This is a genomic window from Stenotrophomonas sp. MYb238, from assembly GCF_009496535.1.
GTDB lineage: Bacteria > Pseudomonadota > Gammaproteobacteria > Xanthomonadales > Xanthomonadaceae > Stenotrophomonas.
The window spans coordinates 115344-173014 of sequence record NZ_WIDL01000006.1 but is presented as its reverse complement, the minus strand read 5'-3'; the positions used below and the strand labels follow the sequence as shown (position 1 = coordinate 173014).

The following is a 57671-nucleotide window of genomic DNA, read 5'->3' as shown; positions in this document are numbered from 1 at the left end:
CGGCCATCGCGCCGGCCAGCATGCCCATCACCTTGTCGGCGATGTCGTCCTGCACGAACAGCACGCGCGCGGCCGAGCAGCGCTGGCCGGCGGAGGTGAAGGCCGAACCGATCGCGTCCTTGACCAGCTGCTCCGGCAGTGCCGAGGAGTCGGCGATGAACGCATTCTGGCCGCCGGTCTCGGCGATCAGCACGCCGATGGCGGCATCGCGCGCGGCCATCGCGCGGTTGATGGCGCGCGCCGTCTCGGTGGAGCCGGTGAAGGCCACGCCGGCCACGCGCGGGTCGGCGGTGAGCGCGGCGCCGACGGTGGCACCGTCGCCCGGCAGGAACTGCAGCACGCCTTCCGGCACGCCGGCGTCGAGCAGCAGCTTCACCGCGTGGTAGCCGACCAGGTTGGTCTGCTCGGCCGGCTTGGCGATGACGCTGTTGCCCGCGGCCAGCGCGGCGCTGACCTGGCCCAGGAAGATCGCCAGCGGGAAGTTCCACGGGCTGATGCAGACGAATACGCCGCGGCCATGCAACTGCAGTTCGTTGCTTTCGCCGGTCGGGCTGGGCAGCTTCTCGGCGGTGCCGAACTGCTCGCGCGCCTGCTTGGCGTAGTAGCGCAGGAAGTCCACGGCCTCGCGCACTTCGGCGACGCTGTCGGGCAGGCTCTTGCCGGCTTCCTTCACGCACAGCGCCATGAACTCGGCGATGCGCGCTTCCAGCTGGTCGGCGGCATGTTCGAGGATGGCGGCGCGGCTGGCGGCCGGGGTGCGGTTCCAGGCCGGCTGCGCGGCCACGGCATTGGCCAGCGCCTTCTGCACGGTGGCACTGTCGGCGGCCTGCCAGTGGCCGACCACCTCGCGGCTGTCGGCCGGGTTGGCCACCGGCAGCGAGGCGCCGGTGCCGGTCGCGCCCGGCACCAGCGGGGCGGCCTGCCACGGCTTGATGGCGGCGTTGAGCTGCTCGGCGAGGGCACGCAGGTCGTTGTCGTTGGCGAGGTTGATGCCCATGGAGTTGTTCCTGTCGTGGTTCTGGCTGCGCAGCAGGTCGACCGGCAGCGGGATCTTGGGATGCGGGATGGAGGCGAACGATGACACCGCTTCCACCGGGTCGCGGATCAGGTCGTCGATGGACACGTCCTCGTCGGTGATGCGGTTGACGAAGCTGGAGTTGGCGCCGTTCTCGAGCAGGCGGCGCACCAGGTAGGGCAGCAGGTCCTCGTGCGAGCCGACCGGCGCGTAGACGCGGCAGGGCACGTCGAGACGGTCGGCCGGGATCACTTCGGCGTACAGGTCATCGCCCATGCCGTGCAGCTTCTGGTGCTCGTAGGTGCGGCCCTGCGCGATCTGCTTCACCGCGGCGATGGTGGCCGCGTTGTGGGTGGCGAACATCGGGTACAGCACGTCGCCGTGGCCGAACAGGCGCCTGGCGCAGGCCAGGTACGACACGTCGGTGTTCTGCTTGCGGGTGAACACCGGGTAGCCGGGCAGGCCGTCGATCTGCGCGCGCTTGATCTCCGCGTCCCAGTAGGCGCCCTTGACCAGGCGCACCTGCAAACGATGGCCGATGCGCCGTGCGAGGTCGGCGAGGTAGTCGATGGTGTAGGGCGTGCGCTTCTGGTACGCCTGCACCACGATGCCGAAGCCCTCCCAGCCTTTCAGCGAGGGATCGCTGACCACGCGCTCGATGATGTCCAGCGACAGTTCCAGGCGGTCGGCTTCCTCGGCATCCACCGTGCAGCCGATGCCATAGGATTTGGCCAGCTGCGCCAGCTCCAGCACGCCGGGCACGAGGTCGGCCAGCACGCGCTCGCGCTTGGCGTGCTCGTAGCGCGGATACAGCGCCGAGAGCTTGATCGAGATGCCGTGCGATTTCGTCACGTCGCCATCGGCCCTGCCGCCGCGGGCGAGGTTGTCCTTGCCGATGGCGTGGATCGCGCGCTTGTAGTCTTCCAGGTAGCGGCGCGCGTCCTTCATCGTCAGCGCGCCCTCGCCGAGCATGTCGAACGAATAGCGGTAGCTGCCGTTGTCGCCCTTGTGCGAGCGCGCCAGCGCCTCGTCGATGGTGCGGCCCATGACGAACTGGTGGCCCATGATCTTCATCGCCTGGCGCACGGCCAGGCGGATCACCGGCTCGCCGACGCGCCCGATCAGGCGCTTGAACGCGCCATGCACGTCGCGCTTGGTGTCGTCGGCCAGGTCGACCAGGTGGCCGGTCAGCATCAGGCCCCAGGTCGAGGCGTTGACCAGCACCGAGTCGGACTGGCCCATGTGCCGCTTCCAGTCGGCCTCGCCGAGCTTGTCGCGGATCAGCTTGTCGGCCGTCTCTTGGTCGGGGATGCGCAGTAGCGCCTCGGCCACGCACATCAGCAGGACGCCTTCCTCGCTGCCCAGGTCGTACTGGCGCATGAAGGCCTCGATCGCGCCCTGGTCCTTGGCGCGGGCGCGCACCCGGCGCACCAGGTCGGCGGCGGTGGCCTGGACCTGGGCCTGTTCGGCGGCCGGCAGGCGGGCCTGTTCCAGCAGCTCGCGCACGTGGCTGGCCTCGTCCTTCAGCCAGGCATCGGTGATGGCCTGGCGCAGCGCGGGCGGTGCCGGCGGCAGTTCGGGCGTGAGCAGCGGCCGGGCCGCGGCGGGATGGGTGGACGGTGTTGCATTCATGGGCACGACCACATCGGGACACGTTGGGATTCGGCCATTTTAATCCTTGGCGCCGGATTTCCCAGCCCTCCAGGCAGCCTCCGGGACAGGGTGCAACCATTGGTACACGGGCGATCCGGAGAAAATCAGCAAGCCTCGGAAGTTTGTGCTGAATCCGGCAAATTATCCGCCGATGTCGATTTGGTCGAGCGCAGGTCCAGTGTGCGGTGCAGCAATCACGACATTGATGAATGAGAGCTTGCCGGGGTGATTGGGCGGGGCTACCATCGAAGCCGTTTTCCGCGGTACGGACGCGGTTGCGACATGATCGAGATGCTTCGGCTGGTTTCCGACGGCTCACGTGCGCAGCTGGTGCTGCACCCACCACGGGCGCTCAGCGCCCGGCAGTTCGTCCTGTTGTTCGTTGCGTTGGCAGGGTTGATGGTGTTCTCGGCGGGCCTGGGCTGGCTGTCTGGAAACGTTTTCGCCCCCGTCTTCGCGGTATTGCATTGCTTCCTGGTGGGAGCGGCCCTGCGCGCGTCATGGCGCGGCGGCGAACGCCGGGAAGAGATCCGGGTTGGACCGGACTGCGTGGAGGTGATCCCCGCGGCCGGGTGTCCGCCGGTCTTCCGCGCCCATCCTTACTGGGTGCGCGTGGTGGCCGAGGAAGAACGGGTCGTGCTGGTCTCCAGCGGGAAGCGGGTCGAAGTGGGGAGTCTCCTCGCGCCCGCCGAACGCAGGGAACTGGCGGCGACGCTGGAAGGCTTGCTCGCGGCCAACGACGGCCGCAACCGATGACGTCAAGGGTCTAGGCAATGAAGCAAAGCAACAAGTGGGGAATGTGGTGCAGGAACGGCCTCGGGCTGGCGGCGATGGCGCTGGCGGCACCGATGGCATGGGCGCAGGCGGGTGATCCGCAGCGCTGGCAGCTGAACATGGGCAAGGGCGTCACCCATACCGCGCGCATGGCGTGGGACGCGCACATGGTGGCGCTGGTGGTGTGCACGGTCATCGGCGTGCTGGTGTTCGGCGCGATGGCCTACGCCATCTTCAAGTTCCGCAAGTCCAAGGGCGCGGTGGCGGCGCAGTTCTCGCACAACACCAAGGCCGAGATCATCTGGACCGTCATCCCGATCATCATCCTGGTGGTGATGGCGTGGCCGGCCACGGCCAAGCTGATCGCCATGTACGACACCCGCGATTCCGAGATGACGGTGAAGATCACCGGCTATCAGTGGATGTGGAAGTACGAGTACCTGGGCGAGAACGTGGCGTTCACCAGCCGCCTGGACCGCAAGTCCGACCAGGTGCGGCAGAGCGGCGCGGTGCCGACCATGGCCTCCGACCCGCATTACCTGCTCGACGTGGACAACCCGCTGGTGCTGCCGGTCGATACCAAGGTGCGCTTCGTCATCACCTCCGACGACGTGGTCCACGCCTGGTGGGTGCCGGCGCTGGGCTGGAAGCAGGACGCGGTGCCGGGCTTCATCAACGAGCGCTGGACCAACATCGAGCAGGAAGGCGTGTACCGCGGACAGTGCGCCGAACTGTGCGGCAAGGACCACGGCTTCATGCCGATCGTGGTCAAGGCCGTGTCCAAGGAAGAATTCAAGACGTGGCTGGCCTCGCGCAAGCCCGCGGCCGAACCCGCGCCTGCCGCCGAGCCCGCCATCGACGCCCCGCAGCCGGAGGCCGCGCCCGCCGCGGAACCGGCGCCCGCGGCGGCCGGCGCCTGATACCGCTGCGCGCCGGCCCGCGCCGGCGCGACGCCTGGAAACTGGATAACGAGGTATAGCTGCAATGGCGAACTCCGCAGTGGGCCACTCCGACCATCACGGCCACCAGCAAGGCTTCTTCGAGCGTTGGTTCTTCTCCACCAACCACAAGGACATCGGGACGCTGTACCTGCTCTTCAGCTTCCTGATGTTCATCATCGGCGCCTTCATGTCGGTGCTGATCCGCTGGGAGCTGATGGAGCCCGGGCTTCAGCACATGAAGCCGGAATTCTTCAACCAGATGACCACCGTGCATGCGCTGGTGATGATCTTCGGCGGCGTGATGCCGGCCTTCGTCGGCCTGGCTAACTGGATGATCCCGCTGCAGATCGGCGCGCCGGACATGGCGCTGCCGCGCATGAACAACTGGTCGTTCTGGCTGCTGCCGGTGGCCTTCACCCTGCTGCTGCTGACCCTGTTCCTGCCCGGCGGCGCGCCCGCCGGCGGCTGGACCATGTACCCGCCGCTGTCGCTGCAGGGCGGCTACAACGTCGCCTTCAGCGTGTTCGCCATCCACGTGGCCGGCATCAGCTCGATCATGGGCGCGATCAACATCATCGCCACCGTGCTCAACATGCGCGCGCCGGGCATCGACCTGCTGAAGATGCCGATCTTCTGCTGGACCTGGCTGATCACCGCCTTCCTGCTGATCGCGGTGATGCCGGTGCTGGCCGGCGCGGTGACCATGCTGCTGACCGACAAGTTCTTCGGCACCAGCTTCTTCAACGCCGCCGGCGGCGGCGACCCGGTGATGTACCAGCACATCTTCTGGTTCTTCGGGCATCCGGAGGTCTACATCATGATCCTGCCGGCGTTCGGCGTGATCAGCGAGATCATCCCCACCTTCAGCCGCAAGCCGCTGTTCGGCTACCAGGCGATGGTCTACGCCACCGCGGCCATCGCGTTCCTGTCGTTCATCGTGTGGGCGCACCACATGTTCACGGTGGGCATGCCGCTGGGCGGCGAGATCTACTTCATGTTCGCCACCATGCTGATCTCGATCCCGACCGGCGTGAAGGTGTTCAACTGGGTCAGCACGATGTGGAAGGGCGCACTGACCTTCGAGACCCCGATGCTGTTCTCGATCGCCTTCGTGGTGCTGTTCAGCATCGGCGGCTTCTCCGGCCTGATGCTGGCCATCGTGCCGGCCGACTTTCAGTACCACGACACCTACTTCGTGGTCGCGCACTTCCACTACGTGCTGGTCACCGGCGCGGTGCTGGCGCTGATCGCCGCGGTCTACTACTGGTGGCCGAAGTGGACCGGCCGCATGTACAACGAGTTCTGGGGCAAGGTGCATTTCTGGTGGACGATGGTGTTCGTCAACCTGCTGTTCTTCCCGCAGCACTTCCTCGGCCTGGCCGGCATGCCGCGCCGCATCCCCGACTACAACCCGGTGTTCGCCGACTGGAACCTGGTCAGCTCGATCGGCGCGTTCGGCATGTTCGTCACCCCGTTCCTGATGGCCGGCATCCTGCTGTCGTCGCTGCGCAGCGGCAAGCGCGCCGAAGCGCGTGCGTGGGAAAGCGCCAAGGGCCTGGAGTGGACCGTGCCGTCGCCGGCACCGGCGCATACCTTCACCGTGCCGCCGGTGATCCAGCCGGGCGACCTGGCCCATGACGACGTCACCCACTGAGGCGCACGTCGATGAGCCGTCCCGACTGGCAACCCGATGAACTGGCCCTGCGCCGCCGCCGCTCGCGGCGCACGGCGCTGGTGGTGGGCGTGATCGCAGTGGCGATCTACGCCGGCTTCATCCTGTCCGGGGTGCTGGCGCATTGACCACGCCCGCGCCCCGGCCCGAACGCAATGCCGGCATCGTCCGGCTGCTCGGCGTGGCGCTGGGCGTGTTCGTGCTGACCTTCTCGCTGGTGCCGCTGTACCGCATCGCCTGCGAGAAGGTGTTCGGCGTACGTCTTGAGCGCGGCGCCAGCCAGGCGGCCGCCACCGGGGCGGCGAACGACAGGCGCGTGGTGCGGGTCGAGTTCGACGGCGGCGTCAATTCCAAGCTGCCGTGGGCCTTCCATCCGGAAAAGCTGACGATGGACGTGGTGCCGGGCGAGTTGAACGAAGCGCTGTACTTCGCCCGCAACGACAGCGAGCACGCGCTGGTCGGCAGCGCGGTGCCGTCGGTGGCGCCGGCGCGCGCCTCCGGCTATTTCAACAAGACCGAGTGTTTCTGCTTCACCGCGCAGACCCTGCAGGCCGGGGAGCAGCGCGAGATGCCGGTGCGTTTCATCGTCGATCCGGACCTGCCCGCAGACGTCCGTACGATCACCCTGTCCTATACCTTCTACAAGAACGACGCGCTGACGGCGCAGCTGGCACCGGCCTCGGCCGGCGGCTCGTCGCACGCGGCCCCCTGACCACGGATCCGGAAGCAAGCCATGGCCCACAACACGCCTGATGCCAACGTCTACTTCGTGCCGAGCCAGAGTCGCTGGCCCTTCGTCGGCTCGATCTCCATGCTGGTGCTGATGGTCGGAGTGGCCAGCTGGCTCAACGACGCCAGCTGGGGCCGCTGGACCTTCTTCATCGGCCTGGCGATGCTGGTGTTCACCCTGTTCCTGTGGTTCGGCGACGTGATCCGCGAGTCGGTCGGCGGCAACTACAACCGCCAGGTCGATGGCTCGTTCCGCATGGGCATGGTCTGGTTCATCTTCTCGGAAGTGATGTTCTTCGGCGCCTTCTTCGGCGCGCTGTTCTACACCCGCGTCTACGGCCTGGCCTGGCTGGGTGGCGAAGGCCACGGGGTGGCGACCAACGAGATCCTGTGGGACGGCTATTCGGCCGCATGGCCGACCAACGGCCCGGGCGGCATCGGCGGCATGTTCCAGACCATCCCGGCATGGGGCCTGCCGCTGGTCAATACGCTGATCCTGCTGACCTCCGGCGCGACCCTGACCATCGCCCACCACGCGCTCAAGGCCGGCAACCGCAGGCAGCTGCTGATCTGGCTGGGCGCCACGGTACTGCTGGGCTGCGTGTTCCTGTTCTTCCAGGCCGAGGAATACATGCACGCCTATGGCGAGCTCAACCTCACCCTGGGTTCGGGCATCTACGGTTCCACCTTCTTCATGCTCACCGGCTTCCACGGCGCGCACGTGCTGCTGGGCACGATCATGCTGATCGTGATGTGGCTGCGTTCGGCCAAGGGCCACTTCACCCGCGACAACCACTTCGGCTTCGAGGCCGCGGCGTGGTACTGGCATTTCGTCGACGTGGTGTGGCTGATGCTGTTCCTGTTCGTCTACGTGCTGTAAGCGACGGGAAAGACGCAGGGAGCGGAGCATCGGGATCGCATCCCGGTACCCCGCTCCCTCATTGTTTCGCGGACACCTGCCGGACCTTCAGCCGCCTACGCCGTGCGGCTTGATCCAGCCGCTGTAGATGCCCAGGACGACCAGCAGGATCAGCACCACCGACAGCACGATGCGCCGGGTCAGCGCATTGACCGTGCGCTTGGTCTGGCCACGATCGATCATCAGGTAGTACAGCCCGGCGCCAAGATTCCAGACGATGACGATCAGGAACGCGATCACCAGCAGTGTCTTCAACGAATCATTCATGCACGGCTCGAGGAGTGGGAAGGCGGTGCTATCTGACCTGCTCGCGGCGCAGTTGTCATGACGCGACAGCACACGGGTCTGTTCGGCTGGCTGCTGGCGCTGGTGGTCGCCGCCGCGTTCAGCGCGCTGGGCGTCTGGCAATTGCAGCGCATGCACGAGAAGCAGGCGCTGCTGGCGCAGGTGCCGCCGGACCGCAGCGAGGCGATGGCCCTGGCGCAGGCGCTGCGCGTGCCGGAAACGCTGCACTGGGTGCATGACCGGCTGGAGTTCATTTCCGCCACGGTGCTGCTGGACAACCAGCTGCGCGACGGCCGCGCCGGCGTGAAGGTGTACCAGGCCGCGCGCGCGGACGGTGGCGCGGTGCTGGTCGATCTGGGCTGGCTGCCGTTGCCGGCCGATCGCCGGCTGCCGCGCATCGCGCCGCTGCAGGGCCGCATCGAGGTGCAGGGACTGTGGGCGCCGCCGCCGTCGTCCGGCCTTGCGCTGGGGTCGGCGCTGGTGGAGACACCGCAGCCGCAGGTGTGGCTGGCCACGCGCCTGGACTTCCCCGCCATCGCCGCACGCCTCGGGCTTCCGGCCAACGCGCTGGCAGGGCACGTGCTGCGGCTGGATCCGGCCTCGCCGCTGGGCTACACCCGCGACCTGGACCTGCTGCCCAATACGCTGCCGCCCTCGCGCCATCTCGGCTATGCGGTGCAATGGTTCGCCATGGCGCTGGCGGTACTGGCGATCGCCGCCGTACTGCACTGGCGCCGCCGCCGCGGGCGCTGAACGCAAAGCCATGGGAAAATGCCGTACATGAATGCCCTGACTCCGGAACAACTCGTCATCCGCAAGCGCGGCCGCCGCGTGCTGCTGCTCATCTTCGCGATGTTCTTCGGGTCGATGGCGCTGGCCGGCATCCTGCGCTTTTCCGGCTGGATGCCGCAGGTGAACCGCAACCACGGCCAGCTGTTCGAGCCGCCGGTGGACCTGCGCCAGGAACGCCTGCACCTGGCCAACGGCAGCGCCTACGCGTGGAATCCGGGCGCCCGCCACTGGCGCATCGTGCTGGCGCCGCCGGCCGCCTGCGCGCCGGCCTGCGTCACTTTGTCGCAGCAGCTGGACACGGTGTGGCAGCTGTTCGGCCATAACGCGGATAATGTCGAGATACTGTGGCTGGGCACGCCGCCGGAACAGGTGGCGGCCTCGCCGGCGCTGAAGGTGCTGCAGCCCTCGCCGGCGGTCCGCGCGAAGCTGCCGGGGGTGGACGACCCTTCCGGCATCCCGGTGTACGTGATCGATCCCAACGGCTTCGTGGTACTGCGCTATGCGCCCGGCTTCGACCCGGGCGGCCTGCGCACCGACCTTTCCAGGCTGTTGAAACTGAAGTGAGTTCCATCCGATGAATGCCCCCGCGCGCCCGGCGCTGCACCGCAATTTCCACCGCCTGGCGTGGTTCGCGCTGATCATGACCGCGAGCACGATCATGTTCGGCTCGTTCGTGCGGCTGTCCGATGCCGGGCTGAGCTGTCCCGACTGGCCGACCTGCTACGGCCGCGTCACCTGGCCGCAGACGCAGGTGGAAGCCGCGCAGCACGTGGCCAGCGAGATCCGCCCGCTGGAAAGCCACAAGGCCTGGCGCGAGCAGGTGCACCGCTTCCTGGCCGGCCTGCTGGGCGTGGAGATCCTGACCCTGGCGCTGCTGGCCGCGCGCCGCCGCAGGTGGGGCGTGGCGCAGGTGGTCACCGCCTCGGTACTGGTGGCGCTGGCCATTCCCCTGTACATGCGCGGCGAACACGTCGCCTCCAGCGTGCTGGCCATCGGCGGCGAGGCGATCCTGCTGCTGGCCGCGCTGCGCTGGTCCAACATCGACCTGTCGCGCGCGGCGGTGCTGACCCTGGCGGTGGTGATCTTCCAGGCACTGCTGGGCATGTGGACGGTGACCTGGCTGCTCAAGCCCATCGTGGTGATGGGCCACCTGCTCGGCGGCATGCTGATGTTCGGCCTGCTGGTGTGGATGGCGTGGAAGGCCACGCACCTGCCGATCACCCTGGCGCAGGCGCCGCGCCTGCGCTGGTGGCTGCGCGCCGGGCTGGCACTGCTGGTGCTGCAGATCGCGCTGGGCGGCTGGGTCAGCGCCAACTACGCCGCGTTGGCCTGCGGCGGCGGCAGCGCCTCGCTGGACAACTTCCCGCGCTGCGTCAGCCAGTGGTGGCCGCCGCAGAACTATGCCGAGGGCTTCACCCTGTGGCGCGGCATCGGCGTGGACTACGAAGGCGGCGTGCTCGACGGCGCCTCGCGCATCGCCATCCAGATGGCACACCGGATGATGGCCGTGGTCGTGGCGCTGTACCTGCTGGTGCTGTCGGCGCGCCTGTTCCGGCTGCCGGGCATGCGCGGCTGGGCCAGCGCGCTGGGCCTGCTGGTGCTGCTGCAGGCCACCCTGGGCGTGCTCAACGTCAAGCTCGCGCTGCCGCTGGCGGTGGCGGTGATGCACAACGGCGGCGCCGTGCTGCTGCTGTTCGTGCTGGTCTCGCTGCTGGCGCGGCTGCGTGCCCCGGAGTGAGCCGATGAGTACGACGTTGCGCGATTACTGGGACCTGACCAAGCCCAAGGTGGTGGCCCTGATCGTGTTCACCGCGCTGGTGGGCATGTTCCTGGCGATTCCCGGCTGGCCGACTGCCGCGCAGGCGACGACCGGCGCGCTGGGTTTCATCGGCATCTGGTTGGCGGCGGCGGCGGCGGCGGCGATCAACCAGCTGCTGGACGCGCGCATCGACGCCAACATGGCGCGCACCTCGTGGCGCCCGCTGGTGGTCGGCAAGGTGTCCTCGCGCCAGGTGCTGGTATTCGCCGCCGCGCTCGCCGCGCTGTCGATGACCATCCTGGTGCTGTGGGTGAACGTGATCACCGCGGTGCTGACCTTCGCCTCGCTGATCGGCTACGCGGTGGTCTATACCGTGTACCTCAAGCACGCGACCTCGCAGAACATCGTCATCGGCGGCCTGGCCGGCGCCACGCCGCCGCTGCTGGGCTGGGCCGCGATCACCGGCATGCAGGGCGCGTCGGACTGGGCCTATGCCTCGCTGCTGGTGCTGATCATCTTCGTATGGACGCCGCCGCACTTCTGGGCGCTGGCGATCTTCCGCCGCGCCGACTATGCCAAGGCCGCGGTTCCGATGCTGCCGGTCACCCACGGCGTGCCGCATACGCGCCGGCAGATCCTGTTCTATTCGGTGGTGCTGGTGGTGGTGACGCTGCTGCCGGTGGCGCTGGGCATGAGCGGCGTGTTCTACCTCGGTGGCGCCACCGTGCTGAACCTGGTGTTCCTGTGGTACGCGTGGAAGATGCAGGACCCGCCGGACGAGATGTTCAACATGCGGATGTTCGGCTACTCGGTGGTCTACCTGATGGCGCTGTTCGCCTTCCTGCTGGTGGACCACTGGCTGCTGCCCTGGCTTTGAGGGCGGGCCTGCGCCCCAGGTGCGGGGCTCGTCCCGCACCAAGCCTCACCGGGAACGCCTGCGGCCCGTAGGAGCGCACCTTGGTGCGCGAAGGCTTTCCCGGCCAGGCCACATCGCGCACCAAGGTGCGCTCCTACCGCTTTGCCGTCCGCGCATAACGCTGCGCCACCACCGCGCAGACGATCAGCTGGATCTGGTGGTAGATCATGATCGGCAGCACGATCGCGCCGAGGCTGCCGCCGGCGAACAGCACCTTGGCGATCGGCACGCCGGTGGCCAGGCTCTTCTTCGAGCCGCAGAACACGATGGGGATCTCGTCCTCGCGGCTGAAGCCCAGGCGCCGCGCCAGCCAGGTGATGCCGGGCATGGCGATGGCCAGCAGCACCACGGCCACCAGCGCGGCGGCCAGCAGCGAGCCGACCGGCGTCTTGCGCCACAGGCCTTCGACCACCGATTCGCCGAACGCGCCGTAGACCACCAGCAGTACCGTGCCCTGGTCGGTATAGCGCAACAGCGCGCGCTGCCGTTCCACCCAGCGCGCGATCCACGGCCGCAGCAGGTGGCCGGCGACGAAGGGCACCAGCAGCTGCAGCATGATCGCGCCGACCGCGTGCAGCGGATCGGCCATGCCGCCCTGGCTGCCGGCCAGCAGGCCCATCAGCAGCGGGGTCAGGAACACGCCGAGCATGCTCGACAGCGCGGCCGCGCACACCGCCGCGGGAATGTTGCCGCCGGCCATCGAGGTGAAGGCGATGGACGACTGCACCGTGGACGGCAGCGCGCACAGGAACAGCACGCCGATGTAGAGATCGGGCGTGAGCGCCCAGCCGGCGAGCGGCTTCAACGCCAGGCCCAGCAGCGGGAACAGCACGAAGGTGCAGGCCAGGATGGCCAGGTGCAGGCGCCAGTGCAGCAGGCCGGCGACGATGGATTCGCGCGGCAGGCGCGCGCCGTGCAGGAAGAACAGCGCGGCGATGGCCAGGTCGGTGAAGCGGTCCAGGCCGCGCGCGGCGCCGCCGGTCATCGGCAGCACGGTGGCCAGGGCCACGGTGGCGAGCAGGGCGAGGGTGAAGTTGTCCGGTCGCAGGCGCGACCACCAGCGGGTCATCGGCGGGGGTGTCCTTGTGGCGGGAGGCAGCGTCAGGGCCTGGAGGGAGTTTCCAGCGCCGCGCGCACGGCCGGCTCCAGCGAAGTCAGGCCGGCGTCGTGGCCGAACTGCAGGGCGGCGTCGGGGGATGCGCCGCGCACGCGCGCCTGCGCCAGCGCCAGCAGCGCGCCGGCGCGGTTGCCCGAGGCGCAGTGCAGCAGCGTGGTGCCGCTGTCCTGCCTGAGCAGGCGGTCGAGCGTGCGCGCGTTGGCCTCGCTGATGCCGGTGGCGCCATCGATCGGCAGGCGCACGTAGCGCAGGCCCAGTTGCTCGGCCGCGGCGGCCTCGTCGTAGCCGCGGTCTTCCTGCGGCATGCGCAGGTCGATCACGGTGGTGACGCCGGCCTGCGCGGCATCGCGCAGCTGCTGCGCGCTGGGCTGGCCGCCGGTGAACAGGCGCTCGCCCGGTTGGCGAAGTTCGGCGCTGAAAGCGGTATTGGCGGCCAGGGCCAACAGCAGGGCAAGGGGATGGCTGAGCTTCATGGGCTTCTCCAGTGGAAATCGCGCGCGGGCGGTGCCGGTCGAGCGGGTTGCATGTATTACGGAACCAGCCCGGCCTCGCGCATGACGCGTTGTTCGTCGTCATGCGAAATCCAGAAAGCAGCTTTCGGCCCGCTGCCCGGATCATGCAGGAAGTAGGTGATGAAAAACCTGAAATCGAGCGGATGGCCGGGTTGCTTCTCGAACGTCATCTGCCAGTGCACCTTGGCCATCGTGTAGTGCCCGTCGAGTGGCGTGGCCGCCACGTGCAGGATCCTGGCGCGCTTGAAGCCGATCTGCTGGAAGAATGCCTTGCGACGGATGAAGGCGTCCCGCAGCGTCTGGTCGTTGCGGCCGCATGAGACGCCGCCCGGGTCGCCGGCCATGAACTCGGCGGTATAGAGCGAAGCCATCAACTCCGGATCGAAGGAGTTGGCGCCTTCCTCGTAACGGGCGAAGAAGTCATCGATCCTGGTCACTGCAACCTCCCGATCCTGCATCAGCGCATGGTCGCGCGCGTCTTGAGCAGTTCGCGTAGCTCGTATTTGTCGGTCTCGTCCAGGCCCTGCTGGCGCTGCTTGGCCTGCAGTTCGTCCAGGCGCTGCTGCAGCAGCTGCTTCTCCAGCTGCACGACGGCGTCGTGCAGCTCCTGGGCCCAGCTGGCCTCGTCGCCGGGCAGGGCGACGGCCGCCAGGCGATGCAGCGCGGCCTGTTCCTCGCGGCCGTCGAAGTGCTCCAGCAGCGCGCCGGTACTGATGTCCGGGCGCTGCTGCACCAGTTCCAGCAGCTCCAGCAGCAGCTCGATGCCGGGTAGGCGCAGGCCGGCGACGGCGTGGTGGCCTTCCAGGCTCAGCGCCAGCGAAGGCTGCTGCAGCAGGATGGCGATGGCCGCGCGCACCAGGCTGCGCTTCTGCACCGGTGCGACCGGCGCGCGGCGCGCGGGCGCGGCGGCCTGCGTGTTGCCGCCGGGCGCGCGGCCCACGCCGGTCAGGCGCTGCAGTTCCTGTTTCATCAGGTCGCCGAAGGCGCCATCGGGGATCTGCGCCAGCATCGGTTTGGCGCGTTCGGCCAGGCGCGCCTTGCCGTCGAGCGTGCCCAGGTTGATCTCGCGGGTGAGCTCGTCGAAGAAGAACTGCGACAGCGGCGTGGCCTGCTTTAGGCGCGTATCGAAGGCCTCGGCGCCTTCCTTGCGCACGATGGTGTCCGGGTCCTCGCCGTCGGGCAGGAACAGGAAGAAGGCCTGGCGCCCATCCTTCATGCGCGGCAGCACCGATTCCAGCGCGCGCCAGCCGGCCTTGCGTCCGGCGTTGTCGCCGTCGAAGCAGAAATACACGTCCGGCGCGTTGCGGAACAGCAGCTCGGCGTGGTCGGGCGTGGTCGCCGTGCCCAGCGTCGCCACCGCCTGGGTGACGCCGAACTGGAACAGGCTGACCACGTCCATGTAGCCCTCGACCACGACCAGCCGCTCGATCTTCTGGTTGGCCTGGCGCACCTGCCACAGGCCGTACAGTTCGCGGCCCTTGTGGAACAGCGCGGTCTCGGGGGAGTTGAGGTACTTGGGGCCGTCGTCCTTCTGCATGACCCGGCCGCCAAAGGCGATGACGCGGCCGCGGCGATCGAAGATCGGGAACATCACCCGGTCGCGGAACTTGTCGTAGACGTGGCCGCGGTCGTTCTTGGAGAACAGGCCGACGCGCTCGAGCAGTTTCATGCGCCGCTCGTCCTTGCCCAGCGCGTCCTTCAGCGCGCTGTAGCCATCCGGCGCGTAGCCGATGGAGAAACGCGCGCGGGTGTCGGCATCGACGCCGCGACCATCGAGATAGGCCAGCGCTTTGTCGCTGCCTTCCAGCTGCTTCTGGAAGAAGCGGGTGGCGGCGTCGAGCGCGGAGTACTGGTCGCGGCTGTCGTCCTGCTGCTGCGGGCTGCGCGGGTTGGTCTCGCGCGGCACCTCCATGCCGGCGCGCTTGGCCAGTTCCTCCACCGCGTCGAGGAACTCGAGGCGGTCGTAGTTCATCAGGAAACTGATCGCCGTGCCGTGCGCGCCGCAGCCGAAGCAGTGGTAGAACTGCTTGGTCGGCGAGACGGTGAACGAAGCCGAACGCTCGTCGTGGAACGGGCAGCGCGCCGCGTATTCCTTGCCCTGACGCTTGAGCGGCACGCGCGAGCCGACCACTTCGACGATGTCGGAGCGGGCGAGCAGGTCGTCGATGAACGCGTCGGGGATTCGGGCCATGCGGGAAAATGGAGCACCGCCGGCAGCGGTACATGGCGAAGGTGTGCGGCAAGTGTACTAGAGGCTCGGCACCGGAACCGAGGGCGCGGTTCCCGCGGGCGTCGTCAGGCGATTTCTGGCGCCCGCGGCGGATGCGCGCGCTCGTCGATGACCGCGGTGACCAGGGCGCCGGCAAAGAACACCACGCTGGCGTAGTAGACCCAGACCAGCATGATCACCAGCGTGCCCATCGAGCCGTAGGCGCTGCCGGGCGCGGCGTTGGCGATGTACAGGCCGATGCCGTAGCGGCCCAGGGTGAACAGCACCGCGGTGATGGCGCCGCCGCCGAAAGCCTGGGGCCAGGCGACCGGGCGGTCGGGCAGGTAGTGGTAGAGGAAGGCGAAGCCCAGCGCGTAGAGCACCAGCGTGGACACGTAGCCCACCGCCGGCAGCAGCGAGGGCAGGTGCGCGAACACTACCTGCAGGGCGGTGGTGGCGACCATCGACACGATCAGCAGGAAGCCCAGCGCCAGCACCACGCCGGCGGAGAAGATGCGCTTCTTCAGCCAGCCGAGCACGCCGTCGAAACGCTGCAGGTCGGCGCGGAAGATCCGGTTCAGCGCGCCCTGCAGCTGGGCGAACACCACGGTGGCGCCGACGAACAGCAGCAACAGGCTCCAGACGCCGGCCAGCGAGCCCAGGTCGGGCCGTGCGCTGGCGTTGGCGATCACCGTGTCGGCGACTTCCGCCACGCTGCTGCCGGCCAGGTCGCCGATCTGGCCGACCAGCGCCTGCTGCGCGGGTGGGTACAGCGAGGCGGTCAGCCACAGCAGCAGCACCAGCAGCGGTGCCAGCGAGAGCAGGGTGTAGAACGCCAGCGAGGCCGCCTGGGTCATCACGTCCGCTTCGGTGAAGCGGCGGACCAGGGCGGCCGGCAGGCTCTGCTGCAACCGCTCGAGGCGGTGTTTCATTTCCGGTGACAGGGGCGCCATGGCGTGCAGGATCGCACGCCGTCCGGAAGAAGGCCGTGATGGACGCGCCGCTGCCGGCTCGCGATGGCGACCGGCAGCAGCGGTGGCGGACTCAGCCGGCCAGGGCCTGCTTGACCAGCTTCGACACCAGGCCCATATCCGCCTGGCCGGCCAGCAGCGGCTTGAGCACGCCCATCAGCTTGCCCATGTCGGCCGCGCCGCTGGCGCCGGTCTGGGCGATGGCGGTGTTGATCGCGGCCAGGATCTCGGCCTCGCCCATCTTGGCCGGCAGGTAGCGCTCGATCACCACGATCTCCTCGCGCTCGATCCTGGCCAGGTCCTCGCGGTTGGCCGCCTCGTACTGGCTCACCGAGTCCTTGCGCTGCTTGACCATCTTGTCCAGCACGCCGATCACGGCGGCATCGTCCAGCTCGATGCGCTCGTCCACTTCCTTCTGCTTGATCGCCGCGTTGATCAGGCGGATCACGCCCAGGGAGTGCTTGTCGCCGCCCTTCATGGCGGCCTTCATGTCGTCGGTCAGTTGCTGTTTCAGGCTCATGGATCACCTCTTGCGGGATCGGGATGGGGGCGCACGTGGCGCGGGAACGCAAAAAGCCGGCTACGCTCGCGCGTGCCGGCTCTCACTCCCGTCGCGGAAGGCCGAAGCCCCCGCTCAGGAGTCGCGTCCGATCAGTACAGGCGCTGACGCTTGGTGACGTCGCGCGAGGAACGACGCAGCTGGCGCTTCACGGCAGCAGCGGCCTTGCGCTTGCGTTCCTGGGTCGGCTTTTCGTAGAACTCGCGCTTGCGGGTCTCGGCCAGCACGCCGGCCTTTTCGCAGGTGCGCTTGAAGCGGCGGAGCGCAAACTCGAAAGGTTCGTTCTCGCGGACTTTGACGCTGGGCATGGAATCTCCGGGACACAGTGAGACCGGGTCACGCCCGGTGAGCCGCGCATTATATCCGCTTTGAATCCGGGCGCAAGTGGGCGGGCAGACCGGGCCGCCCTGGAACCGTCGGGCCCCGGCCTCCGGGCAGCCGCTTGGCCGGTGAAGTCACGGCGGGAAGACGGCCGCGATGCCAGCGCAGGGAGCCTGGCGGCAGGGCGCCAGAATGGGGCTGCGGTCGCCGCCCCGGTTCGTAAACGCGCGCCCGGAGGTTCACAATGACGGCATGAAAGTCCTTGGTATCGAATCCTCCTGCGACGAGACCGGCGTGGCGGTGTACGACACCGCGCTGTCGGGGGTCGACGCCCTGCGCGCCCATGCGGTCTACAGCCAGATCGCGCTGCATGCCGAATACGGCGGCGTGGTGCCGGAACTGGCCAGCCGCGACCACGTGCGCAAGACCCTGCCGCTGATCCGGCAGACCTTGGACGAGGCCGGCATCGCCGTGTCCGAGATCGACGGGGTGGCCTATACCGCCGGCCCCGGGCTGGTCGGCGCGCTGCTGGTCGGTGCCGGGGTGGCGCGTTCGCTGGCCTGGGCGCTGGACGTGCCGGCCATCGGCGTGCACCACATGGAAGGCCACCTGCTGGCGCCGTTGATGGAGGACGACCCCCCGCAGCCGCCGTTCGTGGCCCTGCTGGTTTCCGGCGGGCACACCCAACTGATCGCGGTGGATGCGATCGGCAGCTATCGCCTGCTCGGCGAAACGCTGGACGACGCCGCCGGCGAGGCTTTCGACAAAACCGCCAAGCTGATGGGCCTGCCGTACCCGGGTGGTCCGCAGCTTGCCAGGTTGGCCGAGATCGGCGCGCCGGGGCGCTTCCGGTTCGCCCGGCCGATGACCGACCGGCCCGGGCTGGACTTCAGTTTTTCCGGGCTGAAAACCCAGGTGCTGCTGGCCTGGCGCGACAGCGACCAGAGCGAGCAGACGCGCGCCGACATCGCCCGCGGCTTCGAGGACGCGGTGGTCGATACGCTGGCGATCAAGTGCGAACGCGCGCTGGAGGCGGCCGGTTGCGACGTGCTGGTAGTGGCCGGCGGCGTCGGCGCCAACAAGCGCCTGCGGGCGAAATTGCAGGACGCCGCGCAGCGCCGTGGCGGCCGCGTCTGTTTCCCGCGTCCGGCGCTGTGCACCGACAACGGCGCGATGATCGCCTTCGCCGGCGCGCTGCGCCTGCAGGCCGGCCAGCACAGCCCGGCCGAGGTGAAGGTGGTGCCGCGCTGGGACATGGCCACGCTGCCGCCGTTGGCGGCAGGGAACGGGGAACAGGGAACGGGCGCGGCCTGAGCGCGGCGAGCGGGCGATGTTCCCGCGCCGTTCCGGCCTTCGAACCGGTACGTGGGTGCTTCCCGCCGGAATCGCGGCTCTCCGCTTTCCTTGACGCGCCAGCACGTAACATTCCCGGTTCCCCAATCCCGGTTCCCCGCTTCACATATGGACAAGGTATTCATCGAGGGCCTCGAAATCGACGCCCTGATCGGCATCTACGACTGGGAGCGGCGCATCCGCCAGACCCTGGTGTTCGACCTGGAGATGGGGTTCGACAACCGCAGGCCGGCGGCGACCGACGACATCGCCGACACGCTCAACTACAAGGCGGTCAGCAAACGCCTGCAGGAATACGTGCGCGAATCGGATTTCGGCCTGGTGGAAACCCTGGCCGAACGCTGCGCGGCCGTCGTGCTGGATGAATTCGACGTGCGCTGGCTGCGCCTGAAGCTGAGCAAGCCCGGCGCGGTACGCGGCGCGCGCGCGGTGGGCGTGGTGATCGAGCGCGCGCGCGAGGCCTGAGCGCCGCCGGGCCGGTGTGGTCTCGTGGTGTTAACGCCGGTGCACGTATGCTTTTTCGTCGCGCATCGCAGGCGATGCCGGCAGTTGCAGGCGCAGGCGGCCATCGTCCGCGGCGCAGGCCATGACGCAGTGGCGATGCCACTGCCGGCGATGCCGGCACGCGCCGGAACCTGCTGGGGCCGGGCATCGTCGCGGAGCGCGCGAACGGTTTCCCCTCGCAACACAGGAGTAAAAACGGATGGTGGTAGCGGCAGCGGCCGGCTATTGGCTGCAGGAACTGCGCAACACGCTTGAACCCTATCCCTGGGCCTATACCGCCCTCACCCTGACCGGGCTGCTGATCGCCGCCGGCCTGGCCAACTGGATCACCAAGCGCATCCTGCTGCGTGGCCTGCGGCGGCTGCTCAGCCGCCTGCCCGGCGCCGAGACCGGGCGTGGCAGCCACCTGATGCGGGTGATCGCACGGCTGTCCAACGTGGTGCCCAGCCAGGTGATCGCCGCCGGCATCCGGCTGGTGCCGGACCTGCCGCCGGGGCTGGTGGGCTTCGTCGTCGGCGCCTGCCAGGCATGGGCGATCCTGACCGTGGTGCTGGCGATCTCGCATGCGCTGGATGCGGCCAACGACCTGTACGAGCGGCGCCCGGAGGCGCGCAACAAGCCGATCAAGGGCTACCTGCAGGTGGCCAAGATCGTGATCTTCGTGATCGCCGGACTGTCCATCGTCGCCACCCTGGCCGGCGTGGACCTGCGCTACCTGGTCACCGGCCTGGGCGCGGCCACCGCGGTGCTGATGCTGATCTTCCAGGACACGATCCTGTCGCTGGTGGCCAGCGTGCAGATCAGCGGCGATGGCCGCGTGCGCCTCGGCGACTGGATCGAAATGCCCAGCCAGAACGCCGACGGCGACGTGATCGACATCGCCCTGCACACGGTGACGGTGCAGAACTGGGACAAGACCATCACCACCATCCCGACCAAGAAGCTGGTCACCGAGTCGTTCAAGAACTGGCGCGGCATGCAGGAATCGGGCGGGCGGCGCATCAAGCGCTCGATCTTCCTGGACCAGCACAGCGTGCGTTTCCTCGACGCGGCGGCGCTGGCGCGGCTGGAGCGGTTCGGCCTGCTCGACGACTACCTGGCCGGCAAGCGCGCCGAACTGGAGCAGTGGAACGCGCAGGTGGCGCAGATGCACCCGGAGGAGGTCAACGCACGGCGGATGACCAACCTCGGCACCTTCCGCGCCTATGTCGAGCGCTGCCTGCGCAGCCATCCGGGCATCCACCAGGACATGACGCTGATGGTGCGGCAGCTGGCGCCGACGCCGCAGGGCCTGCCGCTGGAGATCTACTGCTTCACCGCCTCGGTCGCCTGGCTGCAGTACGAGGCCACGCAGGCGGATGTGTTCGACCACCTGCTGGCGATCCTGCCCGAGTTCGGCCTGCGCGTGTTCCAGGAATCCAGCGACGCGATGCTGATGGCGACGAGGGCCGAACCGGCGTCCGGCTAGCGGCCCGCGAGGGCGGCGCGGGCTTTCCGGGCTTCACGACGACGGCGCTAGAATCCGCGCTTTGCAAGCGTTTCCATACAAGGACCGCCGGTGGCAGACCGCATCGAATCCCTGATCGCCCGCATGACCCTGGAAGAAAAAGTGGGCCAGCTGGGGGTTTTCGCCGACATGGTCCGCCCGTTCGCGCCGGACGTGAACCCCGAAGCCAATGTGCGCAACGCGGGGCAGGTGCTGGAACAGGTGCGCGCCGGCCGCGTCGGCAGCCTGTTCAATGGCGTCGGCGCCGCGCAGGGCCGGGAAATCCAGCGCGTGGCGGTGGAGGAGAGCCGGCTGGGCATACCGGTGGCGCTGGCCGCCGACGTGATCCACGGCATGCGCACGGTGTTCCCGATCCCGCTGGGCGAGGCCGCCAGCTTCGAGCCGGCGCTGGCGCAACGCACCGCACGCGCCACCGCCGTCGAGGCCACCGCCGCCGGCATCCACTGGACCTACGCACCGGCCGTGGACATCGCCCGCGACCAGCGCTGGGGCCGCGGCGCGGAGTCGGCCGGCGAGGACGTGGTGCTGGGCTGCGCCTTCGCCGCCGCGCGCGTGCGCGGTTTCCAGGGCGGGGACCTGGCCGCCGCCGATTCGCTGCTGGCCACGCCCAAGCATTTCGCCGCCTATGGCGCGGTTGCCGCCGGCATGGAATACGCGCAGGTGGACATCGCGCCGCAGACCCTGCACGACGTGCACCTGCCGCCGTTCCGGGCTGCGCTGGCGGCCGGCGCGCGCGCGCTGATGAGCGCCTTCAACGACATCAACGGCGTGCCGGCCAGCGCCAACCGCTGGCTGCTGACCGACCTGCTGCGCGGGCAGTGGGGCTTCGACGGCGTGGTGGTGTCCGACTACACCGCCGACATGGAGCTGATCGCCCACGGGTACGCCGCCGACGAGGTGGATGCGACCTGCAAGGCGTTCAGCGCCGGACTCGACCTGAGCATGCAGAGCGGTTTCTACGCCGCGCACCTGCCGGCGCTTGTGGAAAGCGGGCAGGTGCCGATGGCGATGCTGGACGCCTCGGTGAGGCGCATCCTGCGCCTGAAGGAAGCCATCGGCCTGTTCGACGATCCCTATCGCTCGCTGGACCCGGCGCGCGAGGCGGACACCTCGCACATCGCCGCGCACGATGCGCTGGCGCGCGACGCGGCGCGGCGCTCGATCGTGCTGCTGAAGAACGAGGACGCGCTGCTGCCGCTGCGCCGGGGCGGGCAGAGGATCGCGCTGATCGGCCCGTTCGCGCAGGACCGCGACAACATCGAAGGCTGCTGGACGCTGTTCGGCGACAAGGCGCGCTACATGACGCTGGAAGCGGGCGTGCGCGCGGCGATGGACGACGAGGCGCTGCTGGAAGTGGTGCCCGGCTGCGCGCTGGAAGACGCCGTGGAGGGCGGTATCGAGGCGGCGGTGGCCGCGGCGCGGCGCGCCGACGTGGCGGTGCTGGCGCTGGGCGAACCGCAGCGCTACAGCGGCGAGGCGCAGTCGCGGGTGGAGATCGTGCTGCCGCCGGCGCAGCAGGCCCTGGCCGAGGCGGTCGCCGCCACCGGCACGCCGGTGGTGGTGCTGCTGCGCAACGGCCGCGCGCTGGCGCTGCACGGCGCGGTGCGCGATGCGCAGGCCATCGCGGTGACCTGGTTCCTCGGCACGCAGACCGGCCATGCCGTAGCCGACGTGCTGTTCGGCGCCTACAGCCCGTCCGGCCGCCTGCCGGTGAGCTTCCCGCGGCATTCCGGGCAGCAGCCGTACTTCTACAACCACCCGCGCACCGGCCGCCCGGAACTGCCGGGGATGTCCGAGTTCAAGGCGCGCTGGCGCGAGATGCCCGATGCGCCGCTGTACGCCTTCGGCCACGGCCTGGGCTACGCCAGCTTCGCCTACGGCGCGCCGCGGTTGAGCGCGCCGCAGCTGGACTGGGACGGCGAACTGGTCGTCACCACCACCGTCGCCAACACCGGCGCGGTGGCTGCCGAGGAAGTGGTGCAGCTGTACGTGCACGACCGCGTCGCCAGCCGCGTGCGCCCGGTGCGCGAGCTCAAGGCGTTCGAGAAGATCCTGCTCGCGCCCGGCGAGGCGAAGGAGGTGGTGTTCCGGCTCGACCGCGGGCAACTGGCCTTCACCAACGCCGATGGCGTATTCACCGCCGAGCCGGGCCTGTTCGACCTGTGGGTCTGCGCTTCGTCGGCGAGCGGCGAGCCGGTCCGGTTCGAGCTGCTGGCGCCCTGAGCCTGCTTTTCCGGCCCGCGACCCCGGCCGGCATGGGATGACGATCGGCATCTTGATGCGCCCGGCGTGCGTACGATGCTGTCGCCGCGCCCGCTGGAGTTTCGCCGATGCCTGCCCCGATGCCCACCTACCTGCCGTGGCTGATGACCGCCGGTTTCGGCTGGCTGTACTACCGCCGCCTCCGCCGCCACTTTGGCTGGCAGCCCTGGCAGCCGCGCCGCACGCTGGTGCGCATCGCGGTCCTGGTGCTGGTGGCGGTGCTGCTTGGGGCGGCGGCGGCCTTCGTGCCGCACGTGGCCGCCGGCATGGCCGTGGGCGCGCTGGCCGGCACCGGGCTGGCCTGGTTCGCGCTGAAGCACACGCGCTTCGATGTGCGCGAAGGCCGGCCTGGCTACACGCCCAATCCGTGGATCGGCGGCGCGTTGTCGGTGCTGCTGGTCGCGCGGCTGGCCTGGCGCTGGCATGACGGCGCCTTCAGCCAGGGCATGGCGCCGGGCGCGGCCAACGCCAGCCCGCTGACCCTGGGCCTGGCTGCCGCCCTGGTCTGCTACGGACTGGTGCAGGCCATCGGCCTGTACCTGCGCATGCGCCAGCCGGCGTAGGAGCGCACTTCAGTGCGCGATGGGGCTCTACCGGGAAGCCCCCATCGCGCAGCGAGCTGCGCTCCTACGGGTGTTACGGGGTGCGCGGGGTCAGCTTGAGCAGCCGCGCACCGCCGCCGTCCTCCAGCAGCCACAACGCGCCGTCCGGGCCCTGCACCACCGCGCGGATGCGCTTGCCCATGTCGAAGCGTTCGGCTTCGCGCGCGCTGTCGCCGTCGAAGGCGATGCGCACCAGCGCCTGCGAGGAGAGGCCGCCGATGAAGGCGTTGCCGCGCCACTGCGGGAACAGCGCGCCGTTGTAGATGGCCAGGCTGGACGGCGAGATCACCGGCGTCCAGCTGACCTTGGGAGCGACGAACTCCGGGCGGGTGTCGTGGTCGGGAATGTCGCGGCCGTCGTAGTGGTCGCCGTTGGAAACCAGCGGATAGCCGTAGTTGCCGCCGCGCTGGATCAGGTTCAGCTCGTCGCCGCCCTTCGGGCCCATCTCGTTTTCCCACAGCCGCCCGCGCGCGTCGAAGGCCAGGCCGAGGACGTTGCGGTGGCCCAGCGACCACACCTGGTCGGCGGGCGAACCCTGCGCGGCGAACGGGTTGTCAGCCGGCAGGCTGCCGTCGTCGTTCAGGCGGATGATCTTGCCGAGGTTGCCCTTCATGTCCTGCGCCGGGTCGAACTTCTGCCGTTCGCTGGAACTGATCCACAGCTTGCCGTCCGGCCCGAACAGCAGCCGGTGCCCGTAGTGGCCGTTGCCGCTCACCTTCGGCGCCTGCCGCCAGATCACCTGCGCATCGACCAGGCGGCCGCCGCCCCCGGCATCGAGCACCAGCTTCGCGCGCGCCACCGCGGCGCCGCGGGTGTCGTTCGCGCCAGGCTCGGCATAGCTGTAATAGACCAGCCCGTTGTGGGCGAAATGCGGATGCACGGCCACATCGCCGAAGCCGCCCTGGCCGCCGTAGGCCACCTTCGGTACCCCGGCGATCTCGTGGCGGCGGCCGCTGGCCGGATCGAAGTGGACCAGCTTGCCGGCCTTCTCGGTGACCAGCAGGCTGCGGTCGGGCAGGAACGCCATCGCCCACGGTTCGTCGAAGCGGGCCACCTCGGTGGCGGCGAACGGCCACTGCGCCGGCTTGACTGCCGCCTCGGCGGCCGGGTCCGCGGCGCAGGCGGTGGTGAACAGGGCGGGCGTCAGGCCAAGGGCCAGACAGAGCAGCAGCGGGCGGGGCATGGCACGTCCTCCTGGTGAATGCGGCAAGGAGCCCACCATAGGCGAAGACGACAAGCGCAGGAAAGACCACCCGCCATCACGCAGGGTAGGAGCGGCTTCAGCCGCGATGGGGCTTTCCCATGGGACTCCCATCCATTGAGCGCGCAGCCCCGGCGCCCAGAGCTGCATGAAAGCCCCATCGCGGCTGAAGCCGCTCCTACGGGTTGGCTTTACCCTTCTTCGGGCGTGCCCATGCGCTTGGCGACGATCGAGGTGGCGGTCATGTCGCCGGTGGTGTTGCCGATGGTGCAGAACACGTCGGGAATCGTATCCACCGCCAGCAGCACGCCCAGCGGTTCCACCGGCAGGCCCATGCTCTGCGTGACCGGCATGTTGTTGGTCATGAAGTTGGCCTGGCCCGGCAGGCCGGTGGAGCCCATGCTGATGGCCGCGGCCAGCAGCACCGCCACCGCGTACTGCGAGAAGGTGATGTCGATGCCGTACAGCCAGGCGATGAAGCTGGCCACGGCGATGTACTGCGCCGGGCTGGTCACGCGGAACAGCGACACCGCCATCGGCAGCACCAGCGAGGTCAGCGCGGTGGGGTAGCCCAGCCGGTTGCGCGCGCTGTCGATCATCGCCGGCAGCGAGGCCAGCGACGACTGCGTGCTGCCGGCGATGACCTGCACCGGCACCAGCGCCGCGGCGAAGCGGCGCAGGCCCTCGCGCGCGGCCAGCACCGCCACCACGTACAGCAGCAGGGTGATCAGGATGTAGACCACGCACATCAGCAGGATGTAGTAGCCGAGGATGCCGAGCACGCTCATGCCGACCTCGGCGCAGACCACCAGCACCAGCGCGAATACGCCCAGCGGCGCGGCCCACAGCACCCAGCGCACGATGGTGATCATGGTGTCGCCGACGATCTTGATGATCTCCAGGATGCGGTCGCGGCGCGCGGCGTCCTGCCGGCTCAGCGCGAAGCCGAAGAACATCGCGAACACCACCAGCGGCAGCATCGCGTTGGCCGAGGCCACGGCCAGCACGTTGCTGGGGATCAGCGAGGAGATCCACTGCGCGGCGGTGGGCGCCTTGGACAGGTTCTCCGGCGCGTGCAGGGCGGCGCGGAAGGTCTGCATGGTGGCGCTGTCGTGCGGCACCAGGCCCAGCAGCGCCGGCGTGATCACCGCCGAGAAACTGGCCGCGGCCACCAGCAGCACGATGAACACCAGGATCGCGTTGCGCGCGGTGCGCCCGGACGCGGCGGCGTTGCTGGCGGTGTTGACGCCGACGATCACCAGCGCGGTGACCAGCGGCACCACCGTCATCTGCAGCGCGTTGAGCCACAGCCGGCCGATGGGCCGGGCGAACTCGGCGACCTGCAGCGCGAGCACCGGATCATGATGGGTGAGCGAGAGCCCGACCACCGCGCCGACCAGCAGCGAGATCAGCACTTTGACGGGAGCGGAGAGCCGGAAGCGTCGGGTGGATGTGGTCATGGAGGGCCAGTGGCGAAAGGGAAGAAGGAGATCCGGAGCGGGCTTCGAAGCCCCTCTGCCTCAAGGAGAGGGGTTGGGATGAGGGTGCGCGCGAAGCCTCACACGATTGAACATGGGCAGGCTTCGCCCGTACCTCATCCGGCGCTTGGCGCCACTGCATTCGGCACATCCATGCGCCTCGCCCTCCGGGCGGCTTCGCCGTGCAGTCCGACAATCCTGCTGGACTGGTTCCCGGGGGAGAAGGGAAAAGCAAAGAGTCAATGAGCGGCCTGCGGATGCTGGACGGGCAGGCCCCAGCTTCCCTGCAGGCGTGCGTACTCCGCATCGGGCAGCAGCACGAACAGCGGATGCGCCGCCGGGTCCAGCCAGCCGAGCAGCGCCTCCATGCGCTCGGGCTCCATCGCCGTGCAGCCGGCCGTGGCTTCGCCGCTCTGCCGCCACAGGTGGGCGAAGATGCAGCTGCCCTGGCCGGGCTCGGCCCTGGGGTTGTGCTCGATCACGAAGCCCTCGCGGTAGCGGCGGTCGCCCTTGTTGTGCAGGTCCAGCCGCATCGGTTCGCTGGAGCCTTCCACCGCCTCGCTGCCCACCACCTCGGCATCGACGATGCGGTTGTACAGCGGCGAATCGGGCACATCCATGCAGTAGCTGGTGGCCAGCATCGGCTGGTAGGGCATCGCACTGTCGATGCGCGGCGCGTAGCCGAAGGCCTCGCCGATGCCGAACACGCCGGCCGGGCTGCGGCCATCGCCCTCGCGTTTCTGCGGGCCGTCCTGCTGCGCCGGATGCACGCCCAGCCCCCAGGCGCTGCCGTTGCGCCCGAGCGCCACATCGAAGGCGGCGCCGTGCGCACGCCATCCTTCGGCGGTGCGTTCGTAGGCCTGCAGGCGGCCCGACGGCGTGTCCCACGACGATGTGGTGACGACCACCAGCTGGCGCGCATCGTGCACCGGCGTGGCCAGCGACGCGGCCGAGGCGGCGCCGATCAGCGCCATCGCGGACAGCGATGGCAGCAGGCACCGGGCGAAGGAACGGAACAGGGAGGACATGGCGGCGGCTCCGGCAATCAGTTGTCGATCAGCTGCTGGATGCGTTCCTGGTTCAGCGCCAGCTGGCGCTGGCGGTCCGGGTTGGCATGGCACAGCAGCACGAACACGAAGTCCAGCAGGTACTGCAGCGAACAACGGTACAGCAGTTGCGCGACCGGCGGCTGCGGGTCGTGCGCGCAGATCGCCAGCGAGGCGTCGGCATGGGCGCGCAGCGGGTTGGCGGTGTGGCGGGTGATCGACACCACCTTGCCGCCCATCTCCTGGAACTGGCGCGAGAGCTGCCACAGCTGCGGCAGCTTGCCGAACTCGGAGAACACCAGCAGCACGTCGCCGGGACGCGCGGCCGACAGGTTGGCGGTCATCAGGATAGGGTCGGCGTGCTGCACCGTGAGGATGCCCAGCAGCGCCAGGCGCATGGCGAACTCGCGCGCGTACAGGCCGTCGTCGCCCAGGCCGTAGACGAACACCTTGGGCGCGGCGTCGATCAGCGCGATCACCGCCTCGACCTCCTCCTGCGGGTTGGCGACGCGGGTTTCCTCCTCGGCGGCGGCCTTGCTGCGGCGCAGGCCATCGGCGACCTGCAGGTAGCCGTGCGGGTCGCTTTCCGGCGGCCACTCGGTAACGTTGCCGTTGCTGTTGTTGGCCAGCGCCACCGCCGCGCCGACCGAGTACTTCAGGTCCGGGTAGCCCTTGAACCCCAGCTTCTGGCTGAACTTGACCACGCTCGACTGGCTGATGCCCAAGGCGTTGGCCAGCTGCTGGGACGAGTAGTCGCGCAGCAGGTGGGCGTTGTCGAGGATGAAGTCGGCGATGCGCCGTTCGATCGCCGACATCTGTTCGCGTTCGGAGCGGATTTTTACCAGGGGTGGCATGGGTGGGATGTCGGCTGCGATGGGGTGACTCTAAAAGGATTTGGGAGACGCTGTAAGGCTTTGGATTCACCCGGGACGTTTCATGGGGCTGTGTGGGCCAAGGAGGGATGCTGTTGCCTGTGATTCTGGTGTTGCCTTTGGCTTTTGACTTCCGGGTCCCCTTCCGCAGCGACGGAGCCGGCGGGGAAAACCCGAAGGGCGGCGTGCATGGATGCACGTCGTTTTTCTACGAGACATGGATGTCGCGTAGAAAAATCCCGCCGGCGGAGTGGACCCGCGGCACGTAGTGCCGTGGGCGCGGAGGCAGGGGCGTGTTTCTTTGGGCCACGTTTCTTTGCACGAGCAAAGAAAGGTGGCTCGCTCCTGCGAAGCAGGAGTGAAAGCTTTGCTTTCAATACTCTGCTTTGGCTCCACGCTGTTGCTTTGCTGTTGCCTTTTGTATTTGGAAAGCTGAAACAACGGCAGAAGCAGGATCAAGAGCTTTCGCCCCCCTTTCGGAGTGCGAGCTACTTTGACCAGCCATTCGGCTGTTGAAAGGGCTCTTCTTTGCTCGTGCAAAGAAAAGGTAGCCCAAAGAAGCGCTTTTCCAACAGCCGAATGGCTGGTCAACACGGGCCGGGACGCGATCCGTCGGGCTGCGCCCGCCGGTTCCCTGTGCTCCTCGCGGGTCAGGGGGACGGCGCACAACTCGCTGCGCTCAGACACGTGCGCCTCTTCGCCCCCTGCCCCGCTGCAGTGCTCGGCTCGCTCTACGGCCGGGAGGGTCAAACGCCGAAGGGCAAAATCACGGGCAACGGCAACGGCAACGGCAACGGCAACGGTAGAGGTAGAGGTAGAGGTAGAGGCATTTTTCCTGGCTTCCTCGAGTGCGGCGCACCCGGGAGGAAGGGCGACAGCAACAAGGTCGGTTGCCGTCGCCACGCCGGTCATGCCTTCAGCATCTCCAGCCCACGCACCTCGGTGATGCCCAGCCCCGGCGCATCGGTGATGCTGATCTCCGATTCATTGAAGATCACCCCGCCGTTGACCGGGTTGAACAGGCTCAGCGACGGGCCGTCCAGGTCGACCTTGGTGATCGCGCCGGACTTGGCCACCGCCAGGTGCACCGCCGCGGCCACGCTGATGCTCGATTCGAGCATGCAGCCGATCATGCAGGGAATGCCGTACAGCGAGGCGATGTCGGCGACCTTGATCGCGTTGGAGAGGCCGCCGGTCTTCATCAACTTGATGTTGATGATGTCCGCCGCGCGCTGGTGGATCAGGTCGAACACCTGGTGCGGGCCGAACACGCTCTCGTCGGCCATCACCGGCGTGTTGACGCGCTCGGTGACGTACTTCATGCCGTCGATGTCGGCGGCCTTGACCGGCTGCTCCAGCAGTTCCAGCACCACGCCGGCGTTCTCCAGCGCGTTCATGGCGTAGACCGCCTGCTTGGCGGTCCAGCCCTGGTTGGCGTCCAGGCGCAGCAGGGCGCGGCCCTCGACCGCGGCGTGGATCGCCTTGACCCGCTCGATGTCCAGGCCGATGTCCTTGCCGACCTTGATCTTCAGCGACTCGAAGCCGCGCTCGATCGCCGACAGCGAATCGGCCACCATCTTGTCGATGTAGTCCACGCTGATGGTGATGTCGGTGGTGATCACCGGGTCGCCGCCGCCGAGCATCTGGTACAGCGGCGCGCCGTGCAGCTGCGCCCACAGGTCGTAGATGGCGATCTCCACCGCCGCCTTGGCGCTGGTGTTGCGCTCCAGCGAGGACTGCACCAGCCCGCAGATGCGGTTGAGGTTGGCGACGTCCTCGCCGATCAGGCGCGGCTTGATGAAGTTGTTGATGGCTTCGATGATCGAGCCGTGGGTGTCGCCGGTGATCACCGCGGTGGCCGGCGCCTCGCCGTAGCCGGTGTGGCCGCTGTCGGTGCGCACCAGCACCACGATGTCCTCGACCGATTCGACGGTGCGCAGCGCGGTCTTGAACGGGGTTTTCAGGGGCACGCGCAGCATGCCCAGTTCGATGTCGGTGATCTTCATTTGGCGGTATGCGGGCGGATGCGCTGGATGTTGGTGATGCGGTCGACGTAGCTGGCGGTGTCGCTGGCCATCATCGGCTGCAGCGGCGTCACCGAGACGCCATTGAGGTGGGCGGGAATCCGCTTGCCGTCGGCGCCGAACCAGCTGCCACCGGAGGTATCGTGGATCATCCAGGCCATGCCGTCGGCATGGCCGATGGTCATCATCACATGGCCGGGGATGTAGACCAGGTCGCCGACCTGCAGCGCGTCCACCGCCGCATCGCGCCTGGCCTTGCCGTCCTTGTCGCCGAAGGCGATGCGGTCCAGCGCCGGGCTTACCGCCTGCGCGCTGGTATTGCGCGGCAGCAGCACGCCGAAGCTGCGGTAGACCTCGGAGACGAAGCCGCTGCAGTCGCGGGTGTCATAGGAATGGCCCCAGCCGTAGCGCTCGCCGAGGAACTTGAAGGCCTGGATGAGCAGGTTGCGCGGGGTCAGCGCCAGGTAGCCGTCGCTGCTGTCCTGCGAACGCGGCAGCAGCGCCGGCACCAGCGCCAGGCTGCCGTCGTCGTTGCGCACCGGCAGCTGGATGACATGCGCGGCATGGCCCTGCTGTCCGTTGACCGGTTCCAGCGCCGGCCAGTCGGCCAGTACCGGCACGCGCACGCCCATGTCCAGCTGCAGGCGCGAGACGCGCGGTTCCTCCGGCGTATAGGCGGTGGTGGCGGTGGCGCCGGTGATCACCCGGTGCGGGCCGCCGGCGCCGTAGCCGAATACCTGCGCGGCGTCGCCGATGCCGACGAAGCGCTTCTCGACCCAGGCCACGTAGCGCTCGCTGGCGACGAACAGCCAGTCGCCGTCCGCGCTTTCATGCAGCACCGCCACGGCGTCGCCGGGGAACAGCGCCGATTCCTGGAAGCGGTCGATGTCGGTGTCGTCGTTGCTGGAGAACGCGCGCAGTCCGGTGGGGAAGGCGCGCAGCGCAGCGCGGTGCACCACCAGGCCGTACTGCAGCGGGCGCTTGTCGGCGATGCGCTCCAGCGCGAGGTTGTCGGCGATCGCGCGCAGCTGCGCCGCGCCGATCTGCTTGCCCTGCACGTCGTACAGCGTGCGCGTGGGCGGGCGCGAGATCGCCTCGATCTGTTCGCGCACGAAGCCGCGCGGCAGCGTGGCGGGCAGGGCGCGCAGGTCGTGGATGGAACTGTCGAGCTGGCGCATGCGTGCGTTCTGCGCGGCGATGCCGGCGCGGTCCAGGATCACCCGGTCCGGATCGGACACCTGCGCGATCCAGTGCGCGGCCGAGAGGTAGTCCTCGCGCAGGCCGATCACGCCGGCGTAGTCCTGCGGCGAGGCGGTGGCCGCGCCGAGCGCGAAGGCCGGTCCCGCGCACAGCGGCGCGGCGATCAGGAAGGACCAGCAGGCCCGGGCGAGGCGCCGGCGGCGGGGCCGGGCGGGAATGGCGTTCATGAGGACTCCCTCTGGATGCAATGGAATATTTATTCCTTTCTTCCATGAAATCAAGAATAAATTATTGACCCGTTGTCGCATGCGTGTTACACAACCGTTATCCCGCGTGTTCGTGGAAGTGTTGCCGTGGATCCAGCATTGCGCCAAGTCCCAGTCGCTTTCAGGCCTGCCCGGTACCGGCTAATGGCGGGCCTGCTGTGCCTGTTGTCGGGCGCCGCGGGCGCCGCCGACACGCTGGAACAGCTGGCCGCGCGCGTGGACCGCGGCGATTTCGCCGGCGCCGGCGCGCAGATCGACGCTGCGCTGCAGCAGCCAGCGCTGGGCGACGCGCAGCGCGATGCTTATCTGTTCCAGCGCGAGCGCATGCGCCGCATGCAACTGGATTTCAGCCTGGACCGCGAGCGCGCGATGGCCGCCGTACGCCGCTACATCCCCGACCTGCGCGAGGACGAGTTCCGCGCCTGGGACGACGCCGGGCTGATCGAACACCTGGACATCGACGGCCAGCGCCGCTGGTTCAACCGCGCGCCTTCGAACCTGTTCCTGGTCAGCGACGCCGCGGCCGCGCGGCGTTCGCCGACGATCAGGCCGCCGGCGCCCGGACCGTTCGAGGTGGTCACGCCGCACCACCTCGAGGCGCTCAAGGCCGCGCAGGCCGGCGCCACCAGCGTCGCGCCGCGGCGGGTGCGCGTCACCCAATCGCTCACGGTCAAGGCCGACGCGGTACCGGCCGGCGAGACCGTGCGCGCCTGGATCCCGTATCCGCGCGCCATTCCCGGCCAGCAGCAGGACATCCGCTGGCTGGACAGCGTGCCGGCCGGCGCGCAGGTCGCGCCGGAAGCCACGCTGCAGCGCACCGCCTACCTCGAACGCAAGGCGGTGGCCGGCACGCCGACCGAATTCTCGGTCAGCTACGAGGTCACTATCTACGCGCGCCATTTCGCCATCGACCCGGACGCGGTGCGGCCCACGCCCGACGACCCGGCGCTGGCGCCGTACCTGGCCGAACGCGCGCCGCACATCGTGTTCACTCCAGCGCTGCGCGAGTTCTCGCGGCGCGTGGTGGGCGAGGAGACCAACCCTTACCGGATCGCGCGCAAGCTGTTCGATGCGGTCGACCGCATCCCCTGGGGCGGCGCGCGCGAGTACTCGACCATCGGCAACATCAGCGACTACGCGCTGCACTCCAACCATGCCGACTGCGGGCAGCAGACGCTGCTGCTGATGAGCCTGCTGCGCCTGAACGGCATTCCCGCGCGCTGGCAGTCGGGCATGGTGTATTCGGACAACGACACCGGCTACAGCAACCTGCACGACTGGGGCGCGCTGTACCTGGCGCCGTACGGCTGGGTGCCGATGGACGTGACCACCGGCGCGCTCGACAGCCCGGTACCGGCGGTGCGCGATTTCTACTTCGGCGGGCTGGATGCCTACCGCATTGCCTTCAATGACGACTACGCGCAGCCGCTGGTGCCCGCCAAGCGGCACTTCCGCTCGGAAACCGTGGATTCGCAGCGCGGCGAGGCCGAATGGGCGGGCGGCAATCTTTATTTCGATCAGTGGGACTACGACTTCCGGTGGCAGGTGCTGGCGCCGCCGGAGGGCTGAAGGTTCGCTGCGCGTTACTTCCAACATCTGCAGGAGAGAGCAGGGAATGAATACGAAAATGCTGAAGAAGGCGGCGCTCAGCGTCGCGCTGGGTGCGTGCCTGGGGGCGCTGGCGCCCACGGTGATGGCGCAGAGCGCCACCGGCGCCATTGCCGGCCGCGCCAACGCCGGTGACCAGATCACCATCACCAACACGGCCACCGGGCTGACCCGCACGCTGACGGTCGGCCGCGACGGCGGCTACCGCCTGAGCCAGCTGCCGGTGGGCGACTACAGCCTGACGGTCAAGCGCGACGGGCAGAGCGACAAGGAGCCGGTGGCGGTCAACGTATCGCTGGGCGGCACCACCACTGTCAATCTCGGCGGCGGCGACGCGGGCGCGGTGACGCTGGACTCGGTGCAGGTGGTCGGCTCGCGCATCGTGAACCGGGTGGATGTGTACTCGACCGAGTCCTCGTTCAACATCAACCGCGAAGAGCTGTCGCGCATGCCGGTGGACCAGAGCGTGGCCGCCGTCGCGTTGTTGGCACCGGGCGTGGTGAGCTCGGGATCGAGCTTCGGCGGCCTGAGCTTCGGCGGCTCCTCCGTCGCGGAGAACGTGGCCTACATCAATGGGCTGAACGTCACCGATCCGTACCGCCGACAGGGTTTCTCGACGGTTCCCTTCAACTTCTATGAAGAGTTCCAGGTCAAGACCGGCGGTTACTCGGCCGAGTTCGGCCGCAGCACGGGTGGCGTCATCAATGCCATCACCCGTTCGGGCAGCAACGAGTTCAAGGGCGGCATGGAAGTCACCATGGAGCCCTCGGCGTGGGCGTCCGCGAAGAAGGACCATTTCCACAGCGATGGCACCATCGACGAGCGCGACCGCACCAGCCGCGATCGCAGCCCGCTGATGAAGACCAATGTGTGGGCGTCCGGTCCCATCATGAAGGACAGGCTGTTCTTCTTCGCGATGTACGAGAACCGGGACAGCAAGTCGCAGGACGTCGACACCACCGAGGCGTGGAAGACCAAGAGCAACAACGATTTCTGGGGCACCAAGCTCGACTGGTACATCAACGACAACAATCTGCTGGAGCTGCTCGCCTTCTCGGACAAGGCGGATTCGGTGACCAGCAGCTATGACAACTACGACTGGGACACCAACATCTTCGGCGAATCCAGCGGTCAGAGCAGCGGTTCCTCCGGTGGCGACAACTGGTCGTTGACGTACACCAGCCATCTCACCGACAACTTCGTCGCCAAGGCGATGTACGGCGTCAACAAGCGCAGCGCGGTGAGCAACAGCCCGATGGACGCCGAGTGCAGCATCATCACGCTGGCGTCCAGCTACACCAAGAAATACGGCCCCAAGACCAACGAGGGCTGCCACCCGACCAACGCCGCCATCAGCAGCCGCGAAGACAAGCGCGAAGCGGCGCGCCTGGACTTCGAATGGACGCTGGGCGACCACCTGCTCCGCTTCGGCGTGGACCAGGAGGTGATGGATTCGGACAGCTCGACGATCTACCCCGGCGATGGATTCATGTACCAGGCGCTCGTGGTCGACGCGGGCAGTTCGGTGAACGGCGTGGCGCTGCCGGCCGGCGTCACCGACATCATCGACGCGCGCTACAAGGTGACCGGGTCACCGGTCAGCACCAAGGCGCAGGCGTTCTACCTGGAAGACAACTGGAACGTCACCCCGAACCTGCTGTTGAACCTCGGCGTGCGCTTCGACCAGTTCCACAACAAGCTGGCCTCCGGCGCCACCTTCGCCAAGAGCACCTTCAGCGACATGATCTCGCCGCGCCTGGGCTTCAGCTGGGACGTGAAGGGCGATGGTTCGATGAAGGTGTTCGGCAACGCGGGCCGCTACTACACCCCGCTCACCAACAAAATCGCCGATTACTTCGGTGGCGGCACCACCGACGAGCACACCTACTACGTGCTCGATGGCTGGGTGCAGAAGCAGAGCTCAACCGGCAACAACTATCTGGTGCCGGTGCTCGGCCAGCAGATCGGCCCGGTGAACACCGACGGCAACGCCCCGGCACCCACCGATGTGCGCACTGCGGTGGCGCGCGATCTCAAGCAGGTCTTCCAGGACGAGTTCATCCTCGGCTTCCAGCAGGCGCTCAACGAGGAGTGGTCGTACGGCGTCAACGCCACTTACCGGCGCATGACGCGCGCCGTGGAGGACGTGCGCATCAACCATGTCGAAGGCTGCGACTGGTATTCGGGCGATTGGCCGATCATCAATCCGGGCGAGACCAATCAGCTGTGGTGCCCGGATACCAACAGCTGGGTGACCATCGATTCGTCCAAGGACGGCTACCAGGCGCTGGGCAGCGGCAACATCATGGGCTACAAGAAGCCCAAGCGCATCTACAAGGCGCTGGAGTTCCAGCTCGACCGCGCGTGGAATGACAAGTGGGCATTCAATGCCAGCTACATCCTGTCCAAGAGCGAAGGCAACATCGAAGGACCAGTGAATTCGGACACCGGCTACAACGACACGAACCTGGTGCAGTACTACGACCATCCGGCGGTCAACGAGCGCTATGGCGTAACGTTCAATGACGCTCGCCACCAGTTCAAGCTGCGCGGAACCTTCAAGCTCAACGAGCAGTGGTCCTTCGGCAGCACGCTGTCGGCGCGTTCCGGCGGCCCGATCACCGCGTTCGGCGTGGTGTGGCCGGACGACAACCGCAATGCGGGTGGCCCGGGCGAATTCAGCGGCGGCGGTTCGGGGTGGCTCTGCAAGGCCAACTGTTCCAGCTGGGCCGATCGCGAGCTGGTCTACACCGAGCGTGGGGCGTTCGGCCGCATGCCGTGGGTGGTCGACCTCGGCGCCAGCGTGATGTGGACGCTGCCGGTCGAGGGTATCGACCTGAAGGCACGCCTGTCGGTCTACAACCTGCTCAACCGCCAGACCGTGGTCAACGTGCACTCCCGCTACGAGAGCACGCCGGGAACGAAGATGCCTTACTTCGGCGAGGGCACAAACTGGCAGGCGCCCCGTTACACGAACCTGGTCGTGACCTGGAACTTCTGATCCAGCCGAAAACGATGACGATGCAACCGCGGTACTGAGTTCCTCCTCTGGCGGCCCGTGCATGGGGCCGCCATCTTTTTGGAGCAATGCCTTGAATCAGGGATTCACCCGAAACGGCGGAGATGGCGTGCCGGACATGTTCCGGCAGGTGGACCTGCCGGCCCTTGCGGCCCGCGAGGGTACGCCGCTGTACGTCTACGCCGCGCCGGCCATCCGCCAGCGGGTGCGTTCGCTGCGCGATGCGCTCGCCGGCCTGGACGCCGGCATCCGCTACGCGGTGAAGGCCAACGGCAACGGCGCGGTGCTGCGCCTGCTGGCCGAGGAGGGCGCGGGCGCGGACATCGTGTCCGGCGGCGAACTGGAACGCGCGCTGCGCGCCGGTATCGCCGCGGCCGACATCGTGTTCTCCGGGGTGGGCAAGTCCGACGCGGAGATCGCGCTGGCGCTGGACGTGGGCATCGGCCGCTTCAACATCGAGTCACGCGCCGAGCTCGACGCCATCCAGCGCATCGCCGCCGCGCGCGGCGTCACCGCCGTCGCGTCGGTGCGCATCAATCCGGACGTGGATGCCAGAACCCACGCCAAGATCTCCACCGGCAAGGCCGAGAACAAGTTCGGCGTGTCCATCGCCGATGCGCGCGCCTGGTTCGATGCGAAGGCGCAATGGCCCGACGTGCGCCTGGACGGGCTGCACATGCACATCGGTTCGCAGCTGCTGAGCCTGGAGCCGGTACGCGAGGCGCTGGCGCGCATGGCCGCGTTCTGGAAGGAACTGGCGGCCGCCGGCCACGCCATCGCCAGCATCGATGTCGGCGGCGGGCTGGGCGTACGTTACCGCGAAGGCGAGCAGGCGCCGGATGCGCGCGAATACGCCGATGCGATCGGCCAGGCGCTGGCCGGCTTCGGTGGGCGCATCCTGGTCGAGCCGGGGCGCTGGCTGGTGGCCGAGGCCGGCATCCTGCTGACCCGCGTGCTGCTGGAAAAGCACGGCCAGGCGCGCAGCTTCCTGGTGCTGGACGCGGCCATGAACGACCTGCTGCGCCCCAGCCTGTACGACGCCTGGCACGACATCGTGCCGGTGGGCGCCGTTGCCGGCCGCGAAACCGTCGCCTACGACGTGGTGGGGCCGGTCTGCGAGACCGGCGATACCTTCGCCACCGCGCGCGCGCTGCCGCGCTGCGAGGCCGGCGACCTGGTGGCGATCCTCGGCGCCGGCGCCTATGGCGCGTCGATGGGTTCGACCTACAACTCGCGACCGCTGCCGGCCGAAGTGCTGGTGGACGGCGAGCGCTATGCGGTGGTGCGCTGCCGCCAGAGCTTGGACGAAATGCTGGCCGGCGAGCAGTCCGCCAGCGACTGGAGGCGGGCATGAAGAAGCAAGGAACCGGTGGAGGGGAGCCAGGAATCCACGAGGGCGGGATGACGGGCGCGGCGCGGGCTTTCCGCCTTCGCCCGTTCCTGGTCCCTCTGCTCTCGCTGCTGCTGTTGAGCGCCTGCGCGCACCATAATCCATTGGCGAAGTGGGAGCGCTCGCCCAACTTCGACACGCGCCGGCCGGTGGTGGTGGTGCTGCACTACACCGCCGGCAAGACCGCCGAGGGCAGCCTGCGCACCCTGCAGACCGCCAACAGCAACGGCCCGGTCAGCGCGCACTACCTGCTGGGCAAGGACGGGGAGCTGTACCAGCTGGTCGATGAGAACAAGCGCGCCTGGCACGCGGGCGACGGCCGCTGGGGCACCATCACCGATCTCAACTCGGCGTCGATCGGGATCGAGATCGACAACGACGGCTACACCCCGTATCCGGACGTGCAGATCGAGAAGCTGATCGTGCTGCTGGACGACCTCACCCGGCGCCTGGGCATCCCGCGCCAGCAGGTCATCGGCCACGAGGACCTCGCCCCGGGACGCAAGATCGATCCGGGTCCGCTGTTCCCGTGGAAGCGCCTGCACGAGGCCGGCTTCGGCATCTGGCCCGACCCGGCCGCCGGCGATCCGCCGCCGGAGTTCGACGGCTGGCTGGCGATGGCCGCCATCGGCTACCCGCTCGACGACCGCGCCAACGCGCTTCAATCCTTCCGCCATCATTTCCGCGGCATGCGCAGCCAGGGGGCCGAGCTCGATGCCGAAGACCTGCGCATCCTCTACGGCCTGAGCCGTCCGCTGCTGCGAACGCGCGACTGAACCGGGCCCGGGGCCGCATCCGGCCCTGCGCCGCAGGAGCTACCCGGCCAGGGATGGCCTGCATCGCCGCTACACCTCGCTGAACCTCCATCCTTCCACCACACCGGGAAAACCGGAGAGAGGTCGTAATGCCTGTTTGTCGTAACGAACTGAAGCGCGGCCGGCTGGTCGCGGCGATCATCATCGGGTTGACGCTGCCAGCCCTCGCCTCTGCCGCCAGCGCGGACAACGCCGCCCAGCAGCAACCCGATAACCCGGATCCGGTTCCCGCCGCCACGGACAAGGCCGCCGCGCAGACCCTGGACAAGATCCAGGTCACCGGCTCGCGCATCAAGCGCACCGAGGTCGAAGGCCCGTCTCCGGTGGTGGTCATCACCGCCGAGGACATCAAGAAGGAAGGTTTCAGCACCATCGCCGAGGCGCTGGGTACCTTGACCCAGTTCACCGGCAACGTCGTCGGCGGCGAGTGGAACTTCGGCAACCAGGCGCCGAGCGCGTCCTATCTCAACCTGCGCGGATTGGGGGTGGGCTACCAGTTGATCCTGCTCAACGGCAAGCGCATGGCCGACTATGCGGCGGCGTCCACGCCGGCGGACACCGGCATCAGCATCGGCAGCATCCCGGCCGCGGCGGTCGCGCGCATCGAAGTGCTCAGCAGCGGCGCGTCGGCCATCTACGGCTCCGACGCGGTCGCCGGCGTGGTCAACATCATCACCAAGGACAACTGGGAAGGTAACCACCTGCGCATCCGCGGCGGCACCTATACCGATGGCGGCGGCGACACCGGCAACCTGCAGTTCAGCGGCGGCAAGGCCTGGGAGCGCGGCAGCATCACCTATGCCTTCGAGCAGTTGAACCGCGAGCCGGTCTACGCCTGGCAACGCAATGACCGGGGCATCGGCGACATGCGTACCGCCCCGCTGCAGAGCAAGGACCCGAACCGGCTGACCTGGGCGCCGGCCGACGGCCTGACCCTGTGGTTCTACGACACGCCCGGCGGCTACATGCACTACAACTCGTGGCTGGACAGGGCGGGCAACCTGGTCACCGCTTCCCCGGGATCGCCCGATGCCGGCGGCGCGCTGCAGTACTCCTGCGCCAATGCCAGCCCGAAGTACACGCCGTACTACCCGTACGACGACCCGGCCGACGGCAATACGCCGACTGCCTGCGGCAACATGCACTACTACGACTGGGCCACGCTGTCGAACAAGTACAACAAGACCTCGGCCTACGTGTCGGGCAACTACCGGTTCACCGACAACCTCGAAGGCTATGGCCAGCTGCTGGTGACGCATGCGCGCGACCAGATGACCAGCCGCGCCAGCCTGTACGTGTTCAACCAGGGCAATGCCACCGACAAGACCCTGGGCATGTTCGAGTACCAGCGCATCCTCGATCCCGAGCAGTCCGGCGGCATGCCGCAGCGCGTCTACCGGGAGATCGGCATCAGCGCCAATCTCGGCGTGCGCGGCACCGTGTTCGACCGCTTCGACTGGGACATGGGCCTGACCTTCTCCAGCAGCGAGATGAAGAGCTGGTGGCGCCAGGGCCTGACCAACAAGGTGCATGGCTTCCTGTTCGGCGAGGCCATCGGCACCGCCAACGACGGGCCGCTGTACGACCTGGGGCCGGAGCAGTTCCAGCACATGTTCGGGCCGACCTCGGCGGCGGACTTCATGGCCATGACCGACATCGTGGTCAACCGCAACAAGTCCTCGGCCAGCACCGCGCAGTTCGTGTTCAGCGGTCCGTTGTTCGAGCTGCCGGCTGGCGAGGTGGAGATGGCCTTCGTCGCCGAGGCCGCGCATTCCAAGTACGACCTTGCCCCGGATGTGCGCTCGCGCAATTCCTACAAGGGCGAGGACCATACCTTCAACTACAACGCCACCTGGGGCGGCGGTTCGCGCGACCGTTACGGCACCGGCCTGGAATTGCGTGTGCCGGTGTTCAAACGCCTGACTGCGACCCTGGCCGGCCGTTACGACAGATACGACGACATTTCCGACGTCGGTGGCGCCTCCACCTGGGCGGCCGCGCTGGAGTGGCGCCCGCTGGACAACCTGCTGGTGCGTGCCAACCACCAGACCAGTTTCCTCGCGCCGAACCTGATGTGGGTGTATGGCGGGCCGGTGTCGTCCTACGGCAACTTCGTCAACGACTACATGTGCCGCAAGGACGGGATGGACCTGTCGACGACCGAGGGCCGCAGGGCGTGCAACAACAGCGACTACGTCGATGGCCTGTGGTGGACCTCCGGCGGCATGAACACCCAGCTGCACGAGGAGACCGCCGAATCCGACGGCATCGGCTTCGTCTGGGACGTGTTCCAGGGCTTCTCGCTCAGCGCCGACTACTGGCGGGTCAAGCTCAAGGGCAAGAGTTCGCTGTTGAGCGTCGACGGCATCCTGGAAGGCAATACCGAATGCCTGATGGGATCGAAGATCAATGGCGACCCGGTGGACTCGGGCTCGGGCAAGTGCGCGATGTACGCCGGTTATGTCCAGCGCGACGCGGAAGGGCGCATCACCGGCCTGAGTTCCGGCGCGATCAACCAGGCCGGCGTGCGTACCGACGGTTTCGACGCCAGCCTCAAGTACAACTGGGCCTGGGGCAGGCTGGGCGACTTCGGCGTGAATGCCGGTTTCACCCGCGTGCTCAGCTACGAAGAACAGGTCAAGGAGGGCGACGATTGGGACGACGCGATGCACTGGACCTCGCGCGTGGCCTTCCGCACCCGCACCAACTGGACGCTGAGCTGGGCCAGGAACGACTGGAACGTCAACCTGTACGGCTACCGCAACGGCCCGCGCATGAACTACTACGCGACGAAGCTGCTGCGTCCGTTCGTGCAATGGAACGCGAGTGCCTCACGGCAGATCACCGAGCACATGCGGGTAGGCGTGGACGTGGTCAACGTGTTCAACAACTATGGCCCGAAGGACGATACCTATACCGCCTTCCCGTACTACCAGGGCATCTACGGCCTGATGGGACGCGCGGTGTACGTCAACCTCGACATCGATTTCTGATGCCGGACCGGGTTTTTCGGTAGCTGTTGCCGCAGCTCTCCCTGCGGCAACATCCCGGCGGCGATCCCTGCCGCCGGGTTCTGGAAACATGCTGATGAAACGACTACTGCTCTGCCTCGCCCTGTTGCCGGGCATCGCCCATGCCGCGGCGCCCCCCGCGGACGACGCGGCGTTCTACGACAAGGCCGTGCAGCAGGCCTTCGAGCACTACCAGCTGCCCGGCATCGCGGTCGGCGTGATCGAGGACGGCAAGGTCGTCCGCACCATCACCCGTGGCGAACGGGTCGCGGGCGAGGGCGTGCCGATCGATGCCGACACGCTGTTCAAGATCGCCTCCAACACCAAGGCGATGACCGCGGCGGTGCTGGCGCGGCTGGTGCAGGCCGGGCGCCTGCGCTGGGACGATCCGGTGACGAAATACCTGCCGTCGTTCCGCATGTACGACCCCTGGGTCACGCGCAACATGCAGGTGCGCGACCTGCTGATCCACAACAGCGGCCTGGGCCTGGGCGCGGGCGACCTGATGCTGTGGCCGGAGCCGAACCATTTCACCCGCCAGGACATCGTCGCCGGGCTGGCGCACCTCAAGCCGGCCGGCAGCTTCCGCGCCGACTACGCCTACGACAACCTGCTGTACGTGGTGGCCGGCGAGGTGGCCGCCGTCGCCGGCGGCAAGCCCTATGCGGCGCTGGTGCGGCAGGAGATCTTCGTGCCGCTGGGCATGGATCGCTGCCAGGTCGGCGAGTGGTCGCCCACGGCGGTGGGCAACGTCGCCCAGCCGCATTACCGGCAGGACGGGCGCAACGTGGTGGGCGGGCGCGACGGCGAGGTGGCCGCCGATTTCCCGTCGATGGCCGCCGGCGGCGTGCGCTGCAGCCTCGACGACATGCTGCGCTGGATGCGGGCGCTGCTCGATCCGGCGCAGGTGCCGGGCTGGCTGGACACCGCGCAGCGCCGCGCACTGTGGACCGCGCACATGCCCATGCCCATCGGCCAGCGCCTGCGCGACTGGGACAACACCCACTTCCTGGCCTATGGCTACGGCTGGCGCCTGTCGGACATGGACGGGCAGTGGAAGGTGGCGCATACCGGCACGCTGTCGGGCATGTATTCCTCGCTGGCGCTGCTGCCGGACCGGCGCGGCGGCGCGGTCATCCTGATCAACGGCGAGGGCGAGGACGCACGCACGGCGCTGATGCAGGCGCTGCTCGAGCGCCAGACCGCGCCGGCCGCCGGCCACGATGTCCTCCATTACGCCGGCCTGCTGGAGCGGGAAAAGGCGCAGCGCCGTTCCGACGGCCATGTGCGCCCGGCCATGGCGCCGGCGGTGGCGGTCGCGGCACGCGATTTCAGGGCCGATGCCGGCGTATGGGCCGATCCCTGGTTCGGGCAGGTCACGCTGTGCCCGGCTGGGAAGGGCATCGTTTTCGCCGCGGTGAAGTCGCCGGCCATGCGCGGCCGGGTCATGTCCTCCGGCGGCCGCCCGTGGGTGCAGTGGCAGGGGCTGGGCGAAGACGCCGAGGCCTGGCTGGAGTTCTCGGGGGAAGGATCGCAGCGCGTCATGCGCATGCGCGCCATCGATCCGGACATCGATTTCAGCTACGACTACCAGGACCTGGAATTCCGCCGGGTCGGTGATTGTCCGTGAGTGCAATGGGCCGACGGCTGCCGCATGCTCCAGCCGCAGGCCGCGCCTCCGCTGCGGCCATGCACGACGGCTATGGACGATGCGGCGCGCATTGTGCGGCGCATCACGGAAATATTTTATTTCCATGGCCTTGGGGCATGGGGAATAGTTTATTGACCGCCGGATTCACCCCGTGTTAAACAGCTGTGAAGTCGGGTTGGACGGGGGCGGATGCGCCAGCCGTTTTTTCCACAGCGCCCTGCACGACGCAGGTGGTGGTGGAGCTTCCCGGCGCTGGACAGGCCTGCAGTCGGGCTTGGCATGTTGCAGGCCGGCAGACAAGGACGCTCCCCGGTGCGGTGCAACCATGGAAGGAGAGGTGCGGCCCCGGGGAGGTGGCGCGCATCCGGTTGCCTTGGCGGAATCGTGCCGCCCCCTTGAGGATCGATGGATGGTCGCCGTACCCCCGCCAGCACGGATATGGAAGTGGACCGGCATCGTTCCCGCAGCATTCCCCGTTACGCGTTCCCTTTGGAGAGAGAGCATGTCCGCCTTGTCACGTACCCCGCGGCTTCACCACCTGAGCGCGGCCCTGCTGCTGGCGCTCGGCAGCCCGTTCGCCGCCTTCGCCCAGACCCAGCCCGCCACCGGCACCACTTCGCCGGAAGCGCGCACCCTCGACCGCGTCTCGGTCACCGGTTCGCGCATCCAGCGCACCGATGTCGAAGCCGCCCTGCCGGTCACCATCATCCAGAAGGCCGAGATCGAGGCGCAGGGCATCACCTCGGCCGAACAGCTGCTGCAGCAGCTGAACATCGCCAGCAGCGGCCCGGACAGCCTGGCCGCCAACAGCGGCATCGCCCCTCCCGGCACGCGCGGCAACAACGGCGTGTCCGGCGCCAACCTGCGCGGCCAGGGCGCCGACGCCACCCTGGTGCTGCTCAACGGCCGCCGCGTCGCCGCGCACGGCCTGGCCGGCCAGGTGGTCGACCTTAACTCGATTCCCTTCGCCGCGATCGAACGCGTGGAAGTGCTGCGCGACGGCGCCTCGGCGGTGTACGGCACCGACGCCATCGGCGGCGTGATCAACTTCATCACCCGCAACAACTACCAGGGCATCACCGTCACCGCCGGTGCCGACGTGACCGAGGAAGGCGGCGGCAACATCTTCCACGGCAGCCTGCTCGGCGGCTGGGGCGACCTGGACAACGACCGCTGGAACGTGTGGGCGGCGCTGAACGTCAAGAAGAACAAGATCCTGCGCGGCAACCAGCGCGACTTCGTCAACAGCTTCCAGCCCGACCGCGGCCTGTCGCCGGATACGCGCGGCACGCCGTTCGCCAACATCGTCAGCGGCACCGGCAGCATCATCGGCGGCGGCCTGAAGGACCCCAACAGCAACCTCACCAAGACCACCATCAATACGCTGCGCCTGCCCGGCGGCGCCGGTTGCGAGAACGGCGGCGACATGATGGGCGACTACGGCGACAAGATCTGGGCCAGCCCCGGCGCCAGCTTCGGCTGCGCCTGGGACTACGGACGCGCGCGCACCATCCAGCAGCCGGTGGACACGGTGCAGGGCATCGGCCGGGCCACCTTCAAGGTCGGCGACAACCATGAATTCTTCGCCGAGTTCATGGGCTCCAAGGTGACCTCCAAGCGCCAGTTCGAAGCGCAGCAGATCACTACCAGCATCAACGCCACCGGGACCCAGCTCGACGCCTACGAGCTGAACGCCAACACCAAGGCGACCTACGACGCGATCTACAACCAGCTGCACGACTACTTCGGCGACCAAGCCAACCTGGTCTACGGCAGCCCCATCACCTACCGCTGGCGCTGCGAGATCTGCGGCCCGCGCCAGCTGGAGACCGAGACCAAGGCCTACCGCCTGCTGTTCGGCATGACCGGCAGCGTGGGTACCTGGGACTACAACATCGGCCTGTCGCGCGCCGAGAGCCGCGCCCAGTCGGTGCTGGCCGGCGGCTACTACTACACGCCGCAGCTGAAGGCGGCGCTGAAGAACGGCGTGCTCAATCCGTTCCTGATGCCGGGCCAGGACCAGTCGCAGGCGGCCTATGACGCGATGGCTGCGGCCGACGCCAGCGGCCTGCTGCTGTACAAGGGCGTGTCCAGCACCACCACCTTCGACGCCAGCTTCAGCGGCAGCCTCGGCTTCAAGCTGTGGGGCGAGGAAGACGTGCAGGCCGCGGCCGGCGTGGACGTGCGCCGCGAGGAGTACGAGTTCAGCGGCCCGTCGGAATGGACCGCCGGCAACGCGTTCGTGTTCGGCGCGCCGGGCGATGCGGCCAACTACATGTCGCCCAAGCAGCGCAACGTCAAGGCGGTGTTCGCCGAGTTCAACCTGCCGGTGGTGGACAGCCTGGAGCTCAACCTGGCCGTGCGCCACGACCGCTACGACGGCTTCGGCGGCACCACCAATCCGAAGTACTCGTTCAAGTGGCAGCCGATCGACTGGCTGGTGTTCCGCGGCTCCTACAGCACCGGCTTCAAGGTGCCCGACTTCGCCAAGCTGTTCCGCGGCATCACCGAGAGCCAGTACACCGGCCTGGACCTGGCCGACCCGGCGACCTGCCCGAAGGGCCAGTACAACCCGGACGTGGCCAACTGCAGCGAGCAGATCCGCCCGGACATCATCACCGGCGGCAACCCGAACCTGAAGCCGGAAGAAGCCAAGCAGCGCAGCATCGGCTTCGTGATCGCGCCTAACGGCAACTTCAACGTCAGCGTCGACTGGTGGGAGATCGAGCGGCTCAACTCGATCCGCAGCGGCTTCAACCTGTCCACGATGACGGCGAACTACCCGCTGTATGCGTCCAACTTCATCCGCGACGCTAACGGCAAGATCACCGCCATCGACCAGCGCTACATCAACACCGGCGGCACGCTGACCAGCGGCATCGAGCTGGATTCCAACCTGCGCGGCGACCTCGCCGGCGGCACCTGGAACATCCACCTCAACGGCAACTACCTGGACACGTTCAAGACCAAGACCTTCGACAGCCTGCCCTACAGCGACAACCTGGTCGGCGAGTACGAGCGTTACTACAACCTGCCGATCAAGTGGAAGCACACGGTCAGCCTCGGCTGGGCCAAGGGCGACTGGGCGCAGACGCTGACCCAGGTCTACCGTGGCGGCTACAAGGACTGGAAGCCGGGCGGCATCGTCAACGGCTACACCCCGCCGGCCTGGGACGGCAAGGTCGATGCCTACGTCACCTACAACTACAGCCTGACCTGGTCCGGCATGGAGAACCTGAAGGCGACGTTCGGCATCCGCAACCTGCTCAACACCGATCCGCCGTTCACCGTCCGCTACCTGGACGATGGCGACGGCGCGGGCTGGGAAGCGCGCGTGGCCGACCCGCGCGGCCGTTCCTTCAACCTGCTGCTGGAGTACCGCTTCCAGTGACGTACCCCGGGGCCCGGCATCTGGGCCCCTTCCGTCGTCGCCGCCAGACCGGCGGCGACACCCGCGTTTCTTCGCGTTGTCGGCAGGCCGCGCGCCGGTCCTGCCTCGATCCATGAAGCACACCGCTGTGCAAGCGAGGCGTTGATGAAGATGTCCCCCAAGCTGTTGCTCCCGGCCGCGCTGCTGGCCCTGCTCACCGCCTGCGGCCACACGCCCCCGCGCAATCCGCTGGCGACATGGGTGCCTTCGCCCAACCAGGACGTGCGCCGGCCCAACCTGATCGTCATCCATTTCACCGAGCAGGACTCGGTGCAGCAGAGCCTGGACACGCTGCGCAGCCGCAACAGCGGCGGCCCGGTCAGCGCGCATTACCTGATCGGCGCCGACGGCAAAAACTACCAGCTGGTCAGCGACGAGCGCCGTGCCTGGCATGCCGGCTCCGGCAGCTGGGGGTCGTTCACCGACCTCAATTCGGCCTCCATCGGCATCGAACTGGACAACGACGGCAAGTCGCCGTTCGCCGAGGCGCAGATCCAGAGCCTGCTGGTGCTGCTGGAAGACCTGTGCACGCGCCTGCGCATCCCGCGCAGCCAGATCATCGGCCACCAGGACCTTGCGCCGACGCGCAAGCCCGATCCGGGCCCGCTGTTCCCGTGGAAGCGCCTGGCCGACGCCGGCTTCGGCCGCTGGCCCGCCGCCGACGCGCCGCCGGCGCCGGACGGATTCGATCCGTGGACCGCGCTGCGCCTGATCGGCTATCCGCTGGACGACCGCGCCGCCACGGTGCGCGCCTTCCGCAACCACTTCCGCGGCCAGGGCGGCACCGAACTGGACGCCGAGGACCTGCGCATCCTGCATGCGCTGGCCTCGCGCGACCCGGCCGCTCCCGCCGCGAACAACTGAGGCCGACGCATGACTCGACCGAACCGTGCATCCTTCCCCCGTACCGGACGCATTGCCATGACGTTCGCCCTGAGCCTGGCGGCGATCAGCCCGGCCGCTCTTGCCGCCGATGCCGGCGAGCGGCTGGGCCTGCCGCCGTCGCCGGCATCGACCGAGTTCGTGCAGCAGCGCACCCAGTTCCAGCTGCACACGCTGCTGACCGAGCAGCGCCACCCCAGGACCTGGAACCTGAGCGAAGTGGCCGCGACCGATCCGGCGCAGGCGCTGTCGCAGCTGTTCTCGGTGGACGAGGACGTGGCCCGCGCCTTCGCCGCGCTGGCCGACGACCCGCAGCGCATGGCGAAACTGCATGCCGCCTCGGCCGCGGTGCAGCGCGCGCTGCGCGACGGCCACCGCATCTACTTCTACGGCACCGGGTCCACCGGGCGCCTGGCCGAGACCCTGGAAAGCGGCGTGTGGCGCCCGTTCTGGATGCGCATGCAGGCCGATCCGGCGTGGCCGCGCATCGCCGCCAAGCTGCCGGCGGACCTGGGCGAGCGCGTGCGCGGCGAGATCACCGGTGGCGACCGCGCGCTGATCAGCTCGCTGGAAGGCTTCGAGGACCTGCAGTTGATCGGCGCGCTGCAGATGCGCGATGACGGCATTGGTGCCGACGACGTGGTGTTCGCGGTGACCGAAGGTGGCGAGACTTCGGCGGTGATCGGCACCGCGCTGGCCGCCGCCGACCAGCGCGGGGAAGGCACCGATCGGGTCTGGTTCGTCTACAACAATCCGGACGAGGTGCTGCGCCCGTTCGAGCGCAGCCGGCGCGTGCTCGACGACGCGCGCATCCACAAGATCGCGCTGCCCACCGGCCCGCAGGCCATCACCGGCTCCACCCGCATGCAGGCCACCACCACCAGCCTGTACGCACTGGGCCTGGTGCTGGAGGACGCGCTGCGCGCGCTGCTGCTGCCGCACCTGCCGGCGGCCGATGCGCAGCGCCTTGGCCTGGATGCCAAGGACAGCATCGAAAGCCGGCTGCGTGGCTTCGCCGGATTGCAGCGCACCGTGGCCGGCAGCGCGCCGCAGCTGGCGCAGTGGACCGTGCGCGAGGCGCAGGCCTATGCCGGTGGCCGCCACGCCACCTACCTGGCCGGCGAGACCCTGATGCCGGTATTCGTGGACGTCACCGAGCGCGCGCCGACCTTCCGGCTGGCGCCGCTGGACCGCACCGACACCACGCCGCCGGCGTCGTGGATCCGCGTATGGGCGCCGGTGGCGACCCCGCAGGCCGCCTGGGATGCCTTGCTGCACCGTCCCTTCCATGGGCTGGACGCGGCGCAGTACCGCCCGCAGTTCGAGCAGAAGGTGGACGATCCGGCGCTGCGCGGTACCGCGCTGCGCAGCCTGGAGCGCGCCGGCGCCGAGCAGCAGGCGCTGTACGACCTATCCTGGTCGCCGCAGAACCGCGAGCGCCTGCCGCCGCAAACCGACGACCTGGGCGTGCTGCTGCGCTACGCCGGCGAACCGGTGGATGCGCTCGCGCGGCAATGGTGGCAGGCGTTCGGCGATGCCGGTGCCGGCCGGCTCACCGTCACGGTGGGACACGGCGCGGGTGCCGGCGACGACCTGAAGGGCCTGGACGGCGCGGCCCAGGGCATCGCGCTGGACCTGCCGCAACGCCGCGATCCGCTCGGCCTGGACCGCACGCTGGCGCTGAAGATGCTGCTCAACGCGCATTCGACCGCGGTGATGGCGCGGCTCGGGCGCACGGTCGGCAACACCATGACCGCGGTGCAGCCGGGCAACCTCAAGCTGATCGGCCGCGCCACCTACCTGATCCAGTCGCACGTCAACGCGGTGCTCGACGGCAAGCGCTGGCGCGCGCGGCACGGCGCCACCGCGCCGCTGAGCTATGCCGAGGCCAACGTCGTGCTGTACGAGGCGATCGACCAGCGTGCGCGGCTGCCCGAAGCGGCGCAGCTGCCCGAAGTGGAACTGGCGATCGTCGCGGTGCTCGAGCGCCTGGACAACGGCAAGCCGCTGGACTGGGCCGGTGCGGCGCGGCAACTGCGCGACAAGGGCCTGAACGGCTACCTGCGCGAACGGAACTAAGCTGTAGGAGCGCACTTCAGTGCGCGATGGGGCTTTGCCGGTAGAGCCCCATCGCGCACTGAAGTGCGCTCCTACCACCACAAGCCCCTAGGAGATTGCAATGCGTAACCGCGGCCATGCCCTGGCTCTGCTGCTGGCCTGCACGAGTGCACAGGCAGCGCCGGCGGTCTCCCCCGCCGCCACGCCGGCGCAGGCCGGCATGCTGGATGTCGCCACGCTGGCGCCGGGTTTCTCGCTGGACATGCGTTATGCCGGCAGCGACAACTTCACCGGCCGCCCGGTGCCCGGCTACGACGCGCCGCGCTGCTACCTGCTCGCGCCCGTCGCACAGGCGCTGGCGCGCGTGCAGCGCACGTTGCAGGCGCAGGGCCACGCGCTGCGCCTGTACGACTGCTACCGCCCGGTGCGGTCGGTGCAGGCGTTCGTCGCCTGGGCGCACGACCCGGCCGACCAGCAGGCCAAGGCCCGCTACTACCCGAACATCGACAAGAGCCGGTTGCTGGACGGCTACATCGCCGAGCATTCCGGCCACAGCCGCGGCGCGACCGTGGACCTGGGCCTGCTCGACTGCCGCCAGGACGGTTGCACGGAAGTGGACATGGGCACCGGCTTCGACCGCTTCGATCCGCTGGCCCATACCGACAGCCCCGACATCACCCCGCAGCAGCGCGCCAACCGCCAGCTGCTGCTGGACGCGATGCGTGCCGAAGGCTTCGCCAACTATCCGATGGAATGGTGGCACTACACGTTCCGGCCCGAACCGACGCCCGACACCGCCTACGACTTCCCGGTGCGCTGACGGTCCCCCCGTAGGAGCGGCTTCAGCCGCGAAGGGGCTTTCCCATTGATCCCCTGTGGGAACGTGGCTGTCGCGGCATCTCCACGCAAGCCCCTTCGCGGCTGAAGCCGCTCCTACGCGGGTTGCGCAGCCCGGATACACTGCCGCTCCCCGTTGCGATGGCCGATAGCCGATGAACCTCGAACTGCACTACGGCCTGCTGGGCTCGCTGGAAGCGGCGCTGATCGCGCTCGCCGTCGGCTTCGTGGTGTTCTTCCTGTGGTGGCAGGTCTGCCGCCGCGCCGGCCTGTCGCAGGGCCATGCCATCGCCTGGCCGTGCCTGGCGGCGGTCGCCATCGGCGCCGGAGTGGACGGCTGGAACCTGTTCTACCTGGGCATGGTGCAGCTGGAGTCGCCGCTGTACGCGCGGCTGGCGCTGGCCGGCATCCACGATCCGGACCAGCTGGGTACGCGCGTGGTGCTGGAAGCGGCCGGTGCCCTGGTCGGCGTGGGGCTTGGATGGCGGGCGTTCAGTTCGCACGCCGCGCCGATCGACGACAGCAGCGTCGACTAACCGCGCTGGCGGCGGCCCACGGCGCCGCCGATGGAACGCCCGAATGCGTGGCTTACCCGCGGCTCACGCCGCGCTAACCAGGGCGGTAATGGATCTGCGGGCGGTGTTGGTTAAGGCCGTGTCTGCCGCCGATCCACGGGGGGCGTGCGATTCAGGGCAGGGTTGCGAGGGTGGGGGCGTGCGGATCCACCGCGCTTTCCCAACACCGCAGGAGAACACCCGATGACCGTTCGCAACCGCAACCCGTTGTTCGCCCTCGTCGCCGCCGTCGGTGCCGCGCTGGCGATGCCGGCCATGGCCCAGGACCCGCAGGCGCAGCAGGAACGCCAGGCGCAGGAACAGGCCGCCCAGGCGCAGCAGGGTACGGCCGCCGACGCCGCGGCATCGGCGTCGGCCAATGGCGATGGCCAGTCGTGGGCCAGCCTGGATACCGACGGCGACGGCAGCATCAACCGCACCGAGGCGCAGGCCCATGCCGGCCTGGCCCAGGTCTTCGATGCCGCCGACGCCGACAAGGACGGCAAGCTGACCCCCGACGAGTACCGTACCTACGCCGCCTCGCAGCAGAAGTAACCCGCCGGCGCCAGTCCGACAGGAGCGGCCGCTGGCCGCTCCTGTCGCATCCGGGGCAGCGCGACCGCGCCGGGGCCGGTTGCTATCCTGTGGCGCATGACTTCCGCATCCCCCGCATCCGTACCTTCCCCCGCCGTCGGCCTGGTCGGCTTCGACGGCGACGACACGCTCTGGAAGAGCGAGGACTACTACCGCCAGGCCGAACAGGATTTCGAGTCCGTCCTCGGCCACTACATCGACCTGCACGACGCCGGCACCGCGCAGCACCTGCTCAAGGTGGAACGGCGCAACCTCGAGGTGTTCGGCTACGGCGCCAAGGGCATGACCCTGTCGATGATCGAGGCCGCCATCGAACTGACCGGCGAGCGCATCTCCGCCGCGCACCTGCGCCAGATCGTCGAGATCGGCCGCCGCACCCTGCAGCATCCGGTCGAGGTGATCGACGGCGTGCGCGAGGCGGTGGCCGCCATCGCCGCGCGCTGGCCGGTGGTGCTGATCACCAAGGGCGACCTGTTCCACCAGGAGCAGAAGATCGAGCGCTCCGGCCTGCGCGACCTGTTCCCGCGCATCGAGATCGTCTCGGAGAAGGACCCGGCCACCTACGCGCGGGTGCTGGCCGAGTTCGACCTGCCGGCCGGGCGCTTCGTGATGATCGGCAACTCGCTGCGCTCGGACATCGAGCCGGTGCTGGCGCTCGGCGGCTGGGGCGTGCACACCCCGTACGCCGTGACCTGGGCGCACGAGGCCGAGCACGGCGTTTCCAGCGACGAACCGCGCCTGCGCCTGGCCGATACCGCCTGGCAGTGGCCGGAAGCGGTGGCGGCGATCGAGGCGGCGCACGCGTGAACAGGAACGGGGGACGGGTAAACGCGGAGGCGAAGGCAGGAGCGACGTGGCTGCGCTGCGGTTTTCTCTCGCTCCTCGTTTCTCTCCACGCGTTCCTCGTTCTTCCCGGCGTGGCATTGGCCCAGCCGGCGCCCGCTACGCCAGCCAACGCTCCCTATGAACCCGGTACCGGCGACGCCTGGCTCGACCGGCAGCTGGCCGACGTCAACCTGTACGCCGCGCGCTACCCCGACGCTTTCGTCGACGAGGTGGTGCGCTACGGCGGCGCGCGCCGCGGCTACGTCGAGGCGCTGATGCGGCAGCATGGCTGGGCGGCCGGCGACGTCTGGTTCGCCTGCTTCTGGGGCCAGGCCATCGGCGCCACCTGCCGCGAGCCGGTGCAGGCGCGCAGCCGGCACCCGGGCGAGGGCTGGAAGACCGCGGTGGAAAGCCTGCCGGTGGCGCCGGACAACCTGCATTGGCGCGCCGTGCGTCATGCGCTGGTGGCCAGCTACGACCATTGGGACCGCCCGGTCCAGCTGGACGCGCTGCTGCGGCGCCAGCTGGGCGATCGCGCCCAGCGCGACGCGGCCCGCGGTCACCCGTAGGAGCGGCTTCAGCCGCGACCGGAACGCACACGGGCAGGGCCATTCGCGGCTGAAGCCGCTCCTACGGGTTTTCGGGGGGACGACGGATGACCCGGGCCGTCATCCGGGCGAAAATGGCCGCTTCCCCCGCCACGCCGTGCCCCCCCGCCATGACCGCCGACCGTTTCGTTTCCGCCGATCACATCCGCAGCCTGTTTTCGCAGGCGATGTCGCACATGTACCGCACCGAGGTGCCGCTGTACGGCACGCTCGTGGAACTGGTGGGCGAGGTCAACGCCGGCGTGCTGGCCGCGCAGCCGGAACTGGCCGCGCAGATGGAGCGCAGCGGCGAGCGCGAGCGCCTGGACGTGGAGCGCCACGGTGCGATCCGCGTCGGCACCGCGCAGGAGCTGTGCACGCTGCGGCGCCTGTTCGCGGTGATGGGCATGCAGCCGGTGGGCTATTACGACCTGTCGGTAGCCGGGGTGCCGGTGCACTCCACCGCGTTCCGCCCGGTCGACGGCGAGGCGCTCAACCGCAACCCGTTCCGGGTGTTCACCTCGCTGCTGCGGTTGGAACTGATCGAGGACGTGACGCTGCGCGCGCAGGCCGCGCAGATCCTGTCGCGCCGCTCGATCTTCACCCCGGGAGTGCTGCAGCTGATCGAACAGTGCGAACGCGACGGCGGCCTGTCCGACGGGGATGCGTGGCGCTTCGTGGTCGAGGCGCTGGAGACCTTCCGCTGGCACAATGCCGCCACCGTGTCGCTGGCCACCTACCACGCGCTGCATGCTGCGCACCGGCTGGTGGCCGACGTGGTCAGCTTCCGCGGCCCGCACATCAACCACCTGACCCCGCGCACGCTGGACATCGACGCCGCGCAGGCGTCGATGCATGCGCGCGGCCTCGCCGCCAAGGCGGTGATCGAAGGCCCGCCGCGCCGCGACTGCCCGATCCTGCTGCGCCAGACCAGTTTCAAGGCGCTGGAGGAGCTGGTGCATTTCCCCTCGGGCGAGGACAACGCCGCCGGCACGCATACCGCGCGCTTCGGCGAGATCGAACAGCGCGGTCTGGCGCTGACCCCGAAGGGCCGCGCGCTGTACGACGCGCTGCTGGCGCAGGCGCGCGACAGCGGCGGTGCCGGCAGCACCGGCGGCGACTACGCGCAGCGCCTGCAGGCCGCGTTCGTCGGCTTCCCCGACGATCACGCCACCCTGCGCCGCGAAGGCCTGGGCTATTACCGCTACGTGCTGACCGACGCCGGCCGCGCCACGCCGGCGGCCGAGCGCACGGTGCCGGCCGAGGTGTTGATCGAGCGCGGGTTGGCGACCGCCGAGCCGATCGTCTACGAGGACTTCCTGCCGGTCAGTGCGGCGGGCATCTTCCAGTCCAATCTTGGTGGTGAGGAGCAGCGCGCCTATGCGGCGCGTGCCAACCGCGAGGCGTTCGAGCAGGCGCTGGGGGCGACGGTGGCGGATGAGTTCGCGATCTACGAGCGTCTGCAGGCGGAGTCGCTGGCGCAGTTGGCGGCCTGATCCGCATGTGGGGCGAGCCCGGCGCCCGCAGCGCGTAGCAGCGGGGCTTGCCCCGCTGGCTCCTGCTGTTTTCTTGGCTTTTGCTCTTCTGGGGACCCCTTCCGTCGGCTCCGTCGCTGCGAAAGGGAACCCGGAGGGCAAAAACCAACAGCCAACAGCCAACAGCCAACAGCCAACAGCCAACAGCAACAGCAACAGCCAACAGCAACAGCAACAGCCAACAGCACAATCACGGCAACGGTCGGTGCGTGTGTCGTACCGCTGCCGCAAACGACCAGCCGTGAGGCTGGCTGCACTCACTCCTGCCGCAATGCTGCGATCGGATCCAGCTGTGCCGCCTGGCGTGCGGGATAGACGCCGAAGGCCAGGCCCACCAGTGCGCAGAAGCCGGCCGAGAGCAGCACCGGCAGCGGCGCCCACGCCACCTGCCAGCCGGCGAAGGCGGCGATCAGGTAGGCCAGCACCGCGCCGAACAGCAGGCCCAGCAGCGCGCCGGCGATGCAGATCACGCTGGCCTCGCGCAGGAACTGCGCGACCACGTCGTTGCGGCGCGCGCCCAGGGCGCGCAGCAGGCCGATCTCGCGCCGCCGTTCCAGCACGTTGGCGAGCATGATGTTCATGATGCCGATGCCGCCGACCAGCAGGCTGACGCCGGCGATGGCGCCCATCACCACCTGGAAGATGCGCTGCGTCTTCTGGTGCTGCTGGAACAATTGTTGCGGCACCACCAACTGGTAGTCGGCGACGCCGGCATGGCGCTGGTCGAGCACCGCCGACAGCACGCCGGCGCCGGCGGCCAGCTTGTCGGGCGTGTCCAGGCGCAGCAGGAAACGGTCGATGGGGTCTTCGCGCGGCTGGAAACGGAAACGTGCCTGCGCGCTGGCCAGCGGCACGAACACGCGGTTGCTCTCCGAGCCCAGCTGCACGCCCTCGAAGTCGCGCTTGCCCAGGTCGCGGTCGGCGAGCACCCCGACTACTTCCAGCCAGACATGGTTGACCTTGAGCAGCTGCCCGACCGGATCGCGGCCGGGGAACAGGCTGGCGGCCGCCTGGTGCCCGAGTACTGCCACCGACGCCAGTGCGGCGTCGTCCTCCGCGCTCAACGCGCGTCCCTTGGCCAGCTGCAGGGAGGACAGTTCGAACCAGTCCGGGCTCACCCCGCTGGCCTGCGCGTCGCTGCCGGCGTGGTCGCTGAACACCGAGTAGGTGCGGATGCGTTTCTCCGCGGCGAACCGGTCGGCGCCGGGCACCACCTGCAGCGCCGCCTGCGCGTCGGAGAGGGTGAGGCCGAGGCTGCGGGCGCGGTTCTCGCGCAGGGTCGCGTCGTCCTGCGGCCGCGCCTCGGCGATCAGGTTGCGCAGGCCCAGTCCCTCGACCAGCTTCAGCGCCTCGCGCCGGCTGCCTTCGCCGACCGCCTGCATCGCCACGATCGCGCCGACGCCGAAGATCAGCCCGAGCAGGGTCAACAGGGTGCGCAGGCGTCGCCGCCAAAGCTCCTCGACCGCTTCGCGCCATACCTGCGGCAGTTGTGGAAGCTTTGCCTTCATCCTGCGTCCTTGTCCGTGGCGTCGTCCGTCGCCTTGTCCGGCTTCCCCTCGCTCGACGGCGCCGGGCCGCCGGCCGACAGCAGCACCTCCTCGCCGGCCTCAAGCCCCTTGAGCACCCGCGACCGCGCGCTGCCGCGCACGCCCAGCTCTATCTCGCGGCGCACGAAACCGCTGCCTTCGCGCACCTTCACCCAGTGCTTGCCGTCCTGCTGCTCGATGGCGACGTTGGCCACGCCGATGGCATCGGCCTCGCGCGCCAGCACGATCCTGGCCACGAAGCGCTGTCCGGGAACGAAGCCATGCCGGGCGATCACGTCCGCGGGCACCGGCGCGCGGACCGACAGGTATTTCACCGGACTCTCGCGCCCCAGCGTCTTGGCCGCGCTGGCGACCCACGACAGCTGGCTGGTGAAGCGCTGGTCGGGACGGCCGAGCGGGTGCAGCTCGACGCTGTTGCCGGTGGCCACGCCCTGCGCCTCGATCTGCGGCAGGTCGATCTGCACTTCCATCGCCGAGGTATCGGGAAGGCTGCCGAACTCGGTGCCGGCGTACATCGCCGCGCCGACGGCCGGCTTGTCGCCGGACCAGCTTGCCGTCAGCAGCAGCACGCCGTCGTTGGGCGCGCGCAGTTCCAGCGCGTCCAGGTCGGCCTGGCGGTCCTTGGCGGTGAGGTCGAAGGTGGCGCGCTGCGCGTCGAGCACCGCCAGTTCGGCACCGCCGCGGCTGCCGGCCTGCGCGCGGCGCCATTGCAGCGTGTCCTGCTTCTGACCGAGATAGCGGCTGTCCTCGATCGCGTCGAGCACGTCGTTGCGCGCCAGCGCCGAGAAATCGGCGCCGGCGTAGCGCTGGGCGATGCCGAGCTGGACCGCGACCTGTGCCAGGTCCACCGAAACCCTGCCCTGCGTGGCTTCCAGGTCGCCTTTCTTGGACAGGCGCGCCAGCGCGTTGCGCTGCAAATCGAGCATGGCCTGGTCGAGCTGTTGCCTGCCATCGCGGGCGGTGAAGCGGGCCAGCAGGTCGCCCTTCTTCACCGCGCTGCCCTCGGGCAGCATCCACTCGACCTGGCGCGAGGCCCAGTTCCGGCCGGGAACGTTCAGCGGCATCGGCTTGCTGGAACGCAGCTCGCCCTCGCCGTCGACGCTGAGCAGCAGTTCGCCGGCCGACACGATCTCCGATGCCGGCGGCACCGCGTCGGCGGCGCAACCGGACAGCGCCAGTGCCAACGACGCCAGCAGGAACGGTCGCGGCGTCATGCGCCTGTCTCCTTCGCCACCGGGGAGGCGGTGAGTTCAACACGGACCGCCTGCCCGGGGCGCAACCGCACGGCGGCGCCATCGAACTCGATCACGATGTCGACCACGGGAATCGGCTGCACCTGCGACTTGCTGCGCACCGCACGCCCGATGCTGGCGACCCGCCCGTGGTGCGCGCTGCCGCCGCCGCCTTCGACCACGATCCGCGCCGGCGCGCCTGCCGACACGCGCAGCAGGTCGCGTTCGGGCAACTGCGCGCGCACGGCCAGCGCGGACGCATCCGGGATCTCGGCCACGGTCTGGCCCAGCCACACCTGCGAGCCGACGTCGAACTTCTCGCCGTTCCAGCTGCTCTTGTGCACCATCACGCCGTCGCGCGGCGCGGCGATCGTCATCTGCGCCACCGATGCCTGCAGGCGTTCGACATCGGCCTGCAGCTGCGCGAGTTCGGAATCGACCAGGCGCCGTTCCTGCCGGCGCTGCTCGGCCGACTGCCGTTCGCGCTGCTGTACCAGGACCATGCGCTGCTCGGCCCGGCGCCGTTCCTCGACGAGCTTGTCGTACTGCATGGCGGCGATCAGCTCGCGCGGCTGCCCGGTCTTGCGCTGCGCCTTCTCCAGCGCGGCAAGGGCCTCGGCGGTGGAAAGCCGCTCGG

At 68.8% G+C, this 57671-nt stretch carries 47 protein-coding genes and 1 pseudogene (2 of these 48 cut by a window edge); 30 read left to right on the top strand and 18 right to left on the bottom strand.

The annotated features are described in order from the left end of the window. Window positions 1-2647 carry the 5' portion of a bifunctional proline dehydrogenase/L-glutamate gamma-semialdehyde dehydrogenase PutA gene (putA, locus tag CQ393_RS06345; RefSeq protein ID WP_153190710.1) on the bottom strand. It extends 560 nt beyond the left edge of the window, so the window shows 2647 of its 3207 coding nt (coding positions 1-2647); the start codon lies at window positions 2645-2647; its stop codon lies off the left edge, out of view. A gap of 303 nt (window positions 2648-2950) precedes the next feature. Here putA and CQ393_RS06340 point away from each other — a divergent pair, with 303 nt between their 5' ends. The 6 genes from CQ393_RS06340 (at window position 2951) to CQ393_RS06320 (ending at window position 7664) form a co-directional block, all read left to right on the top strand. Continuing rightward, a complete protein-coding gene (locus CQ393_RS06340) occupies window positions 2951-3424 on the top strand; it encodes a DUF2244 domain-containing protein (protein WP_153190709.1) in 474 nt (157 codons plus the stop codon). Window positions 3425-3441: 17 nt separating this feature from the next. Then, the gene (gene coxB, locus CQ393_RS06335; protein WP_153190708.1) at window positions 3442-4362 is read left to right on the top strand and encodes a cytochrome c oxidase subunit II; all 921 of its coding nucleotides are present in this window, start codon (window positions 3442-3444) and stop codon (window positions 4360-4362) included. 64 nt (window positions 4363-4426) lie between these two features. After that, on the top strand, window positions 4427-6037 hold the full coding sequence (gene ctaD / locus CQ393_RS06330) for a cytochrome c oxidase subunit I (RefSeq protein ID WP_153190707.1): 1611 nt from the start codon (window positions 4427-4429) through the stop codon (window positions 6035-6037). An 11-nt stretch (window positions 6038-6048) separates the two neighbouring features. Continuing rightward, the gene (locus CQ393_RS18355; RefSeq protein WP_265588079.1) at window positions 6049-6183 is read left to right on the top strand and encodes a hypothetical protein; all 135 of its coding nucleotides are present in this window, start codon (window positions 6049-6051) and stop codon (window positions 6181-6183) included. Then, complete coding sequence (locus CQ393_RS06325) at window positions 6180-6767, top strand: cytochrome c oxidase assembly protein (protein WP_153190706.1); 588 nt, start codon at window positions 6180-6182, stop codon at window positions 6765-6767. The genes CQ393_RS18355 and CQ393_RS06325 overlap by 4 nt, the downstream gene beginning before the upstream one ends. Before the next feature lie 21 nt (window positions 6768-6788). Continuing rightward, window positions 6789-7664: a cytochrome c oxidase subunit 3 gene (locus CQ393_RS06320; protein ID WP_153190705.1), complete on the top strand. Its 876-nt coding sequence runs from the start codon at window positions 6789-6791 to the stop codon at window positions 7662-7664. A gap of 87 nt (window positions 7665-7751) precedes the next feature. On the opposite strand, the gene CQ393_RS06315 is transcribed toward CQ393_RS06320, so the two are convergent. Then, the gene (locus tag CQ393_RS06315) at window positions 7752-7970 is read right to left on the bottom strand and encodes a twin transmembrane helix small protein (RefSeq protein WP_153190704.1); all 219 of its coding nucleotides are present in this window, start codon (window positions 7968-7970) and stop codon (window positions 7752-7754) included. 57 nt (window positions 7971-8027) lie between these two features. Between CQ393_RS06315 and CQ393_RS06310 the strand changes: the two genes are divergently transcribed. The 4 genes from CQ393_RS06310 to cyoE are packed head-to-tail and all read left to right on the top strand — an operon-like array spanning window position 8028 to window position 11416. Then, on the top strand, window positions 8028-8741 hold the full coding sequence (locus CQ393_RS06310; RefSeq protein ID WP_153190703.1) for an SURF1 family protein: 714 nt from the start codon (window positions 8028-8030) through the stop codon (window positions 8739-8741). Between the two features lie 18 nt (window positions 8742-8759). After that, window positions 8760-9344, top strand: coding sequence for a hypothetical protein (locus CQ393_RS06305; protein ID WP_153190702.1), 585 nt, complete (start codon window positions 8760-8762; stop codon window positions 9342-9344). A 10-nt stretch (window positions 9345-9354) separates the two neighbouring features. Then, the gene (locus tag CQ393_RS06300) at window positions 9355-10518 is read left to right on the top strand and encodes a COX15/CtaA family protein (protein WP_153190701.1); all 1164 of its coding nucleotides are present in this window, start codon (window positions 9355-9357) and stop codon (window positions 10516-10518) included. Window positions 10519-10522: 4 nt separating this feature from the next. Then, window positions 10523-11416: a heme o synthase gene (gene cyoE, locus CQ393_RS06295; protein WP_153190700.1), complete on the top strand. Its 894-nt coding sequence runs from the start codon at window positions 10523-10525 to the stop codon at window positions 11414-11416. Between the two features lie 133 nt (window positions 11417-11549). Here cyoE and CQ393_RS06290 read toward each other — a convergent pair whose 3' ends face one another. The 7 genes and pseudogenes from CQ393_RS06290 to rpsU form a co-directional block, all read right to left on the bottom strand. Next, window positions 11550-12524, bottom strand: a complete 975-nt coding sequence (locus CQ393_RS06290; protein ID WP_153190699.1) for a bile acid:sodium symporter family protein — start codon at window positions 12522-12524, stop codon at window positions 11550-11552. 32 nt (window positions 12525-12556) lie between these two features. Then, window positions 12557-13045, bottom strand: a complete 489-nt coding sequence (locus CQ393_RS06285; RefSeq protein ID WP_153190698.1) for a sulfur transferase domain-containing protein — start codon at window positions 13043-13045, stop codon at window positions 12557-12559. Between the two features lie 56 nt (window positions 13046-13101). Beyond that, window positions 13102-13542, bottom strand: a complete 441-nt coding sequence (locus tag CQ393_RS06280; RefSeq protein WP_153190697.1) for a hypothetical protein — start codon at window positions 13540-13542, stop codon at window positions 13102-13104. Continuing rightward, window positions 13542-15275, bottom strand: coding sequence for a DNA primase (dnaG, locus tag CQ393_RS06275; RefSeq protein WP_153190696.1), 1734 nt, complete (start codon window positions 15273-15275; stop codon window positions 13542-13544). Before dnaG ends, CQ393_RS06280 begins: the two co-directional genes overlap by 1 nt. A 137-nt stretch (window positions 15276-15412) precedes the next feature. Then, window positions 15413-16246: pseudogene (locus CQ393_RS06270) on the bottom strand (YihY/virulence factor BrkB family protein); the annotation flags it as partial. 91 nt (window positions 16247-16337) lie between these two features. Beyond that, entirely contained in the window at window positions 16338-16784 is a 447-nt protein-coding gene (locus tag CQ393_RS06265) for a GatB/YqeY domain-containing protein (protein WP_153190694.1), read from the bottom strand. Window positions 16785-16915: 131 nt separating this feature from the next. Continuing rightward, window positions 16916-17131, bottom strand: a complete 216-nt coding sequence (gene rpsU, locus CQ393_RS06260; protein WP_002808376.1) for a 30S ribosomal protein S21 — start codon at window positions 17129-17131, stop codon at window positions 16916-16918. A 265-nt stretch (window positions 17132-17396) separates the two neighbouring features. On the opposite strand from rpsU, the gene tsaD reads away from it, so the two are divergent. From tsaD to CQ393_RS06235, 5 genes are all read left to right on the top strand, one after another. Then, a complete protein-coding gene (gene tsaD, locus CQ393_RS06255) occupies window positions 17397-18458 on the top strand; it encodes a tRNA (adenosine(37)-N6)-threonylcarbamoyltransferase complex transferase subunit TsaD (RefSeq protein ID WP_153190693.1) in 1062 nt (353 codons plus the stop codon). A gap of 147 nt (window positions 18459-18605) precedes the next feature. Further along, the gene (folB, locus tag CQ393_RS06250; protein WP_153190692.1) at window positions 18606-18962 is read left to right on the top strand and encodes a dihydroneopterin aldolase; all 357 of its coding nucleotides are present in this window, start codon (window positions 18606-18608) and stop codon (window positions 18960-18962) included. Between the two features lie 238 nt (window positions 18963-19200). Next, a complete protein-coding gene (locus tag CQ393_RS06245) occupies window positions 19201-20469 on the top strand; it encodes a mechanosensitive ion channel domain-containing protein (protein WP_153190691.1) in 1269 nt (422 codons plus the stop codon). A gap of 123 nt (window positions 20470-20592) precedes the next feature. Further along, window positions 20593-22731, top strand: a complete 2139-nt coding sequence (locus tag CQ393_RS06240; RefSeq protein ID WP_153190728.1) for a glycoside hydrolase family 3 N-terminal domain-containing protein — start codon at window positions 20593-20595, stop codon at window positions 22729-22731. Between the two features lie 107 nt (window positions 22732-22838). After that, a complete protein-coding gene (locus tag CQ393_RS06235) occupies window positions 22839-23333 on the top strand; it encodes a hypothetical protein (RefSeq protein WP_153190690.1) in 495 nt (164 codons plus the stop codon). A gap of 73 nt (window positions 23334-23406) precedes the next feature. Here the strand turns inward: CQ393_RS06235 and CQ393_RS06230 are convergent, their stop codons facing one another. From CQ393_RS06230 to CQ393_RS06205, 6 genes are all read right to left on the bottom strand, one after another. Beyond that, window positions 23407-24555: a PQQ-dependent sugar dehydrogenase gene (locus tag CQ393_RS06230; RefSeq protein ID WP_153190689.1), complete on the bottom strand. Its 1149-nt coding sequence runs from the start codon at window positions 24553-24555 to the stop codon at window positions 23407-23409. Window positions 24556-24764: 209 nt separating this feature from the next. Further along, a complete protein-coding gene (locus CQ393_RS06225; RefSeq protein ID WP_153190688.1) occupies window positions 24765-26033 on the bottom strand; it encodes a dicarboxylate/amino acid:cation symporter in 1269 nt (422 codons plus the stop codon). A gap of 257 nt (window positions 26034-26290) precedes the next feature. Further along, window positions 26291-27079 carry a L,D-transpeptidase family protein gene (locus CQ393_RS06220; RefSeq protein WP_153190687.1) on the bottom strand — a complete coding sequence of 263 codons (789 nt, stop codon included), beginning with the start codon at window positions 27077-27079 and terminating at the stop codon, window positions 26291-26293. Between the two features lie 17 nt (window positions 27080-27096). Beyond that, the gene (locus CQ393_RS06215; protein WP_153190686.1) at window positions 27097-27951 is read right to left on the bottom strand and encodes a MurR/RpiR family transcriptional regulator; all 855 of its coding nucleotides are present in this window, start codon (window positions 27949-27951) and stop codon (window positions 27097-27099) included. A gap of 926 nt (window positions 27952-28877) precedes the next feature. After that, window positions 28878-29975: a dipeptide epimerase gene (locus tag CQ393_RS06210; protein ID WP_153190685.1), complete on the bottom strand. Its 1098-nt coding sequence runs from the start codon at window positions 29973-29975 to the stop codon at window positions 28878-28880. Beyond that, window positions 29972-31420, bottom strand: coding sequence for an SH3 domain-containing protein (locus CQ393_RS06205; RefSeq protein WP_153190684.1), 1449 nt, complete (start codon window positions 31418-31420; stop codon window positions 29972-29974). Before CQ393_RS06205 ends, CQ393_RS06210 begins: the two co-directional genes overlap by 4 nt. 183 nt (window positions 31421-31603) lie before the next feature. Here CQ393_RS06205 and CQ393_RS06200 point away from each other — a divergent pair, with 183 nt between their 5' ends. The 15 genes from CQ393_RS06200 to CQ393_RS06130 all read left to right on the top strand — a co-directional run bounded on the left by CQ393_RS06200 (window position 31604) and on the right by CQ393_RS06130 (window position 54216). Then, the gene (locus CQ393_RS06200) at window positions 31604-33028 is read left to right on the top strand and encodes a transglutaminase domain-containing protein (RefSeq protein ID WP_153190683.1); all 1425 of its coding nucleotides are present in this window, start codon (window positions 31604-31606) and stop codon (window positions 33026-33028) included. A gap of 46 nt (window positions 33029-33074) precedes the next feature. Beyond that, window positions 33075-36068, top strand: a complete 2994-nt coding sequence (locus tag CQ393_RS06195; protein WP_153190682.1) for a TonB-dependent receptor — start codon at window positions 33075-33077, stop codon at window positions 36066-36068. A gap of 136 nt (window positions 36069-36204) precedes the next feature. Then, entirely contained in the window at window positions 36205-37440 is a 1236-nt protein-coding gene (gene lysA, locus CQ393_RS06190; protein WP_153190727.1) for a diaminopimelate decarboxylase, read from the top strand. Between the two features lie 47 nt (window positions 37441-37487). Continuing rightward, complete coding sequence (locus CQ393_RS06185) at window positions 37488-38252, top strand: N-acetylmuramoyl-L-alanine amidase (protein WP_153190726.1); 765 nt, start codon at window positions 37488-37490, stop codon at window positions 38250-38252. Between the two features lie 128 nt (window positions 38253-38380). Then, entirely contained in the window at window positions 38381-41284 is a 2904-nt protein-coding gene (locus CQ393_RS06180; protein ID WP_153190681.1) for a TonB-dependent receptor, read from the top strand. A gap of 94 nt (window positions 41285-41378) precedes the next feature. After that, the gene (locus tag CQ393_RS06175; protein WP_153190680.1) at window positions 41379-42932 is read left to right on the top strand and encodes a serine hydrolase domain-containing protein; all 1554 of its coding nucleotides are present in this window, start codon (window positions 41379-41381) and stop codon (window positions 42930-42932) included. Between the two features lie 523 nt (window positions 42933-43455). After that, window positions 43456-46344 (top strand): TonB-dependent receptor, encoded by a 2889-nt coding sequence (locus CQ393_RS06170; protein WP_153190679.1) that lies wholly within the window; start codon window positions 43456-43458, stop codon window positions 46342-46344. Between the two features lie 144 nt (window positions 46345-46488). After that, window positions 46489-47247 (top strand): N-acetylmuramoyl-L-alanine amidase, encoded by a 759-nt coding sequence (locus CQ393_RS06165; RefSeq protein WP_153190678.1) that lies wholly within the window; start codon window positions 46489-46491, stop codon window positions 47245-47247. 57 nt (window positions 47248-47304) lie between these two features. Further along, entirely contained in the window at window positions 47305-49344 is a 2040-nt protein-coding gene (locus CQ393_RS06160; protein ID WP_153190677.1) for a hypothetical protein, read from the top strand. A 100-nt stretch (window positions 49345-49444) separates the two neighbouring features. Further along, on the top strand, window positions 49445-50143 hold the full coding sequence (locus CQ393_RS06155) for a M15 family metallopeptidase (protein ID WP_153190676.1): 699 nt from the start codon (window positions 49445-49447) through the stop codon (window positions 50141-50143). 172 nt (window positions 50144-50315) lie between these two features. Next, entirely contained in the window at window positions 50316-50696 is a 381-nt protein-coding gene (locus CQ393_RS06150) for a hypothetical protein (RefSeq protein WP_153190675.1), read from the top strand. A 222-nt stretch (window positions 50697-50918) separates the two neighbouring features. Continuing rightward, window positions 50919-51269, top strand: coding sequence for an EF-hand domain-containing protein (locus CQ393_RS06145; RefSeq protein WP_153190674.1), 351 nt, complete (start codon window positions 50919-50921; stop codon window positions 51267-51269). A 96-nt stretch (window positions 51270-51365) separates the two neighbouring features. Continuing rightward, the gene (locus CQ393_RS06140; RefSeq protein ID WP_153190673.1) at window positions 51366-52115 is read left to right on the top strand and encodes an HAD family hydrolase; all 750 of its coding nucleotides are present in this window, start codon (window positions 51366-51368) and stop codon (window positions 52113-52115) included. A 110-nt stretch (window positions 52116-52225) separates the two neighbouring features. After that, window positions 52226-52702 (top strand): hypothetical protein, encoded by a 477-nt coding sequence (locus CQ393_RS06135; RefSeq protein WP_343199683.1) that lies wholly within the window; start codon window positions 52226-52228, stop codon window positions 52700-52702. A gap of 149 nt (window positions 52703-52851) precedes the next feature. Beyond that, a complete protein-coding gene (locus tag CQ393_RS06130) occupies window positions 52852-54216 on the top strand; it encodes a VOC family protein (protein WP_153190672.1) in 1365 nt (454 codons plus the stop codon). A 296-nt stretch (window positions 54217-54512) separates the two neighbouring features. On the opposite strand, the gene CQ393_RS06125 is transcribed toward CQ393_RS06130, so the two are convergent. The 3 genes in view from CQ393_RS06125 to CQ393_RS06115 are tightly spaced (each overlapping or abutting the next) and all read right to left on the bottom strand, a layout consistent with a single transcriptional unit that may run on beyond the window. Beyond that, complete coding sequence (locus CQ393_RS06125) at window positions 54513-55763, bottom strand: ABC transporter permease (protein ID WP_153190671.1); 1251 nt, start codon at window positions 55761-55763, stop codon at window positions 54513-54515. Further along, on the bottom strand, window positions 55760-57016 hold the full coding sequence (locus CQ393_RS06120; protein ID WP_153190670.1) for a hypothetical protein: 1257 nt from the start codon (window positions 57014-57016) through the stop codon (window positions 55760-55762). Before CQ393_RS06120 ends, CQ393_RS06125 begins: the two co-directional genes overlap by 4 nt. Beyond that, window positions 57013-57671 carry the 3' portion of an efflux RND transporter periplasmic adaptor subunit gene (locus CQ393_RS06115; protein ID WP_194269596.1) on the bottom strand. The gene runs 328 nt beyond the window's last position, so the window shows 659 of its 987 coding nt (coding positions 329-987); its start codon lies beyond the right edge, outside the window; it ends in the stop codon at window positions 57013-57015. Before CQ393_RS06115 ends, CQ393_RS06120 begins: the two co-directional genes overlap by 4 nt.

Coding starts and splice junctions, on each gene's coding strand:
- tsaD (WP_153190693.1), top strand. CDS start 17,397: ATGAAAGTCCTTGGTATCGAATCCTCCTGCGACGAGACCGGCGTGGCG.
- CQ393_RS06205 (WP_153190684.1), bottom strand. CDS start 31,420: ATGAACGCCATTCCCGCCCGGCCCCGCCGCCGGCGCCTCGCCCGGGCC.
- CQ393_RS06220 (WP_153190687.1), bottom strand. CDS start 27,079: ATGTCCTCCCTGTTCCGTTCCTTCGCCCGGTGCCTGCTGCCATCGCTG.
- CQ393_RS06225 (WP_153190688.1), bottom strand. CDS start 26,033: ATGACCACATCCACCCGACGCTTCCGGCTCTCCGCTCCCGTCAAAGTG.
- CQ393_RS06155 (WP_153190676.1), top strand. CDS start 49,445: ATGCGTAACCGCGGCCATGCCCTGGCTCTGCTGCTGGCCTGCACGAGT.
- CQ393_RS06235 (WP_153190690.1), top strand. CDS start 22,839: ATGCCTGCCCCGATGCCCACCTACCTGCCGTGGCTGATGACCGCCGGT.
- CQ393_RS06240 (WP_153190728.1), top strand. CDS start 20,593: ATGACCCTGGAAGAAAAAGTGGGCCAGCTGGGGGTTTTCGCCGACATG.
- CQ393_RS06230 (WP_153190689.1), bottom strand. CDS start 24,555: ATGCCCCGCCCGCTGCTGCTCTGTCTGGCCCTTGGCCTGACGCCCGCC.
- CQ393_RS06245 (WP_153190691.1), top strand. CDS start 19,201: ATGGTGGTAGCGGCAGCGGCCGGCTATTGGCTGCAGGAACTGCGCAAC.
- CQ393_RS06175 (WP_153190680.1), top strand. CDS start 41,379: ATGAAACGACTACTGCTCTGCCTCGCCCTGTTGCCGGGCATCGCCCAT.
- CQ393_RS06290 (WP_153190699.1), bottom strand. CDS start 12,524: ATGACCCGCTGGTGGTCGCGCCTGCGACCGGACAACTTCACCCTCGCC.
- CQ393_RS06120 (WP_153190670.1), bottom strand. CDS start 57,016: ATGACGCCGCGACCGTTCCTGCTGGCGTCGTTGGCACTGGCGCTGTCC.
- ctaD (WP_153190707.1), top strand. CDS start 4,427: ATGGCGAACTCCGCAGTGGGCCACTCCGACCATCACGGCCACCAGCAA.
- CQ393_RS06180 (WP_153190681.1), top strand. CDS start 38,381: ATGCCTGTTTGTCGTAACGAACTGAAGCGCGGCCGGCTGGTCGCGGCG.
- CQ393_RS06160 (WP_153190677.1), top strand. CDS start 47,305: ATGACGTTCGCCCTGAGCCTGGCGGCGATCAGCCCGGCCGCTCTTGCC.
- CQ393_RS06215 (WP_153190686.1), bottom strand. CDS start 27,951: ATGCCACCCCTGGTAAAAATCCGCTCCGAACGCGAACAGATGTCGGCG.
- CQ393_RS06310 (WP_153190703.1), top strand. CDS start 8,028: ATGACGCGACAGCACACGGGTCTGTTCGGCTGGCTGCTGGCGCTGGTG.
- rpsU (WP_002808376.1), bottom strand. CDS start 17,131: ATGCCCAGCGTCAAAGTCCGCGAGAACGAACCTTTCGAGTTTGCGCTC.
- lysA (WP_153190727.1), top strand. CDS start 36,205: ATGTTCCGGCAGGTGGACCTGCCGGCCCTTGCGGCCCGCGAGGGTACG.
- CQ393_RS06125 (WP_153190671.1), bottom strand. CDS start 55,763: ATGAAGGCAAAGCTTCCACAACTGCCGCAGGTATGGCGCGAAGCGGTC.
- CQ393_RS06280 (WP_153190697.1), bottom strand. CDS start 13,542: ATGCAGGATCGGGAGGTTGCAGTGACCAGGATCGATGACTTCTTCGCC.
- dnaG (WP_153190696.1), bottom strand. CDS start 15,275: ATGGCCCGAATCCCCGACGCGTTCATCGACGACCTGCTCGCCCGCTCC.
- CQ393_RS06315 (WP_153190704.1), bottom strand. CDS start 7,970: ATGAATGATTCGTTGAAGACACTGCTGGTGATCGCGTTCCTGATCGTC.
- cyoE (WP_153190700.1), top strand. CDS start 10,523: ATGAGTACGACGTTGCGCGATTACTGGGACCTGACCAAGCCCAAGGTG.
- CQ393_RS06165 (WP_153190678.1), top strand. CDS start 46,489: ATGAAGATGTCCCCCAAGCTGTTGCTCCCGGCCGCGCTGCTGGCCCTG.
- CQ393_RS18355 (WP_265588079.1), top strand. CDS start 6,049: ATGAGCCGTCCCGACTGGCAACCCGATGAACTGGCCCTGCGCCGCCGC.
- CQ393_RS06195 (WP_153190682.1), top strand. CDS start 33,075: ATGAATACGAAAATGCTGAAGAAGGCGGCGCTCAGCGTCGCGCTGGGT.
- CQ393_RS06150 (WP_153190675.1), top strand. CDS start 50,316: ATGAACCTCGAACTGCACTACGGCCTGCTGGGCTCGCTGGAAGCGGCG.
- CQ393_RS06285 (WP_153190698.1), bottom strand. CDS start 13,045: ATGAAGCTCAGCCATCCCCTTGCCCTGCTGTTGGCCCTGGCCGCCAAT.
- CQ393_RS06145 (WP_153190674.1), top strand. CDS start 50,919: ATGACCGTTCGCAACCGCAACCCGTTGTTCGCCCTCGTCGCCGCCGTC.
- CQ393_RS06340 (WP_153190709.1), top strand. CDS start 2,951: ATGATCGAGATGCTTCGGCTGGTTTCCGACGGCTCACGTGCGCAGCTG.
- CQ393_RS06305 (WP_153190702.1), top strand. CDS start 8,760: ATGCCGTACATGAATGCCCTGACTCCGGAACAACTCGTCATCCGCAAG.
- CQ393_RS06140 (WP_153190673.1), top strand. CDS start 51,366: ATGACTTCCGCATCCCCCGCATCCGTACCTTCCCCCGCCGTCGGCCTG.
- folB (WP_153190692.1), top strand. CDS start 18,606: ATGGACAAGGTATTCATCGAGGGCCTCGAAATCGACGCCCTGATCGGC.
- CQ393_RS06200 (WP_153190683.1), top strand. CDS start 31,604: ATGGCGGGCCTGCTGTGCCTGTTGTCGGGCGCCGCGGGCGCCGCCGAC.
- CQ393_RS06185 (WP_153190726.1), top strand. CDS start 37,488: ATGACGGGCGCGGCGCGGGCTTTCCGCCTTCGCCCGTTCCTGGTCCCT.
- CQ393_RS06130 (WP_153190672.1), top strand. CDS start 52,852: ATGACCGCCGACCGTTTCGTTTCCGCCGATCACATCCGCAGCCTGTTT.
- CQ393_RS06170 (WP_153190679.1), top strand. CDS start 43,456: ATGTCCGCCTTGTCACGTACCCCGCGGCTTCACCACCTGAGCGCGGCC.
- CQ393_RS06300 (WP_153190701.1), top strand. CDS start 9,355: ATGAATGCCCCCGCGCGCCCGGCGCTGCACCGCAATTTCCACCGCCTG.
- CQ393_RS06265 (WP_153190694.1), bottom strand. CDS start 16,784: ATGAGCCTGAAACAGCAACTGACCGACGACATGAAGGCCGCCATGAAG.
- CQ393_RS06210 (WP_153190685.1), bottom strand. CDS start 29,975: ATGAAGATCACCGACATCGAACTGGGCATGCTGCGCGTGCCCCTGAAA.
- coxB (WP_153190708.1), top strand. CDS start 3,442: ATGAAGCAAAGCAACAAGTGGGGAATGTGGTGCAGGAACGGCCTCGGG.
- CQ393_RS06320 (WP_153190705.1), top strand. CDS start 6,789: ATGGCCCACAACACGCCTGATGCCAACGTCTACTTCGTGCCGAGCCAG.